The sequence below is a fragment of the Denitromonas ohlonensis genome, from assembly GCF_007625205.1.
In the GTDB taxonomy this organism is placed as follows: domain Bacteria; phylum Pseudomonadota; class Gammaproteobacteria; order Burkholderiales; family Rhodocyclaceae; genus Nitrogeniibacter; species Nitrogeniibacter ohlonensis.
Genome location: NZ_VMNI01000018.1, coordinates 1 through 45,572 on the forward strand (window position 1 = coordinate 1; position 45,572 = coordinate 45,572).

At 62.3% G+C, this 45,572-nt stretch carries 43 protein-coding genes, 2 tRNA genes and 1 other RNA gene; 16 read left to right on the top strand and 30 right to left on the bottom strand.

The genetic code is table 11. From position 1 onward, the window contains the following. Positions 1-131 precede the first annotated feature (131 nt). The 29 genes from FHP89_RS16990 to gyrA all read right to left on the bottom strand — a co-directional run bounded on the left by FHP89_RS16990 (position 132) and on the right by gyrA (position 27,598). Positions 132-311, bottom strand: a complete 180-nt coding sequence (locus tag FHP89_RS16990; protein ID WP_144180050.1) for a DUF3820 family protein — start codon at positions 309-311, stop codon at positions 132-134. A 174-nt stretch (positions 312-485) separates the two neighbouring features. Further along, positions 486-562 (bottom strand) — tRNA-Pro (locus FHP89_RS16995). A gap of 68 nt (positions 563-630) precedes the next feature. After that, a complete protein-coding gene (locus FHP89_RS17000; protein WP_144180047.1) occupies positions 631-1,011 on the bottom strand; it encodes a MerR family transcriptional regulator in 381 nt (126 codons plus the stop codon). Then, the gene (locus FHP89_RS17005; protein ID WP_144180045.1) at positions 995-1,297 is read right to left on the bottom strand and encodes an integration host factor subunit alpha; all 303 of its coding nucleotides are present in this window, start codon (positions 1,295-1,297) and stop codon (positions 995-997) included. Before FHP89_RS17005 ends, FHP89_RS17000 begins: the two co-directional genes overlap by 17 nt. 11 nt (positions 1,298-1,308) lie before the next feature. Then, on the bottom strand, positions 1,309-3,687 hold the full coding sequence (gene pheT / locus FHP89_RS17010) for a phenylalanine--tRNA ligase subunit beta (RefSeq protein WP_144180042.1): 2,379 nt from the start codon (positions 3,685-3,687) through the stop codon (positions 1,309-1,311). 6 nt (positions 3,688-3,693) lie between these two features. After that, positions 3,694-4,725 (bottom strand): phenylalanine--tRNA ligase subunit alpha, encoded by a 1,032-nt coding sequence (locus tag FHP89_RS17015; protein ID WP_144180039.1) that lies wholly within the window; start codon positions 4,723-4,725, stop codon positions 3,694-3,696. A 69-nt stretch (positions 4,726-4,794) separates the two neighbouring features. After that, positions 4,795-5,154 carry a 50S ribosomal protein L20 gene (rplT, locus tag FHP89_RS17020; RefSeq protein ID WP_144180037.1) on the bottom strand — a complete coding sequence of 120 codons (360 nt, stop codon included), beginning with the start codon at positions 5,152-5,154 and terminating at the stop codon, positions 4,795-4,797. Between the two features lie 12 nt (positions 5,155-5,166). Further along, entirely contained in the window at positions 5,167-5,364 is a 198-nt protein-coding gene (gene rpmI, locus FHP89_RS17025; protein WP_144180034.1) for a 50S ribosomal protein L35, read from the bottom strand. Positions 5,365-5,483: 119 nt separating this feature from the next. After that, a complete protein-coding gene (infC, locus tag FHP89_RS17030) occupies positions 5,484-6,008 on the bottom strand; it encodes a translation initiation factor IF-3 (protein ID WP_144180031.1) in 525 nt (174 codons plus the stop codon). Positions 6,009-6,035: 27 nt separating this feature from the next. Then, on the bottom strand, positions 6,036-7,952 hold the full coding sequence (gene thrS, locus FHP89_RS17035; protein ID WP_144180028.1) for a threonine--tRNA ligase: 1,917 nt from the start codon (positions 7,950-7,952) through the stop codon (positions 6,036-6,038). A gap of 144 nt (positions 7,953-8,096) precedes the next feature. Continuing rightward, positions 8,097-8,173, bottom strand: a tRNA-Val gene (locus tag FHP89_RS17040). 45 nt (positions 8,174-8,218) lie between these two features. After that, entirely contained in the window at positions 8,219-8,461 is a 243-nt protein-coding gene (locus FHP89_RS17045) for a GlsB/YeaQ/YmgE family stress response membrane protein (RefSeq protein WP_144180025.1), read from the bottom strand. A gap of 19 nt (positions 8,462-8,480) precedes the next feature. Continuing rightward, on the bottom strand, positions 8,481-9,278 hold the full coding sequence (locus tag FHP89_RS17050) for a 3'-5' exonuclease (RefSeq protein WP_144180022.1): 798 nt from the start codon (positions 9,276-9,278) through the stop codon (positions 8,481-8,483). Then, a complete protein-coding gene (locus tag FHP89_RS17055) occupies positions 9,275-9,688 on the bottom strand; it encodes a YdbL family protein (RefSeq protein WP_144180019.1) in 414 nt (137 codons plus the stop codon). The genes FHP89_RS17050 and FHP89_RS17055 overlap by 4 nt, the downstream gene beginning before the upstream one ends. Next, positions 9,685-9,864 carry a hypothetical protein gene (locus tag FHP89_RS17060; RefSeq protein ID WP_144180016.1) on the bottom strand — a complete coding sequence of 60 codons (180 nt, stop codon included), beginning with the start codon at positions 9,862-9,864 and terminating at the stop codon, positions 9,685-9,687. The genes FHP89_RS17055 and FHP89_RS17060 overlap by 4 nt, the downstream gene beginning before the upstream one ends. An 8-nt stretch (positions 9,865-9,872) precedes the next feature. Then, the gene (locus FHP89_RS17065; RefSeq protein ID WP_144180013.1) at positions 9,873-11,720 is read right to left on the bottom strand and encodes a hypothetical protein; all 1,848 of its coding nucleotides are present in this window, start codon (positions 11,718-11,720) and stop codon (positions 9,873-9,875) included. Positions 11,721-11,850: 130 nt separating this feature from the next. Continuing rightward, on the bottom strand, positions 11,851-12,741 hold the full coding sequence (cysM, locus tag FHP89_RS17070) for a cysteine synthase CysM (RefSeq protein ID WP_144180010.1): 891 nt from the start codon (positions 12,739-12,741) through the stop codon (positions 11,851-11,853). 25 nt (positions 12,742-12,766) lie between these two features. Then, positions 12,767-13,711 (bottom strand): D-glycero-beta-D-manno-heptose-7-phosphate kinase, encoded by a 945-nt coding sequence (gene rfaE1 / locus FHP89_RS17075; protein ID WP_144180007.1) that lies wholly within the window; start codon positions 13,709-13,711, stop codon positions 12,767-12,769. 1 nt (position 13,712) lies between these two features. Next, positions 13,713-15,035, bottom strand: a complete 1,323-nt coding sequence (locus FHP89_RS17080; RefSeq protein ID WP_144180004.1) for a UDP-glucose dehydrogenase family protein — start codon at positions 15,033-15,035, stop codon at positions 13,713-13,715. A 41-nt stretch (positions 15,036-15,076) separates the two neighbouring features. Then, positions 15,077-16,252: a lipopolysaccharide assembly protein LapB gene (gene lapB / locus FHP89_RS17085; protein WP_144180001.1), complete on the bottom strand. Its 1,176-nt coding sequence runs from the start codon at positions 16,250-16,252 to the stop codon at positions 15,077-15,079. A gap of 5 nt (positions 16,253-16,257) precedes the next feature. Beyond that, positions 16,258-16,575: a LapA family protein gene (locus FHP89_RS17090; protein WP_144179998.1), complete on the bottom strand. Its 318-nt coding sequence runs from the start codon at positions 16,573-16,575 to the stop codon at positions 16,258-16,260. A 79-nt stretch (positions 16,576-16,654) separates the two neighbouring features. After that, positions 16,655-16,939 carry an integration host factor subunit beta gene (locus tag FHP89_RS17095; protein WP_144179995.1) on the bottom strand — a complete coding sequence of 95 codons (285 nt, stop codon included), beginning with the start codon at positions 16,937-16,939 and terminating at the stop codon, positions 16,655-16,657. A gap of 11 nt (positions 16,940-16,950) precedes the next feature. Continuing rightward, positions 16,951-18,630, bottom strand: coding sequence for a 30S ribosomal protein S1 (rpsA, locus tag FHP89_RS17100; RefSeq protein WP_144179992.1), 1,680 nt, complete (start codon positions 18,628-18,630; stop codon positions 16,951-16,953). Positions 18,631-18,748: 118 nt separating this feature from the next. Continuing rightward, positions 18,749-20,674 carry a bifunctional 3-phosphoshikimate 1-carboxyvinyltransferase/cytidylate kinase gene (locus FHP89_RS17105; protein WP_144179990.1) on the bottom strand — a complete coding sequence of 642 codons (1,926 nt, stop codon included), beginning with the start codon at positions 20,672-20,674 and terminating at the stop codon, positions 18,749-18,751. 19 nt (positions 20,675-20,693) lie between these two features. Continuing rightward, positions 20,694-21,587 (bottom strand): prephenate dehydrogenase, encoded by an 894-nt coding sequence (locus FHP89_RS17110; RefSeq protein ID WP_144179987.1) that lies wholly within the window; start codon positions 21,585-21,587, stop codon positions 20,694-20,696. Then, entirely contained in the window at positions 21,587-22,684 is a 1,098-nt protein-coding gene (hisC, locus tag FHP89_RS17115) for a histidinol-phosphate transaminase (protein ID WP_144179984.1), read from the bottom strand. Before hisC ends, FHP89_RS17110 begins: the two co-directional genes overlap by 1 nt. A gap of 59 nt (positions 22,685-22,743) precedes the next feature. Further along, positions 22,744-23,826, bottom strand: a complete 1,083-nt coding sequence (gene pheA / locus FHP89_RS17120; RefSeq protein WP_391525834.1) for a prephenate dehydratase — start codon at positions 23,824-23,826, stop codon at positions 22,744-22,746. Further along, the gene (gene serC / locus FHP89_RS17125; protein ID WP_144179981.1) at positions 23,826-24,923 is read right to left on the bottom strand and encodes a 3-phosphoserine/phosphohydroxythreonine transaminase; all 1,098 of its coding nucleotides are present in this window, start codon (positions 24,921-24,923) and stop codon (positions 23,826-23,828) included. Before serC ends, pheA begins: the two co-directional genes overlap by 1 nt. After that, on the bottom strand, positions 24,923-27,598 hold the full coding sequence (gene gyrA / locus FHP89_RS17130; RefSeq protein ID WP_144179978.1) for a DNA gyrase subunit A: 2,676 nt from the start codon (positions 27,596-27,598) through the stop codon (positions 24,923-24,925). Before gyrA ends, serC begins: the two co-directional genes overlap by 1 nt. Before the next feature lie 214 nt (positions 27,599-27,812). Here gyrA and FHP89_RS17135 point away from each other — a divergent pair, with 214 nt between their 5' ends. The 5 genes from FHP89_RS17135 to ssrA all read left to right on the top strand — a co-directional run bounded on the left by FHP89_RS17135 (position 27,813) and on the right by ssrA (position 31,784). Further along, complete coding sequence (locus FHP89_RS17135) at positions 27,813-29,138, top strand: TRZ/ATZ family hydrolase (protein WP_144179975.1); 1,326 nt, start codon at positions 27,813-27,815, stop codon at positions 29,136-29,138. Positions 29,139-29,197: 59 nt separating this feature from the next. Beyond that, complete coding sequence (locus tag FHP89_RS17140) at positions 29,198-29,914, top strand: OmpA family protein (RefSeq protein WP_144179972.1); 717 nt, start codon at positions 29,198-29,200, stop codon at positions 29,912-29,914. Positions 29,915-30,008: 94 nt separating this feature from the next. Beyond that, positions 30,009-30,704: a bifunctional 2-polyprenyl-6-hydroxyphenol methylase/3-demethylubiquinol 3-O-methyltransferase UbiG gene (gene ubiG / locus FHP89_RS17145; RefSeq protein WP_144179970.1), complete on the top strand. Its 696-nt coding sequence runs from the start codon at positions 30,009-30,011 to the stop codon at positions 30,702-30,704. Continuing rightward, positions 30,697-31,356, top strand: a complete 660-nt coding sequence (gene gph, locus FHP89_RS17150; protein ID WP_144179968.1) for a phosphoglycolate phosphatase — start codon at positions 30,697-30,699, stop codon at positions 31,354-31,356. The genes ubiG and gph overlap by 8 nt, the downstream gene beginning before the upstream one ends. Positions 31,357-31,408: 52 nt before the next feature. Next, positions 31,409-31,784: a transfer-messenger RNA gene (ssrA, locus tag FHP89_RS17155) on the top strand. A 257-nt stretch (positions 31,785-32,041) separates the two neighbouring features. On the opposite strand, the gene dctP is transcribed toward ssrA, so the two are convergent. Next, positions 32,042-33,064, bottom strand: a complete 1,023-nt coding sequence (gene dctP / locus FHP89_RS17160; RefSeq protein WP_144179965.1) for a TRAP transporter substrate-binding protein DctP — start codon at positions 33,062-33,064, stop codon at positions 32,042-32,044. Between the two features lie 399 nt (positions 33,065-33,463). Between dctP and FHP89_RS17165 the strand changes: the two genes are divergently transcribed. The 11 genes from FHP89_RS17165 to FHP89_RS17215 form a co-directional block, all read left to right on the top strand. Then, on the top strand, positions 33,464-34,033 hold the full coding sequence (locus tag FHP89_RS17165; protein WP_144179962.1) for a TRAP transporter small permease: 570 nt from the start codon (positions 33,464-33,466) through the stop codon (positions 34,031-34,033). Positions 34,034-34,044: 11 nt separating this feature from the next. After that, on the top strand, positions 34,045-35,325 hold the full coding sequence (locus FHP89_RS17170; RefSeq protein ID WP_144179959.1) for a TRAP transporter large permease: 1,281 nt from the start codon (positions 34,045-34,047) through the stop codon (positions 35,323-35,325). Between the two features lie 172 nt (positions 35,326-35,497). After that, a complete protein-coding gene (locus tag FHP89_RS17175) occupies positions 35,498-36,262 on the top strand; it encodes a maleate cis-trans isomerase family protein (protein ID WP_144179956.1) in 765 nt (254 codons plus the stop codon). Continuing rightward, entirely contained in the window at positions 36,259-37,233 is a 975-nt protein-coding gene (gene eutB, locus FHP89_RS17180) for a hydroxyectoine utilization dehydratase EutB (protein WP_144179953.1), read from the top strand. Before FHP89_RS17175 ends, eutB begins: the two co-directional genes overlap by 4 nt. 33 nt (positions 37,234-37,266) lie before the next feature. Next, on the top strand, positions 37,267-38,661 hold the full coding sequence (ehuR, locus tag FHP89_RS17185; RefSeq protein ID WP_144179950.1) for a MocR-like ectoine utilization transcription factor EhuR: 1,395 nt from the start codon (positions 37,267-37,269) through the stop codon (positions 38,659-38,661). A 134-nt stretch (positions 38,662-38,795) separates the two neighbouring features. Beyond that, entirely contained in the window at positions 38,796-39,785 is a 990-nt protein-coding gene (locus FHP89_RS17190; RefSeq protein ID WP_144179948.1) for a cyclodeaminase, read from the top strand. Positions 39,786-39,794: 9 nt separating this feature from the next. Next, positions 39,795-40,982 carry an ectoine hydrolase DoeA gene (doeA, locus tag FHP89_RS17195; protein WP_144179945.1) on the top strand — a complete coding sequence of 396 codons (1,188 nt, stop codon included), beginning with the start codon at positions 39,795-39,797 and terminating at the stop codon, positions 40,980-40,982. 47 nt (positions 40,983-41,029) lie between these two features. Further along, positions 41,030-42,217, top strand: a complete 1,188-nt coding sequence (gene doeA / locus FHP89_RS17200; RefSeq protein WP_144179942.1) for an ectoine hydrolase DoeA — start codon at positions 41,030-41,032, stop codon at positions 42,215-42,217. Between the two features lie 5 nt (positions 42,218-42,222). Then, a complete protein-coding gene (gene doeB / locus FHP89_RS17205; RefSeq protein WP_144179940.1) occupies positions 42,223-43,215 on the top strand; it encodes a N(2)-acetyl-L-2,4-diaminobutanoate deacetylase DoeB in 993 nt (330 codons plus the stop codon). 77 nt (positions 43,216-43,292) lie between these two features. Continuing rightward, the gene (locus tag FHP89_RS17210) at positions 43,293-44,474 is read left to right on the top strand and encodes a cystathionine gamma-synthase family protein (RefSeq protein ID WP_144179938.1); all 1,182 of its coding nucleotides are present in this window, start codon (positions 43,293-43,295) and stop codon (positions 44,472-44,474) included. A gap of 66 nt (positions 44,475-44,540) precedes the next feature. Then, positions 44,541-45,572 (top strand): biotin/lipoyl-containing protein (locus tag FHP89_RS17215; RefSeq protein ID WP_144179936.1); only part of this gene is annotated, 1,032 nt, incomplete at its 3' end.

The window sequence follows — 45,572 nt, forward strand, 5'->3', positions numbered from 1 at the left end:
CAAAACCGCCCCGTTCGGGGCGGATCATCGAGAGATATTTGCAGGGGAAGAGTCGAGCTAAATTGCCCGAGGGCCGGGCTCGTCCAACAAACGGTTCAGATCGTGGCTCGCTTCGCGATCACGATCTAACCTTAGTCGTTGTGGTCGAGCTCATACATGAGCGCCAGTAGTTGCCCTAACCGGCCGGCGGGAAAACCTTGTCGCGCGAACCACGCAAGGTAGTGCCCCGGAAGGTCCGCAATGACGCGCCCTTTGTATTTGCCGAAGGGCATCTCATGAATCAGCAACAATTCCAGGAGTTCTGGGTTCATAGTGAGTCAAGGCGTGTTCTACAAAATGCGCTCAGACCAAAGACCTTCGTTGGTGCCGCTGCGCCCGGTCTGTTCAAACGAGCAGGGAGGACAACGCAATCGGTGCCACCCAAACGCCGAAAAGCAAAAAGCAAAAAGCCCAGTCCGAAGACTGGGCTAAGTGCCTGTTTCTATTGGTCGGGGCGGCGGGATTCGAACTCGCGACCCCTTGCACCCCATGCAAGTGCGCTACCAGGCTGCGCTACGCCCCGACACAGGAGCGGAATTATAGCACTGGAATTCAAAACTACAATTCCGCAATGCCGATATTTTTATCAAACTAGCGTTTCAAGTCATCCAGCAAGGCGATCAGGGTCTCACGCGCTTGCGAAATGGACTCACGCAACTCAACGGCTTGCTCCGCGTCTTCCTGTGCGTGGATCGCCGATGCATTCAGCTGATTCCGCGCACCCGAAATCGTGAAACCATCCTGGTAAAGCAACTCCCTGATCTTGCGGATCAGTCGCACTTCATGGTGCTGGTAGTAGCGTCGATTACCTCGGCGCTTTACCGGTTTGAGCTGGGTAAATTCCTGCTCCCAATAGCGCAACACATGCGGTTTGACCGCACACAGATCGCTGACTTCGCCAATCGTGAAATAACGCTTGGCGGGAATCGGCGGCAGTACGACATCGGCTTCCGGATTAGGACTTTCCTGCATAGCTCAGCTTTTCCACAGAAGATTTCAGCTTCTGGCTGGCGTGAAAGGTCACTACACGGCGGGCAGTAATGGGAATCTCTTCCCCTGTTTTCGGGTTCCGACCCGGACGCTGGGGTTTGTCGCGCAACTGGAAGTTGCCGAAACCGGACAGCTTGACGCAGTCCCCCCGCTCCAATGCCGTGCGAATTTCTTCGAAGAACCCTTCCACCATGTCTTTCGATTCGCGCTTGTTCAAACCAACCTGCTCAAACAACAGGTCAGCTAATTCGGCCTTCGTTAACGTCATGCTCGCGTCCCTTATCCACGCAGGGCGGCGTTGAATTGTGCTTGAGCGCACTGAACCAGCGCACTGACCGCAGCGTCCACCTCGGCATCTTCAAGGGTTCGTTGAGTATCTTGCATCAACACCCTGAAAGCAAGGCTCTTTTTGTCAGGATCAACCCCCTTGCCTTGATAGACATCGAACAACTGGATATCCCGAACAATCGCCGGCGCAGCTTGCTTGAGCGCGGCCATCAGCGCCATCGCCTGCACCGTACTGGCGACCACCAATGCCATGTCCCGCACGACAGCGGGCAGACGGGAGATCGCGGTGTACACCGGCAAGCTTGCTTGCAGCAGCGCATCGACGTCGACTTCGCATACGACCGGGGCATTCCCCAGTTCGTATTTTTGCGCCCACTTCGGGTGAATTTCACCGATGTAGCCGACCGGCTTGCCCGCAGCCAGTACTTTGGCACTTCGCCCCGGGTGCAGCGCGGGGTGCTCGGCGGCTTCGAAGCTGAGTGTTTGCGGAGCAAACAAAGCCTCGAGATCGCCTTTCAGATCGTAAAAATCTGCATTGCGATGCGCCACGCCCCACTGCTCAGGCGCCGTGCCGGCTGCGGCCAGCAATCCGAGTCGCACAGGCTGATCGTAGCCTGCCACCGGTGTGCCGGCATCGTCGACGCGGAAGCAGCGACCGGTTTCAAACACGCGCACACGAGGATTCTGGCGCTTGCGGTTGGTCAGCAACACGCCGAGCAGTCCGGGAATCAGGCTGCTGCGCATCACGTTCATCTGGCTGGCAATCGGATTGGCCAGGCGAATCGGCTGAGCATTACCGCAAAAATCGCGCTCCCACGCCTCTTCAATGAAGGAGTAGGTCACCACTTCCTGATAATCGCGGTCGGCGACCATGCGCTTCACTTGCCACAGGTCACGACGGGATTCTGGCCGATCCAGCATGGCGAGATGGCCTTGCGGTGCGGGCGCGGGAATGTTGTCGTAGCCGTGCAGGCGCGCCAACTCTTCAACCAGATCGACTTCGATCTCGATGTCGAAGCGATAGGATGGCGGTGTCACGCGAAAGTTCTCACCCTCACGTACGACATCAAGGTGCACGCGTGACAGCAGGCTGGCCATGTCGTCGTCGGACAGATCAATGCCCAGTACCTTGCGAGCCCGCGCGGGGCGCAAGGTCACCGGCGGGCGCACTGGCAGATGCGCAAGGCTTTCAGCTTGTACCACCGGCCCGACCTCACCGCCGCAGATCTCGAGGATCAATGCAGTGGCACGCTCGATCGCTACAGGCGACAGCGCAAAATCGACCCCGCGTTCAAAGCGGTGAGAGGCATCGGAACCAAACCCGTATTCGCGCGCACGACCAGCGACAGCATCAGGCGTGAAGTAGGCGGCTTCAAGGAATACGTTACGCGTATCGAGCGAGATACCGCTCTCCTCTCCGCCCATGATGCCCGCCATGCCAAGCACGCGCGCATCGTCAGCAATCACCAGCGTGCCAGCGGCCAGTTCGATCACTTGTTCGTTGAGCAGCAGCAGCTTCTCGCCTGGCTGCGCCATACGAGCATGGATCGCACCTTCGAGACGGTCGTTATCATAAGCGTGCAGCGGCTGGCCCAGTTCGAGCATCACGTAGTTGGTGATGTCGACCAGCGCGCTGATTGCCCGGATGCCACTGCGCTCGAGGCGGCGCACCATCCACTCCGGCGTGCTCGCGCGTGCATCCACGCCTTGAAGGATTCGGCCACAAAAGCGCGGGCAGGATTCTGGCGCATCCAACGCGATGACGCGACGATCATCGATTGTCGGCTCGACAGGCACCGACGGTGGCATCGTCAGCGGCAGATCGGTCAGCGCCGCCACTTCGCGGGCCACACCCGCGAGGCTGAGGCAATCCGCCCGGTTCGGTGTCAGCTTGATCACATACACCGTGTCATCGAGCCCAAGCAGCTGACGCACATCGGCGCCGACCGGGGCGTCGTCAGGCAGCGCATACAGACCGCCGTGTTCTTCGGAAATACCGAGTTCACGAGCCGAGCACAGCATGCCGTGCGAGGCGACGCCGCGCAGTTTGGCCTGCTTGATTTCGAAGCCGGGCAAGCTTGCGCCCACCACAGCACACGGCACTTTCATGCCGGCTTCGGCGTTGGGCGCGCCGCACACGATTTGCAGCGGCGCATCCTGGCCGGCATCGACTTGGCACACCTTAAGACGATCCGCGTCCGGGTGCTTTTCGGTCGACAGAATCTCGCCCACCACGACAGAGGTAAACACCCCGCCGACGGCGTTCATTTCTTCCACTTCCAGACCCGCCATGGTCATCAGCTGACCCAGCGCTTCACTGTCAATCTTCGGATCGACGAAATGGCGCAACCATTGTTCTGAAAATTGCATGTTCGCTTACCTGAATTGGCCGAGGAAACGCAGATCGCCCTCGAAGAAGAGGCGCAGATCGTTGATGCCGTAACGGAGCATGGTCAGCCGGTCCGGCCCCATGCCGAAGGCAAAGCCCGTGTAACGCTCGGGGTCGATGCCGCCATGACGCAACACGTTCGGATGGACCATGCCGCAACCGGCAATTTCGAGCCAGCGCCCTTTCATCTCGCCGTGCATGAACGCCACATCGATCTCGGCACTCGGCTCGGTGAAGGGGAAGAAGGACGGCCGGAAGCGCACCTGAAGGTCGTCAGTCTCGAAGAACTTGCGCAGGAAGTCTGCGATCACGCCTTTGAGGTCGGCAAAACTGATGTCCTCACCCACCCACAAGCCCTCAACCTGATGGAACATCGGTGAGTGCGTGGCGTCGGAGTCAACCCGATACACCCGGCCGGGAATGATTACCCGGATTTCCGGCATGTGTTCGCGATCGCCATACTGCGCCACATGCTCACGCATGGTTCGCACCTGAACCGGACTGGTGTGGGTGCGCAACAGCACATCGTCCGCCCCTTCAAGATAGAAGGTGTCATGCATCGAACGGGCCGGGTGATTTTCCGGCGTGTTCAGGGCGGTGAAGTTCAGGAAATCGGTCTCGATTTCCGGGCCATCGGCCACTTCAAAGCCAATGGATCGAAACAAGGCCTCAATGCGCTCAAGCGTCCGGCTCACCGGATGCAGACCGCCCTTGCCCATCCCGCGGCCCGGCAAGGTCACATCCAGCGCCTCGGCCGACAGTTGAATAGCTAGGGCGGCATCGCGGATTGCTTCGCGACGGGCTTCAAGCGCCGTCTCGATCTGGTCTTTGGCGGCATTGATGCGCGCGCCCGCCGCCCGGCGTTCGTCCGGGCCCAACTGCCCCAGCGTTTTCATTTGCTGAGTGATGGCGCCGCCCTTGCCGAGATACCGCGACTTGGCGACATCCAGCTGAGTGGCGTCGGCAGCGTTCTCAAAATCGGCGCGCGCTTGCGTTACGAGAGTGTCGAGCTCATTCATGAACAATGGCCGTAATTCAATTCAGAAAAAAAAAGGAGGCCAGGCCTCCTTTCTTTGAGCTGCATCCGCTTATGCAGCGAGCTTTGCCTTGGCCTGGTCAACAAGGGCGGAAAACGCCGGCTTGTCGAACACTGCCAGATCGGCCAGCACTTTGCGGTCAACTTCAATCGCGGCTTTCTTCAGGCCGTTCATGAAGACGCTGTAGGTCAGACCCAGCTCGCGAGCCGCCGCGTTGATACGGGCAATCCACAGAGCGCGGAACTGACGCTTGCGCTGACGACGGTCACGATACTGATATTGACCGGCTTTCATCACCGCCTGTTTGGCGACGCGATAGACGTTCTTGCGGCGACCGCGATAGCCCTTGGCTTGAGCCAGGACTTTTTTGTGGCGGGCGCGGGCTGTTACACCACGTTTAACTCGGGACATCTTTTTCTCCTATCAGGCGTAAGGCAACATGGCGCGAACCATCTTGACGTCAGACTCATGAACCTCCAGAACACCGCGCAGGTGACGCTTCACCTTGGTGGTCTTCTTGGTCAGAATGTGACGCTTGAACGCCTGGGCACGCTTGATGCCACCGCCGGCGCGCAGCTTAAACCGCTTTTTTGCGCCGCTCTTCGTTTTCATCTTGGGCATGATTGCTCCTGTTATGTCATGGCACCAGGTAACGCCAGTGGCGTATTTTTTTACCCGGCTCCACTTGTCATGGAAGTGACTGGCACTTCCCCTACTTTTTGCGCAGTGCGCAAAAATCTTTAAACCGTCTTCTTGCTCGGCGCGATGATCATCACCATCTGGCGCCCTTCCATCTTTGGCATCTGCTCGACGTTTGCCAGCTCGATCAGGTCGGCCTTGATACGCTCGAGTTGGCGCATGCCGTACTCTTGGTGAGCCATCTCACGACCGCGAAAACGCAGGGTCACTTTGACCTTGTCGCCATTTTCCAGGAAGCGTTTCAGATTACGCAGCTTGATCTGGTAGTCATTCTCGTCCGTTCGCGGACGCAGTTTGACTTCCTTCACCTGAACCTGCTTTTGCTTGAGCTTAGCCTCATGCGCCTTCTTGGCGCTCTGATACTTAAACTTGCCGACATCCATGATGCGGCAGACCGGCGGTTCAGCCAGCGGAGCGATCTCAACCAGATCCAGCCCCACCTCATCGGCCATCGCCAGTGCTGCACGAATGGACACGACGCCTGCCTGTTCCCCGTCGGCGTCGATCAGACGCACTTCCGGCGCGGTAATTTCTGAATTAACGCGCTGCTTCTTTTCCTGAGCGATGGTTCAACTCTCCAAATTCGAACAAAATCAGTCCATGCCGGCGCGCGTGGAAATTTCCCGCTGCCAACGCTCGATCAACGAATCGAGGGACATTTGACCGAGGTCTTGACCACCTCGGGCGCGCACGGCAACCAGACCTGCCTCTTTCTCCTTGTCACCAACGACAAGCTGATAGGGCAAGCGGCGTACGCTATGTTCGCGGATTTTATATGTAATTTTCTCGTTCCGCAAATCTGAAACCACCCGGAAGCCAGCCTTTTGGAGCCGGCTGGTCACGGATTTCACATAGTCGGCCTGCGGATCGGAAATATTCATCACAACCGCTTGAACCGGCGCGAGCCAGAACGGGAAATGGCCGGCGTGGTTTTCGATCAAAATACCGATAAAACGCTCCATCGATCCCAGAATGGCGCGATGCAGCATGACCGGGCGGGCGCGACTGTTTCCTTCCGTCACATACTCGGCGTCCAGACGCTCAGGCAGCACGAAATCGAGCTGCATGGTGCCGCACTGCCAGGAGCGGCCGAGCGCGTCCTTGATGTGGTATTCGATCTTCGGACCATAGAAAGCGCCCTCGCCTTCGAGCTCTTCCCATCTCACGCCGGACGACGCCAGCGCTTCGCGCAGGCCATCTTCCGCCTTATCCCAGACCGCGTCAGATCCAGCACGTTTTTCAGGGCGCAGCGACAGCTTGACGTCGACTTCCGTAAAACCGAAGTCGCGATACACACGCATCAGCAGTTCGTTGAACTCACGCACCTCGGAGACCACCTGGTCTTCGGTGCAGAAAATGTGGGCATCGTCCTGCACAAAACCACGCACACGCATCAGGCCATGCAACGCGCCCGAGGGTTCATTGCGATGGCAAGAGCCAAACTCCGCCAGACGCAGCGGCAGGTCGCGATAGGAATGCAGGCCGTGATTGAAAATCTCGACATGGCCCGGGCAGTTCATCGGCTTGACGGCGTAGTCCCGCTTCTCGGACTCCGTGGTGAACATGTTCTCACGGTAGTTTTCCCAGTGCCCGGAACGCTCCCACAGCGAGCGATCCATCATCAGCGGCGTCTTGACCTCTTGATACCCCGCGTCATTCAGTACGCCGCGCATGTATTGCTCGACCTGCTGCCAGAGCGTCCAGCCCAGCGGGTGCCAAAACACCATGCCCGGCGCTTCGTCCTGCAAATGAAAGAGATCGAGCTGCTTGCCGATTTTGCGGTGATCGCGCTTTTCGGCCTCTTCGAGCATGTGCAGGTAATTGGCTTGGTCGTCCTTGCTGGCCCAGGCCGTGCCATAGATCCGCTGCAGCATCTCGTTTTTCGAATCGCCACGCCAATAGGCGCCGGCGAGTTTCATGAGCTTGAAGACTTTCAGCTTGCCGGTGGACGGCACGTGCGGGCCACGACACAGATCGACAAAATCGCCTTCGCGATACAAGGACACCGCCTGATCTTGCGGTATCGACGCGATGATCTCGGCTTTGTAGTTTTCGCCAATGGACTTGAAGAAGGCCACGGCCTCGTCGCGCTGCCACACTTCGCGCACAACTGGCAAATCTTTCTTGGCGAGCTCGCGCATGCGCGCCTCAATCTTGGTCAGATCTTCGGGCGTGAAGGGGCGCGCGTAGGAGAAGTCGTAGTAGAAGCCATTCTCGATCACCGGGCCGATGGTGACCTGCGCTTCCGGGTACAGCTCCTTGACGGCATAGGCCAGCAAGTGAGCGGTCGAGTGGCGAATGACTTCCAGACCATCGGGATCTTTTGCGGTGATGATGCTCAGCGCTGCGTCGGCGTCCATGCAATGGGACACATCAACAACAACACCATCGACCTTGCCAGCCAGCGCGGCGCGCGCCAGGCCCTCGCCGATCGACGCGGCAACTTCAAGGACGGTCACCGGCTGCTCGTAACTTCGAACGGAACCGTCGGGGAGCGTGATCTTCGGCATGACTCAATCCTTTGGGGCAAAAAAAAAGTGCGGTCTGAGCCGCACTTTTTTCGTTCGCAACGCAAACGTCGTGAAACTCGACCTGTTCAGTTATTGCAACCGGTGCAAGTTCGGAAAGCCACGACGATGCGCTCCTTAGATGTTTGGTAGGCGCGATTGGACTCGAACCAACGACCCCCACCATGTCAAGGTGGTGCTCTAACCAGCTGAGCTACGCGCCTAAGGAGGCCGAATTATAGCCGAACCCAAACACCTGTCAAATACTTTTAGCGCTTAATTCGGGTGTAGATAAACAAAATCAAAACCGCACCAATCAGCGCGCCCAAAAAACCGGCGCCTTGGCCAGCGCGATAGATGCCGAGCACCTGGCCACCAAAGCTTGCGACCATGGAACCGGCAATCCCCAGCAGCGCGGTCATTACCAAGCCCAGATTCTCCTTGCCGGGGTGGATGAACTTCGCCACCACGCCGACCAGCAGGCCGATCAGAATCGTCCAGAGGATACCCATACTATTCACGACTCCCGTTTCACGCGCATGACTCAGGCCACTGCGCCAGGAAAGCTTCCCAGTGCGGTGCGCCGATCGCCTTGAGCGTTTTGCGTACCACGGCCAATTCGGCCTCGTATTCTTCTGCCAGCATCACGCCGCGCATGCGCTGAAAACGCAGGTAAACCAGGTAGGTGTTGACCACGTCGGTTTCGCAGTAGTCACGGATCTCAGCAATCCGCCCGTCCTGATACGCCCCCCAAACCGCGGAGCCATCCATGCCAAGCTTGCCTGGGAAGCCCATCAGCTTGGCCAGCACGTCCAGCGGTGCGTTGGCCCGGGGCTGATACAAAGCCAGCAAATCCATCAAGTCCAGATGCCGGCTGTGATAACGACTGATGTAGTTGTTCCACTTGAAATCCCGAGCGTCCCGGGAATCGCCCTCACCCATTTCCCAGTAGCGCGGCGCGCTGACGCCGTGCAGCAGACCTCGGTAGTGAAGCACCGGAAGATCAAATCCGCCACCATTCCATGAAACAATTTGTGGCGTGAAGCGTTCAATGCCGTCGAAGAAGCGCTGGATGATGCCCGCCTCGTCCGAGTCTGGCTCGGACAGCGAGAAGACTTTGAACTGCGCGGCGTCACGAAAAACACAGGAAATGGTGACGATGCGCTGCAGGTAGTGCGGCAGGAAATCGTTGCCGGTCGCTGCGCGGCGGCGCTGCATGGCGAGCTCGGCCACTTCATCGTCAGCGAGATCATCAGGCAGGTCGTGCAGACGACGCAGCCCGGCCACATCGGGAATCGTCTCGATGTCAAAGATGAGAACGGCGCTCACTTGCGAGCCCAGCCTCGCGAGCCTTCGACCCACCAACCGCCTGGCGCCTTGTCGATCCAGCGCTGGGCGAAGGTGTTGCGGATATCGCCCGCCCATTCGGGGTGCCCATTGGCCGTAGCGATTTCGCGGTAAAGCGCAGTGCGGTCATTGTTCTCCGCCGCCACCAGCGCATTGAGCTTGCCGCGCTGCGCCAGCGGCACGGCATTGGCGTCATGAACGGCGAGTGATCCGTCCGACTTGAGACCGACCGCACCAGACGCATACAGCGGCGCGAGTTGCGCATGCCGCTGCGACATGGACGACTTGATGGCCGAAATCGCGGGCGTATCGACCTCGAGATTGCCTTGTGCCGTTGCCAAGCTCGCGGACAGCAGACTGACAACAAACAGTGTCTTCCAAATGGTTTTCATCGGCTGGGCGCTCCTTCCTTGGTGGCGGCATCCGGCTTGAGTTGCCAGACTTCGTCGATGATCCGGTCGGCGGCCTTCTCTGCCGCAGCTGCCGGGAAATAGATATTGATTGTCACGCAGCCTGCCATGGCGAGGCTGAGCGCAAGCATCGCGGCCCATGTCGATACCGGTTTCATGTCTGTCCTCACTTGATGATCGGCGCCGCATCGCTGGCGATAGCCGCCTTGACGCGCGCGATCAGCTCATCCCAATTCACGCGCCGATTGTAGCCGATGACGTTGAGGGCCGGGATGCCGCCGCCACGCACGATGGTGAACGGAGAAGCATCCGCACCCGGCCCCTCAAGACCTTCCATTTGGCATACCCCGCTGGCGAGTCGGCAACCCACGCCAATCTCGCCGTAGCCGAAATCGCTGAAGAACTGCAAAAAACTGCGCTGAATGGCCGCGCTCGCGCTCGGCCCACCCAGCGCCGTGATGTGCTCGACCGCCCGCTGACTGATCCGCCGGCGATAGTCACCCGGCGTGCTTCGCACCGCGGCGTCGAAGCGCACAGGCTTCCAGGCCGCCATCTGCAAGTCATTCAAAGCCAGATCAATGAATCCAGAAACCGCACCAAAGGAGAATGTCTCGGTCAGTTGCGCCATATCCAGATGCTCAGCCACCACATCGGCGCGCAGACGGGGCACCAGACCGAAAGGCTCGATCACTTCCAGCCCGGTGGCCTGCACATAGCCATCAAACAAGGCAATAACCAAGGCGCCGTCGAGCGCAGCACGGCGCGGTGTCACGATCAGCCCGGGGATCGACGCCGACAAGGTGCCGACCATCTCCGGCAAGTCCAGCGCCTCGGTCAGGGCCCGCATCGACACCGGCTCCATAAAGAATCCGCCCGCCCCCTGCCACCCGTCCTCCGTTTTCGCCACCGTCAGGCGGTCGACAATGACCGCGCCATCGAGCACAGGCAATCGCGCTGGATCGACCTTGATCCGGCCCTGCTCAACCGACATGTCCAGCAAGAACGGCGCGAAGTCGAGCTTTTGCCAGTGCAGGCCGTCGACCTGAAGATGCCCCTGGGCTGGGGTATCGCGATGCCAGGGGAGATGGCCCGACAGCGGCCCGACCCGAAAGCGCTGCCCCAAATACGCAAAGCCCACCTGGTCGAGCCCCACTTCCACCCCATGCAGTTCACCGCCCACCCACTGCACATCCAGATCAACCCAGCCCGCCACCTGCCAGCGCTCCGTTTGGGCCGGCGCCACCACGGGCAACACGAACTGCGGCACCGCCACCGCCAGATCAGCGCGCCTGACCGACACCGCCGCATCGATGATTTGCCGGTCCGCCATATCGAAACGGCCTTTTGCCGTGATGTCGCCGACACCCGGCGCTTCCAGGCGCGATGAAAAAAGCGTGACCTCCTGACCCGAGACCTGCCCTTCGGCAAGCAGTGAAACGCCTGACGGCACAAACACCGGATCCCAGAACACGCCGCCGGCAGTCCACGCCGCGCGCATCTCCCAGCGCCACGCATCCCCCTGCCGAACGGCACTCAAGCGCACATCCCCCGCCAGCGCCTCGGCGGCATGGCTGCCCGAGGCATCGGAAAACCCCGCGTTTTCAAGCCTCGCTGACACCGTCGCGCGACGGCCGTCAACACTGGCACGGCCGCTCAGTGCACCGACCGGATGCCACTGAACCGCCGCCGGCCAGACCCGAGCCAGGAGCGAGACCGGCATATGCGAAAACTGGAGATCGAGTGCACCATGAGCCGCCAGCGTGGCCGTCAAGCGCGCGTCGTTCGCGAACTGTGCCGTCAAACGACCGGCGCGGGATTGAGTCGAGAAATCGAGGTTCAGCCGGGCATCGGCCAGTTCTGGCACGCCGCCAACGCGTGCATCGGCGCACTGAATGCGCCCTTCGTCGAGCCGCAAGCGACGGCAATCGAGTTGAACGGCACGCCACTGACGGCCGGCCGCGGTGAGCTGATCGAGCCGAATCCGACCGGCCGTGCCGTCCAGCACCAAGCTCACGCCTCGCGCCGAAAAGCTCGGGTGATCAATCTGGTGAATATCGAGCTGCAGACCCGCCCAGGCCGCCCCGCTCAAAAGGAACAACGCCAGGCCGGCCCGCCTGCCTGGCGGACGCCGCCCGCGCTGGCGCTCAGGCCGGGAACACACCCGTCGACAGATAACGGTCACCGCGGTCACAGACAATGCTGACGATCACCGCATTGCTCACCTGCGCAGCAACGCGCAGGGCGACATGCATCGCGCCACCGGATGAGATGCCGGCAAAAATGCCTTCTTCGCGCGCCAGCCGGCGGGTCATCTCCTCGGCGTCCGCCTGGGTGACAGGCTCGATACGATCAACGCGGGAGGCGTCATAAATAGTCGGCAGATACGCCTCGGGCCATTTGCGAATACCCGGAATTTGCGCCCCCTCGGCCGGCTCACAACCAATGATTTCAATCTTGGCGTTTTGCTGCTTGAGGTAGCGCGAGGTGCCCATGATGGTGCCCGTCGTCCCCATGGAACTCACGAAATGCGTGATCCGCCCGTCAGTCTGGCGCCATAGCTCGGGGCCAGTGCCCTCGAAGTGCGCCTCGGGATTATCCGGGTTGCCGAACTGGTCGAGGATCACGCCCTCGCCATCGTCCCGCATCCGGGTCGCCATGTCGCGCGCCACTTCCATGCCGCCGCTTTTGGGGGTGAGGATCAATTCGGCGCCGAAGGCCCGCATCGTCTGGCGGCGCTCGACGCTCTGATTCTCGGGCATGACCAGAATCATCCGGTAACCGCGAATCGCCGCGGCCATGGCCAGCGCGATGCCCGTATTGCCGCTGGTCGCTTCGATCAGCGTATCGCCGGGATGAATGCGACCGGCCGCCTCGGCACGCAGAATCATCGACATCGCGGGGCGGTCCTTGACCGATCCCGCGGGGTTGTTGCCCTCGAGTTTGGCGAGAATCACATTGCCGTCACCCGCATTGATTCGCTTGAGGCGCACCAGGGGTGTCTCGCCAACATAGTCTTCAAGGGTCTTGAATTGCATCCGTTCTTCCAATGGTTAGGTCGCGTCAAGACGCGCTGGCGCGCAGCTCATCCAGCGAGACGACCGCCGTTCCGAGTTTGCCGACAACAACGCCGGCGGCAAGATTGGCCCAATGCATGGCATCGGGAGCAGACAAGCCGCAGGCCAGCATCACGGCAAAGGTCGCGATCACGGTATCGCCCGCACCCGACACATCAAAGACCTCGCGCGCGCGCGTCGGTTCATGACTGACGCCATTTTCATCAAACAGCGTCATGCCTTCTTCGGACCGGGTCAGCAACACCGCCCCGATCGACAGCTCTTTTCGCAAGGCGTCGACGCGTGCGGCCAGATCAGCCTCGGAGCGCCAACGGCCAACGATTCCCTGAAGCTCACCCCGGTTCGGCGTCAGAACCGTCGCGCCGGCATAGCGCGTGAAGTCATCGCCCTTGGGGTCGACCAGCACCGGCTTGCCGGCCGCTTTGGCGGCCTGAATCATCGCCTCGACATGGTCCAATGCGCCTTTGTCGTAATCGGAAATCAGCACCAGATCATGGGCGGACAGCAGTTGTTTGAAAGTGTCCAGCTTGGCGGCTAGCACCTCGGCCTGCGGTCTTTGCTCAAAGTCGATGCGCAACAACTGCTGGCTTCGGCCGATGACCCGCAGCTTGAGCGTGGTCTGGACGCTGGCGTCACGAAACAGATGGGCGCTCACCGCCGATTCGGCCAGCAAGCGATTGAGGCTGTCGCCCGCCTCGTCCTGCCCGACCACCGACAACAAGGACACCTGCGTGCCCAGCGCCGAGGCGTTGCGCGCCACGTTGGCCGCACCGCCGGGGCGGTCTTCGGCGCGCGTCATGCGCACCACCGGCACCGGCGCCTCGGGCGAAATCCGGCTGACGTCGCCGAACCAGTAGCGGTCGAGCATGACATCGCCGACAACGAGGATTCGCGCCGCCGATGTCTCCGGCAGCACGTCGCGACCGCTCATCTCAGCCGCGCCCGATACCGAAGTATTCAATGCCTTCGGCGCGGATCAACGCGGGATCGTACATATTCCGGCCGTCAAACATGACGGGCTGCTTGAGGCGCGACTTGATGGCCTCAAAGTCGGGACTGCGGAATTCTTTCCACTCGGTGACGATGACCAGCGCGTCGGCATTGTCGAGCGTGCTCTTGGGGCGACCGGCGTAGCTCAGGCGGGGCTCATCGCCAAAAATGCGTTCGGCTTCCTGCATGGCAACCGGATCATAGGCCGCCACGGTCGCGCCGCGCTTGAACAACTCCTGAATGATCACGCGGCTGGGCGCATCGCGCATGTCGTCGGTGTTCGGCTTGAAGGCCAGGCCCCACAGCGCGAAATGCCGACCGGTCAGATCCTCGCCGAAGCGACGCACGATCTTGTCGACCAGCACATGCTTCTGAATTTCGTTGGCCGCCTCGACCGCGCCAAGCAGCTTGAGGTCATGGCCGTGTTCACTGCCGGTGCGGATCAGCGCCTTCACGTCTTTCGGAAAGCACGAGCCGCCGTAGCCACAACCGGCGTACAGAAAATGCCAGCCAATACGCGGATCCGAACCGATGCCCTGACGCACCAATTCGATGTCGGCCCCGAGCGTTTCAGCCAGATTGGCCAGCTCGTTCATGAAGCTGATCCGCGTGGCCAGCATGGCATTCGCGGCATATTTGGTGAGTTCGGCGCTGCGCACATCCATAAAGACCAGGCGGTCGTGGTTGCGCTGGAAGGGCGCGTACAACTGACGCATCAGCTCGATGGCCTGCGGGTCTTCAGCGCCCACCACGATGCGGTCGGGACGCATGAAGTCTTCGATGGCGGCCCCTTCTTTCAGGAACTCTGGGTTCGACACCACACTGAATTCCGTCGTGCTGCCACGCTTGGCCAGCTCTTCGGCCACGGCAGCGCGCACCTTGTCGGCGGTGCCGACCGGCACCGTGGATTTATCCACGATCACCCGGTAGCCATCCATGTGCTTGCCGATATTACGTGCGGCGGCGATCACATATTTGAGATCGGCCGAGCCGTCTTCATCGGGCGGCGTCCCGACGGCGATGAACTGCGTCACGCCCCATTTCGCCGCATTTTCGACATCGGTCGTAAATGACAGGCGACCGGCTTCAACGTTGCGGCGAACGATTTCGTGCAGCCCCGGCTCGTGAATGGGGATGCCGCCCTCTTCAAGAATCTTGATCTTGGCCGGATCGACATCCAGACACAGCACATCATTGCCTACGTCGGCCAAACAGGCGCCCGACACCAGGCCCACATAGCCCGTACCGATAACGGTCACTTTCATTTCTCTGTCCTCATGTCATCTGCTGGCGCCGCGAGGATCGCTCAGGGCACCAGATCGTATTCTTCCGTCCGCCGCGGCGGCGTGGTTTCCCACCCCCCGCAGGCCGGGCATCGCCAATAAAACTGACGCGCCTTGAATCCGCACGAGTCGCAGCGATAGCGTGCAACGCGGCGCGTGTGACTATGCACCAGCTGACGCACCAGCTCGATGTCCGGGCGCAACTCGGTCGGCGCCGCGACCAGCGCGGCTTCCAGCATCTTGTCGAGACCGAGCACGCTCGGATTGCGCCGCAATTCGTCGCGCACCAGATCATAGGCGCTGAGCGAACCGGCCAGCTTGAGCGTGCGGTCAAACAGTACATCGAGCAGATCGAGCGAAGAATGGCGCTCCAGGTAGGCGCGCAGCAATTGCAGTCCGTCTTCTATCCGGCCCTGCGCGTCGTACGCCTTCATCAGACGTTCCGCGGCGAGCGAGAGATAGAGCGGGTCCTGCCCTTCGATCCGCTTCCAGGCCACGACCGCCTCGTCGAGATCACCCCGGCGCGCCGCCAGATCGCCTTTGATCAGGCTGCCACGAACCGACCGGGGATTGATCTGCAAGGCCGACTGAATGGCCGTCTCGGCATCGTCTAGCCGCGAGTCCGCCAGCGCGTCGGAGGCCATCTCGCAATGAAAATTGGCCATTTCCTTGCGCCACCAGACACTCTCGTGATCGGGCAGGGCTTTGGCGATGTCGATCGCTTTCGGCCAGTCTTTTTCTTGTTGATAGATTTCCAGCAGATCGCGCAGGGCAACGTCGTTCAAAGCCGTGCCACGCAAGCGCAGGAAGACGGATTCGGCGCGATCGAGCAAGCCGGCTTTCAGATAGTCCTGACCGAGCTCCGCTAGGGCCTGCAGGCGCTGGGATTCATTCAAGTCTTCGCGATCGACCAAGTGTTGGTGCATGCGGATCGCGCGCTCGGTTTCGCCGCGACGGCGAAACAGGCTGCCGAGGGCAAAATGCAGTTCGACCGTATCGGGGTCGATACGCACGGCCTCAATGAAAGCATCGATGGCTTTGTCGGGCTGCTCGTTGAGCAAAAAATTCAATCCATTGAGATAGGAGCGCGGCAGGCTGCGCGACTCCTTCATCACATGCCGGATATCAACCCGCGCCGCCATCCAGCCCAAGGCAAAGAACAGCGGCAGCGCCAGTAACCACCAGAATTCAATTTCCATGGGGGTCAGAACGCTTCAGGCGCGTCCCCGTCGGCCCGCGGCACAACGGCCGTGCCTGCCGACGCCTTGATTTCGGCTTCTGCCTTGCGCAGTGATTTACGCAGCTTTCCGATCTCCCGCCGCTGACGCACCAGCGACGACAGCGTCGCGGTCACGCCCACCAGCGCCCCGGCGGCGAATGCCCCCAGGATGACCAAGACCAATGGCAACTGCCATTGCTTGCCCATGTAGAAGTTCAGCGTCGTGAGTTGGTCGTTCTTGACGGCAAAGCCGAACAGAACGAGGAAGACCGCCAGACGGATAATCCAGACAATGATTCGCATAGGGGGTGATTATGGCCGACTCGTGGACAAAAAAGAAGGCGGTCGAAACCGCCTTCCCCAATGACACAATCTGAACCGATTATTCGGCCAGATCCACACGTTCCCGCAATTCCTTGCCCGCCTTGAAGTGCGGCACATGTTTTTCAGCAACCTCAACCCGTTCACCGGATTTCGGATTGCGTCCCATGCGGGGCGGGCGGTAATTCAGCGCAAAGCTGCCGAAGCCGCGAATCTCGATGCGATCACCACGTGACAATGAGTCGGTCATCGCATCGAGAATCATCTTGACAGCGTAATCGGCATCCTTGGCAACCAACTGCGGAAAACGTGCCGCCAGTCGCGCAATGAGCTCCGATTTGGTCATGAGTGCACCAATTATTGCTTCTGCTCGTCCATCTTCGCCTTGAGCAGGGCACCCAGACTGGTGGTGCCCGTCGCGGCGGAGCTCTCGGCGGCCAGCTTCTGCATGGCGTCCGAGGTCTCAGCCTGATCCTTGGCTTTGATCGACAGGTTGATCGAACGGGACTTGCGATCCACGTTGATGATCATGGTCTCGACTTCCTCACCTTCCTTCATCACGGTGGTCAGGTCATCGATACGGTGCGGTGCAGCTTCAGACACGCGCAGGTAGCCTTCGATGTCATCGCCCAGCGAAATCACGGCACCACGCGCATCAACCGTCTTCACGGTGCCGCGCACGAGGCTGTTCTTGTCGTGGGTGGCGATGAAGTTGGTGAAGGGGTCCCCATCCATCTGCTTGATGCCAAGCGAGATACGCTCACGCTCGACGTCGATGGCCAGCACCACGGCTTCGACTTCGTCACCTTTCTTGAAGCGACGCACAGCTTCTTCGCCCTGCTCGGACCACGACAGGTCGGACAGGTGAACCAGACCGTCGATGCCGCCATCCAGACCGATGAACACACCGAAGTCGGTGATCGACTTGATCTGACCGGAAACCTTGTCGCCTTTCTTGAAGTTCATGGCGAACTCGTCCCACGGGTTGGCCATGCACTGCTTCATACCCAGCGAGATACGGCGACGCTCTTCGTCGATGTCGAGGATCATCACTTCCACCTCGTCGCCCAGCTGGACGACTTTGTTCGGGTGGATGTTCTTGTTGGTCCAGTCCATCTCGGAGACGTGCACCAGACCTTCGATGCCCTGCTCCACTTCCACGAAGGAGCCGTAGTCGGTGATGTTGGTGACTTTGCCGAACAGGCGGGTGCCGGTGGGGTAACGACGGGCAATACCCACCCACGGATCTTCGCCGAGCTGCTTGAGACCCAGCGACACGCGGCAACGCTCGCGGTCGAACTTGAGCACTTTGGCTTCGAGTTCGTCGCCGACAGCAACCACTTCCGACGGGTGACGCACACGACGCCAGGCCAGGTCGGTGATGTGCAGCAGGCCGTCGATACCACCCAGATCCACGAACGCGCCGTAGTCGGTGATGTTCTTGACGATGCCCTTGACGACCATGCCTTCGGCCAGGTTCTCGAGCAGCTTATCGCGCTCTTCACCCATGGTCTCTTCAAGCACGGCACGGCGCGACACAACCACGTTGTTGCGCTTGCGGTCGAGCTTGATGACCTTGAATTCGAATTCTTTACCCTCGTACGGGGCGGTGTCTTTCACAGGACGCATGTCGACCAGCGAACCCGGCAGGAAGGCGCGGATACCGTGGGTCATGACCGTCAGACCACCCTTGACACGACCGCTGACAACACCGTTAACCAGCGTGCCTTCGTTGAGCGCGAGCTCCAGGTCGTTCCAGGCGGCGATGCGCTTGGCTTTGTCGCGGGACAGGCGGGTTTCGCCGTAGCCGTCTTCGAGTGCGTCAATGGCAACCTGGACGTAGTCGCCTTCTTTAACTTCAAGTTCGCCGTGATCGTTGCGGAACTCTTCGATCGCAACATAGCTTTCGGACTTCAAGCCAGCGTTCACGACAACGAAGTTCTGATCGATACGGACCACCTCGGCGGTGATCACTTCGCCCGTGCGCATTTCCTGCAGCGCTAGGCTTTCCTCGAACAGCTCGGCAAAGCTTTCCATGGACATTTCAGGGGTAGGAATGGACATAAAAAAAGACCTGGTGCTGCCGCAAGGACAGCGGGTTAGTTAATAAACACACCGGCCAGAGGGCCGGAATACGTTTGAGCCGGCGCGCCGCTCAGGCGATGCGCTCGGCCACAAACCGGACTGCTTCATCAACCGTCATGTCTGAGGTTTCAACAAGCACTGCGTCCGGCAGTTTTTTCAAAGGGGCCACACTTCGCGCCGCGTCTCGCGCATCACGCTCGGAAAGCTCCTGAGAAAGACTGTCAATGTTAGCAGGCAAACCCTTTTCCATCAACTGCTTATAGCGCCGTTGTGCCCGCGCCTCGACCGAAGCGGTCAGAAAGAATTTGCTGGATGCATCCGGAAAAATCACCGACCCCATATCGCGCCCTTCCGCCACAAGGCCTGGCGCTTGGCGATAGGCGCGCTGGCGCTCCAGCAGGGCATCGCGCACCGCCGGAATGGCGGCCACTTTGGAGGCCATGGCGGCGCATTCTTCACTACGGATCGCGTCGGTCACATCCGCACCCGAGAGCAGGATTTTCCCGCCCACGAACTCGGCCGGCAGGGCCTCTGCCACCGCCGCGATTGCTGCGTCGTCAGTCACACCACCGCGAATCGTCGCCAGCGCCACCAAGCGATAGAGCGAACCGCTGTCGAGATAGTGGTAACCCAGCGACTCGGCCACGCGCGCCGCGACCGTCCCCTTGCCCGACGCCGATGGGCCATCAATGGCAACGACAGGGACGGGCAAAGCAATCCTGCGATAGGCGTCGAAATAGCCAGGAAAGGTTTTGTTCACGCAGGCCGGGTCATTGATGGTGACGCCGGTGCCCGCCAAGGTGACCAGCGAGAAACACATCGCCATGCGATGGTCGTCGTAGGTGTCGATGGCGGCATGGCGCAGCGTCTGCGGTGGCGTGACGCGCAGCGCGTCGTCGAATTCCTCGACCTCGACACCGATCTTGCGCAACTCGGTGGCCATCGCGGCAATCCGGTCGGTTTCCTTGACCCGCCAGCTGGCGATATTGCGCAAATGACACGGGCCATCGCAGCGCACCGCCATCACCGCCAGCGTCATCGCGGCATCTGGGATGTGGTTGAGATCCATGTCGAAGGCTTTGAGTCGGCCGCTGGCAGGCGCACTCGCCTCGATCCAGTGCTCGCCCATGGTGATCTGCACGCCAAGCTGCTCAAGCGCTTCGGCAAAGCGCACATCGCCCTGAATGCTGTTGCGCCCCACCCCCTCGACACGCACCGGCCCGCCGCCCATCGCACCGGCAGCCAGGAAATACGAGGCCGACGAGGCATCGCCTTCGACGTGAATGTCACCCGGGCTGCGATAGCGCGCGCCGCCGGGCACGGTAAATCGCTGCCAGCCTTCACGCTCGACCTGCACGCCGAAACGCGCCATCAGATTCAAGGTGATCTCGATGTAAGGCTTGGAGATCAGTTCGCCAACGACTTCAATATGGACGGCAACGCCAGTCAGCGGTGCGGCCATCAACAAGGCGGTCAGAAACTGGCTGGACACATCGCCACGCACCGACACGGTTCCGCCGGCGCAAATCGTCCCTTTGCCGATCGTCAGGGGTGGGTAGCCCGGGTTGCCGGTGTAGGTCACCGCGGCGCCCAGTTGCGACAAGCCATCCACCAGATCGCCGATCGGCCGCTCGTGCATGCGTGCCACGCCCGACAGCCGGTAGTCGCCGCCCGACAAGGCCAGGGCAGCGGTCAAGGGACGAAACGCCGTGCCCGCATTGCCGAGAAACAAATCGGCGTCGGCCACCGGGAAGCGCCCGGCCACGCCGTCGACCACAAAGCAGTCAGCGCCCGCGTCGTGCTGCCACGGCACGCCCAGCGTGCGCAGCGCGTCGAGCATGCGCTCGGTATCGTCTGATTGCAGCAAGTCGTGCACTCGGGTCTGCCCGTCGGCCAGCGCAGCCAGCAGCAGCACCCGGTTGGAGATGCTTTTCGAGCCCGGCAGGCGAACCGTGCCCGCGGCCCGGATCATCGGGGCAAGATCAAGGGTTTCCACGTTGCGACATCCGTATCAATCAAGAAGGAAAGGTTTTCTCGGCCCAGCGGTTGCGCGCCTCGCGCGCCTCGCCAAACAGGGTTTCGAGACTGGCGCCATCGCCCGACATCAAGAGCGCGCGCAGATAAGCCAGCTCGCCCAGATACTGATCGAGCTCGGCCGTGAGCGCGTGGCGATTGGCCATGCAGATGTCCCGCCACATTTCAGGGTGGCTGCCGGCAATGCGGGTGAAATCACGAAAGCCACTCGCGGCAAAACTGAAGAGCTGTTCGGCATTGGCACGCCCGGCCAGATCATGCACCAGGCCAAAGGCCAGCAAATGCGGCAGATGGCTGACCGCGGCAAATACGCGATCGTGGTCTTGCGGGCTCATCTCACGCAACGACGCACCGCAAGCGGCCCAGACTGCACGCACCCGCGCCACCGCCGCCGGATCATTCTCTGGCAAGGGCGTGACAACGACATTGCGCCCACGATAGAGCGTCGAAAACGCCGCGTCGGCACCACTTTTTTCAGCACCCGCAATCGGATGCGCAGGCACCACATGCGACAGGTGAGCGTCCAGATGCGCGTAAATAGCCTCGATCACATCGCGCTTGGTGCTGCCGGCATCAGTCACAATAGTGCCGGGCGCCAGATGCGGCGCCATGGCCGCCATCACCGCATTGGCCTGACCGACCGGCATGGCCAGAAGCACGAAGTCGGCGCCGCTCAGGGCCGTTGCCCAATCCAGCGCGACTTCATCAATCACGCCGAGCGTTTTCGCACGCTCCAGCGAGGCTTGCGTGCGCCCGACACCGACCACCCGCTCCACCATTCCGGCCGACTTCAAGGCCAGCGCAAACGAGCCGCCGATCAGGCCGACGCCGCACACCACCAGCCGTCGAATCGGCGCCTCTGGCAATACATCCATCAGCTCAGTGCCTGCTGCAAGGCCGAGATGAATCGGGCGTTTTCTTCGGGCAGACCAATCGATACCCTGAGCCATTGCGGCATGCCATAGCCGGCGATCGGGCGGACGATCACGCCTTGCGCCAGCAGCTTGCGGTTGATCGCATCGCCATCCCCCACCTTGACCGTGACAAAGTTGCCCCAGGACGGAATCCATTCCAGCGACATGGCGCGGAACGCGTCGGTCAATTGCGCCATGCCCCGACGGTTGAGGGCCGCACTCTTGGCCAGAAACTCTTCATCCGCCAGCGCGGCGGTCGCGGCCGCCAAAGCCAGGCTATTGACGTTGAACGGCTGACGCACCCGGTTGAGCAGATCAATCACGCTCGGGTGCGCCAAGCCATACCCGACCCGCAAACCAGCCAGCCCATACGCCTTTGAGAAGGTGCGCGACACCAGCAGATTCGGGAAACGCGCCAGCCAGCCGATGGCATCGTAGCGATCGTCGTCTGACAGGTATTCAGTGTAGGCCTCGTCGAGCACCACCAGCACCCGCTCAGGGATCTTCTCGAGGAAGGCCTCGATCTGCGGCCCTGGCAGGAAAGTGCCAGTCGGATTGTTGGGGTTGGCGATGAAGATCACGCCAGTTTTGTCGGTCACGGCGGCCGCCATGGCGTCGAGATCGTGGCCGAAATCCTTGGCGGGCACGGCGACGGGCTTTCCGCCGACCGCCATCGTCGCCAAGGGATAGACCGCAAACGCATGTTCGGAGAACACCGCTTCCGAGCCCGGCGTCAGGAAAGTGCGTGCCACCAGCTCAAGCACGTCATTCGAGCCGTTGCCCAGCACAATGCCGCTCATCGGCACGCCAGTGCGTTCCGACAACGCGGCCTTCAGCGCGAAGCCATTGCCGTCCGGGTAGCGGGCCAGCTCGAGGAGCGCCCGCGCAATGGCCTCTTTGGCCATCGGACTGATGCCGAGCGGGTTCTCGTTCGAGGCGAGCTTGACGATGCTCGCCTCGACCAAGCCCATCTCGCGCGCCAGCTCGGAAATCGGCTTGCCCGGTTGATAGGGAGAAATGGCCCGAATGTAGTCCGGCGCCCGATCGGCGATTGGCATGACGACGTCTCCTGAATAGTGCTTTTCTTGTTTGTGTTTGTCCTGCTGCGCCTCGGCCTTCAGAGCGCGGCCACCGGGTAGGAACCCAGCACCTTCACGAAGCTCGCGTTGCGCTCGAGATCGGCCAGGGCTGCGACCACTTTCGCCTCACTCTGGTGGCCTTCAAAGTCGATGTAATAGACGTATTCCCACAGGCCAGAACGCGCCGGACGCGATTGCAGCTTGCTCATGCTCACCCCATGCTCGGCCAGCGGCTGAAGCAGGCGGTGCATGGCGCCGGCGCGGTTGGGCGTCGAGCACACCAGCGAGGTTTTGTCCTTGCCGGACGGACCCGCGTCATGCTGGCAGATCACTAGGAAGCGCGTGGTGTTATTCGGGTCGTCTTCGATATTGCCGGCCAGAATGTTCAGACCATACAGTTCGGCCGCGGCTTCGCCGGCAATGGCCACCGACTCGGGGTCTTCCGCCGCCAGCCGCGCCGCTTCGGCATTGCTGGCCACGGGCACACGCGGCAACGAGGGCAGATTGCGGTTCAGCCACTCCTGACACTGCGCCAGGCTCTGCGCATGCGAATAGACTCGCCGCGCTGCGCCCAGGCCGTCGGCCTTGGACATGAGGTGCTGGTGAATGCGCAGCTTGACCTCGCCGCAGATCTTGAGCGGGTTAAGCAACAGCAGGTCGAGCGTGCGGCCGATGGCCCCTTCGGTGGAATTCTCGACCGGCACCACGCCGTAGTCGACACTGCCGGCTTCAACCGAGCGGAACACATCATCGATAGCGAGCATGGGCATGAAGGTGGGCGCGCTACCAAAGTGCTTTCGCGAGGCGCTTTCCGAGAAGGTGCCCGCGGGGCCGAGATAGGCCACCTTGAGCGGCTGCTCGAGCGCCAGACAGGCTGACATCAGCTCACGGAAAATCCGCTGAACCGCGGTCGACGGCAAGGGCCCGGGATTTTCGTCGGCAAGGCGTCGCAACACCTGAGCTTCGCGCTCGGGGCGATAGATATTGCCCTGCTTGATCTCACCCACCCGCTGGGCCAGCTTGCCGCGGCGCGAGATGCTGGCCAGCAATGCGTCGTCGATCGCGTCGATTTCGTTGCGCAGTTTGAGCAGTTCCTGCTCTTCGCTCATCCCTTCAGCCATCACCCGTTCCGCCTTTCAAAGTCCCGCATGAACTCGACCAACGCTTCGACGCCGGCCATCGGCATCGCGTTATAAATGGAGGCACGCATGCCACCGACTGATTTATGCCCTTTCAACTGCACCAGACCGGCGGCCGAGCTTTGCTCGAGAAACGCGGCATTGCGCGACTCGTCGGCCAGGAAAAACGGGACATTCATGCGCGAGCGATAGCGCGGGTCAATACGGTTCTGGTAGAAGCTGCTCTGATCGATGAAGCCATAGAGCCGATCAGCCTTCTGGATATTGATCGCCTCGATGGCCTCGACACCGCCCTGGGCGCGCAGCCACTGGAAGACCAGCCCGGCGATGTAGATCGCGTAAGTCGGCGGTGTGTTGTACATGGAGTTGTTGTCGGCCACCAGCTTGTAATCAAAGGCCGACGGGCAATCCTTGTGGGCACGGCCGAGCAGATCCTCGCGCACGATGACGATGGTCAGCCCGGCTGGCCCGATGTTTTTCTGCGCACCGCCAAACAGCACGCCGTAGCGCGACACGTCCACCTTGCGCGACAGGATGTGCGACGACACGTCAGCCACCACCGGTACCTCGCCGCGGCCGATGGTGCGCAGATCGGGGTCGAAGCCGAACTCGACACCATCGATGGTTTCGTTGGTGCACACAAACAGATAGGCGGGGTCGTCCGACAGGCGCCAGTCGCTCAGGGCGGGCACGGTGTTGTAAGCGCCGGCTTCGGTCGCCGCCGCGATGTTCACATCACAATAGCGCCGCGCCTCTTTCTGAGATTTGGCCGACCAGGAACCGGTCACCACGTAGTCGGCGCCGGCTTTGTCGCCAAGCAGGTTCATCGGCACCAGCGCATTTTCGGCAATCGCGCCGCCCTGCATGAACAGGATGCGATAATTCGATGGCACCGCCAGCAGCTCGCGCAGATCGGCTTCGGCCTGATCGTAGATCGATTGAAAGGCCGGGCTGCGATGGCTCATTTCCATCACGCTCACGCCCGTGCCGTGCCAGTCAAGCATTTCTTCGGCCGCGCGACGCAACACAGACTCGGGCAGCGCCGCCGGACCGGCGCTGAAATTGAACACGCGGGACATCACTCTGCTCCGTCTGCGCCGTCTTCCGATGGGGCCTCGGCGGCCCCGTCCGTCTCGGTCGGCGCATCCACTGCTGCTGCGGCGCCCTCGACTCTCTCGGTCACGTCCAAGGCTTCATCGAAAAACGCATCGTCATCTTCGGTTTCAGCCACCGGTTCGATACCCGCCAGATAGGTGCCATCGTCGAGCGAGATCAGCGTCACGCCCTGGGTCGAACGGCCCATCTCGCGAATATGCTCGACCTTGGTGCGAATCAGCACGCCACCAGTGGAGATCAGCATGATCTCATTCTCAGGCTTGACCAGCACGGCGCCGACCAGCTTGCCATTGCGTTCGGAAGACTGGATGGCGATCATGCCCTTGGTGCCGCGACCATGGCGGGTGTATTCGCCGATCGGGGTGCGTTTGCCGTAGCCATTGACCGTAGCGGTGAGCACCGACCAGCTTTCGTCGTCGGCCACCAGCATGCTGATCACCTGCTGACCCGACTCGAGCATCATGCCGCGCACACCGCGCGCCGTGCGGCCCATCGGGCGCACATCCGTTTCGGCAAAACGCACCGCCTTGCCGGCATCGGAGAACAGCATCACATCGCACTGGCCATCGGTAATCGACACGCCGATGAGGTAATCATCCTCGTCCAGCCCGACCGCGATGATGCCGGCCTTGCGCGGATTGGAGAAGTCGGACAGCGGCGTTTTCTTGACCGTACCGCGCGAGGTCGCCATGAAGACGAAGTGGTCCTCATCAAAGGCTTTGACCGGCAACACGGCGGTGATCTTCTCGCCCTCGAACAGCGGGAACAGGTTCACGATCGGCTTGCCGCGCGAGTTGCGCGTGCCTTCGGGCACCTCGTACACCTTCAGCCAGTAAGCGCGGCCGCGGTTCGAGAAGCACATGATCGTATCGTGGGTGTTGGCTACGAACAGGCGGTCGATGAAATCATCGTCCTTCATGGCCGTAGCCTGCTTGCCCCGACCGCCGCGCCGCTGGGCCCGGTAGTCGGCCAGACGCTGGCGTTTGAAGTAGCCGGTGTGCGACAAGGTCACCACCATGTCTTCGGGCGCGATCAGGTCTTCTATATTGATATCGGAGGTGTCCATGACGACCTCCGAGCGGCGCTCGTCGCCGTATTGTTCGCGCACCGCCGCCAATTCTTCCGCGATGATGCTGGTCACACGCTCGGGCCGCGCCAGGATGTCGAGGAGGTCGGAGATGGTTTCCATCACCTCGCGGTACTCCGACAGAATCTTGTCCTGCTCCAGACCGGTCAGCCGCTGCAGGCGCAGTTCAAGAATGGCTTGCGCCTGCGCATCGGACATGCGGTAGCCATTGTCCTGCAAGCCAAATTCTGGCGGCAGACCGGCCGGGCGGAAACTGTCGCGATCGGCCACGGCACGTGCCAGCATCTCTTCGACCAGCGGCGAGCGCCAGATGCGGGTCATCAGGCCCTGCTTGGCTTCGGCCGGCGTCGGCGCCGCCTTGATCAGCGCGATCACCTCGTCCACGTTCGACAACGCAACCGCCAAACCCTCGAGCACATGGCCGCGTTCGCGGGCCTTGCGCAGTTCGTAAATGGTGCGACGCGTGACCACTTCGCGACGGTGCTGCAAGAAGCAATCGAGCAGCTGATGCAGGTTCAGCACTTTCGGGCGGCCATCAACCAGCGCCACCATGTTCATGCCGAAGGTGTCCTGAAGCTGCGTTTGCTTGAACAGGTTGTTGAGCACCACCTCGGGCACTTCGCCACGCTTGAGCTCGATCACCACGCGCATGCCGGACTTGTCCGACTCGTCGCGGATCTCGGAGATGCCTTCGATCTTTTTCTCGTTGACCAGCTCGGCGATCCGCTCAAGCACCGAGCGCTTGTTCACCTGGTACGGCATCTCGTCGACGATGATCGACTGGCGATTGCCGCGCTCAAGGTCTTCAAAGTGCGTCCGCGCGCGCATCACCACCCGGCCGCGGCCGGTGCGGTAACCATCATGCACACCGGAAAGACCGTAAATCAGGGCCGCCGTCGGGAAGTCGGGCGCCTTGACGATCTTGATCAGTTCTTCAATATCGGTGTCCGGCTCATTCAGCAACAACAAGCAGGCGTCGATCACCTCGCGCAGGTTGTGCGGCGGAATGTTGGTCGCCATACCCACGGCGATACCCGACGAACCATTGATCAGCAGATTCGGGATCCGCGCGGGCAGCACCGCCGGCTCGCGTTCCTTGCCATCGTAGTTGGGGACGAAATTGACCGTCTCTTTATCGATATCCGACAGCAACTCGCTGGCCACACGCGCCTGGCGGCACTCGGTATAACGCATCGCCGCCGCATTGTCGCCGTCGATGGAGCCGAAGTTGCCCTGACCATCGACCAGCATGTAGCGCAGTGAAAAATTCTGCGCCATGCGCACCAGCGTGTCGTAAATGGCCGAGTCGCCGTGCGGGTGATACTTACCCATCACCTCACCCACCACCCGCGCACACTTCACATAGGGCCGGTTCCACGCATTATTGGCCTCGTGCATGGCAAACAGCACACGCCGGTGCACCGGCTTGAGACCGTCCCTTGCGTCCGGCAACGCCCGCCCCACGATCACGCTCATCGCGTAATCGAGGTAGGCATGACGCATCTCTTCCTCAAGGCTGATCGGAAGGGTCTCTTTTGCGAATTGATCCATGGCTGTCAGCGGGCCTGAAAAGGCGGCATTCAAAAGAGGGAAATCTTACCACGTCGCGCCCCGCCTTCTCCCCCTCTGACAGCGACGTCACACCACCTCAGAGCACAGACCCCCAACACGACCACACCCCGGCGCGCCGCGCCCGACTTGATCTTTATCGAACGCCGGGCTTGAATGCCACCTCCACTTATCAATCCCTGAGCGAACAGACGCCATGAGCGAACAGGTCGACCTGCTGATCAGCGCCCGCTGGGTAATCCCCGTCGATGCCTCCGACGCCACGCTGGAACATCACAGCGTCGCAGTACACAAGGGGCGCATCGTCGCCGTCCTGCCCAGCAATATCGCGCGGGAGCGTTACCACGCCACCACCGAAACCCGCCTGCCCGATCATGTACTCATCCCGGGCCTGATCAACCTGCACACGCACGCCGCCATGACGCTCATGCGCGGCATTGCCGACGACCTGCCTCTGATGACCTGGCTGCAAACGGCGATCTGGCCCACCGAGGCCAAACACGTCAGCCCGGCCTTCGTGCGCGACGGCACCCTGCTGGCCGCGGCAGAGATGCTGCGCGGCGGCATCACCACCTGCAATGAAATGTACTTCTACCCCGACGCTGCGGCCGCCTCCTTCGACGCCCTGGGCATGCGCTGCGTCATCGGCATTACCGCCATCGACTTCCCAACCTCCTACGCCGCCAGCGCCGACGAATACCTCAGCAAAGGACTCGCTGCGCGCGACGCCTGGCGAGGCAACCCGCTGGTGCGATTCGCTTTGGCTCCCCACGCCCCCTACACCGTCTCCGACGCCACCTTTTCGCGCATCGTCAGCCTGTCCAACGAACTGGACCTGCCGATTCATATTCACATTCACGAAACTGCACAGGAAATCGAAGACAGCCTCAAACAATACGGCGAACGTCCGCTCGAACGCCTGGCCCGCCTCGGCTTGGTCGAAAGCCAACTCATCGGCGTCCATGCTGTGCATCTCACGCCGAGCGAAATCGAGACACTCGCGCGACACGGTTGCGCCCTCGCGCACTGCCCCACCTCCAATATGAAGCTCGCCTCCGGCATCGCCCCGGTGGCCACCGCACTCGCCCACGGCATTCCGATCGGGCTGGGCACCGACGGCGCCGCCAGCAACAACCGGCTCGACATCTTCCAGGAAATGCGCATGGCCGCGCTGCTCGCCAAAGTCAGCACACAGGACGCCGCCGTCATCCCAGCAAAAACCGCCTTGCGCATGGCGACACACCATGGCGCCAAGGCTCTGGGGCAGGAAAACGACATCGGCAGCATCGAAGTTGGCAAGTGGGCCGACCTCTGCGCCGTCGATCTGTCACCATTTGAAACACAACCCTGCTTTGACCCCGCCTCACATCTTGTATATTGCGCAGGCCGCGAACATGTGTCGGACGTCTGGATTGCTGGACAGGCGCGTGTTTCCAATAAACAAGTGTTGCAAAAAGCAGACAATGAATTGCTTGGCGTTGCACGCGTATGGCAGAATAAGGTCGGTAGTCGTTTCGACTAGTACCGCGACAAAGACCGCGGAACTTTCACCGTTCAACCTTGCCCTGTGACGAGGAACATATGATCAAACAAATGAAAAAGCATCTCATCATGGCGGCCGCCGCTGCCGCACTTAGTGTCTCCGCGTCGGCAGTCATGGCCGATAACCACGGTGACATCACAGTGACTGGCCAAGGTGACATCCCCTACGTGATCGACGGTCGTAACGTCGTTGCTCGCAGTGGCACCAACCTGTGCTGGCGCACCGGCTACTGGAGCCCGGCTGCCGCTTCCAGCGTCCTGGCTGGCGAGTTCCCGGTTGGCTGCGGGTGTGATGGCGACATCGTCCCGAAAGACAAGTGCGTAGCCCCGATGGCTGCCGCTACCAAGCCGATGGCCGCTCCGGCGCCGGCACCCAAGCCCACTGCAAACAAGGTCAAGCTGGCCGCAGATGCGCTGTTCGACTTCGACAAGGCCGTCCTGAAAGCAGAAGGCAAAGGCAAGCTGGACAAACTGGCTGCTGAAGCCGGTTCTCTGAAGCTGGAAGTGATCCTGGCTGTTGGTCACACCGACCGTCTGGGTTCCGCTTCTTACAACCAGAAGCTGTCCGAGAAGCGTGCTGCTGCTGTCAAGCAGTACCTGGTCAGCAAAGGTGTTGAAGCCAACCGTGTTTACACCGAAGGCAAGGGCGAATCCCAGCCCGTGACCACCAACTGCAACCAGAAGAGCCGCAAGGCCCTGATCGACTGCCTGCAGCCGGATCGTCGCGTTGAAATCGAAGTTATCGGCTCCAAGTAATTCGGCCCGCTTCGACTGAAAAAGCCCCGCAACCGCGGGGCTTTTTCTTTTCATGCTATCGTTTCGCCACCCTATATTTCGCAAGCCTTTCGCCATGAACGCAGACCCCTCCGAACTTCAGAAATTCGGCGACATGGCCCACCACTGGTGGGACCCCGAATCGGAGTTCCGACCGCTCCACGAAATCAATCCGCTACGCCTGGACTGGATCGACAGCCTCTTCCCCCTGCAAGGCAAAGTCGTGCTGGATGTCGGTTGTGGCGGCGGCCTGCTCTCCGAAGGCATGGCAGCGCGTGGCGCCCAAGTCACCGGAATCGACCTGGGCGAAAAAGCGCTCAGCGTCGCCAAACTCCATCTCCACGAATCCGGCCTCAACGTCAACTATCGGCTCATCAGCGCCGAAGCAATGGCAGTCGAAATGCCCGCCCAGTTCGACGCCGTCACCTGCCTGGAAATGCTCGAGCACGTCCCCGACCCGGCCAGCATCGTCAAAGCATGCGCCGCACTCGTCAAACCCGGCGGCCATGTGTTTTTTTCGACGCTCAACCGCAATCCGAAATCCTATCTGCTGTCCGTCATCGGCGCCGAGTACCTCCTCCGCATGCTCCCGCGGGGCACGCACGACTACGCAAAATTCATCAAACCCTCGGAACTGGCTCGGCACTGTCGATCAAACGACCTGGCGCTTGGCGAACTGACTGGCCTGACCTACAACCCGCTGACACGCGCCTACGCCCTCAGCAAGGACACCGACGTCAACTACCTGATGCACACCCGGCGCCATGTTTGAGGCCGTCCTGTTCGACCTCGACGGCACATTTGCCGATACGGCGCCCGATCTCGGGGGCGCACTCAACGTACTGCTGGCCGAAGACGGCCTGCCAGCACTGCCACTCGCGACACTCCGACCCCACACTTCATCCGGCACCCGGGGCATGCTGCGCATCGGTTACGGCGTCACACCTGATTCCAACCAATTCCCCGAACTGGCGAAGCGCTTCCTGACCCACTACGCCAACGCCCTGTGTGTCGGGTCCAGACTCTTCCCTGGCATCGAAACACTCATCTGCGCCCTTGAAGCCGCGGGTACGCCATGGGGCATCGTCACAAACAAACCCAGGCGCTTCACCGAGCCGCTCGTCAATGCACTCCCGCTGGGATCGCGCGCAGCCTGCGTTGTCAGTGGCGACACCACCCCAAACCCCAAACCCGCCCCGGACAGCCTCCTGTTTGCCTGCCAGGCGCTGAACGTCTCCCCCGCCAGAACCCTCTACGTCGGTGACGACCTGCGAGACATCACCGCCGGAAAAGCCGCCGGCATGCCCACGGCCGCCGCCAATTGGGGGTATCTGGGGGTCGACCACCCGATCGAAACATGGGGCGCCGACTGGATTGTCGACACGCCCGAGGCGCTACTTCACGTCCGCCTTCAAAACTCATGATAGACTGCAAGGGCTTGAAGTCAGGGGCTATAGTCCCCATGTAGCACTTCAAGGGGCCGACTTGGCTTCGACGTGGGTCGCAAAGCAATTGAGTGCATACCGAGGTCCAGTTACCTCGTAAATCAGCTGGAAACAAACTAAACGCCAACGACAAGCGTTTCGCACTCGCCGCTTAATCCCGGTGGGCGCTGCCCCGACAGGTTCCTGGGTCGGATGATGGGGTGAAAATCCCGTCTTGCAGTGTCATTTACAGGAACTCGTGGATGCGTCGGGTTACTTGGCGCATCTCCTAAAACCAAGGTAACTCGTTGCGGGACGGCCCGTCCGTCGGCCAACCCCCGTGATTAAATCCAAATAGACGGGACAAGTATGTAGAGCTCATTGTGGAGGGCTTGCGGACGGGGGTTCGATTCCCCCCGGCTCCACCAACACAGGGGTCCGAAAGGGCCCTGAAAGAAGGCCAGAACGCTCAGTCGGGCGTTCTGGCTTTTTTTATTTTCAAGACCAGTTTGAACCACGAATCTATCTCCAAGCCCGTCCGCCGATAACCAAAAAAACAAGGCCCGATCATTCGATACGGGCCTTGTGCTTTGCAGATCTGGCGACGGACATCAGTCAGGCGTTGGGAGTGTTGCGCTCACTCCAGCCGGGCGATTGACATGCCCTGGCGCCTCGCAACGGACGCTTACTTCGATGCCGCGGCAACGTCCGCCTGAAGTTGCTCAAGGATTTTCCCGCTACGCCCCCCCACCATTTCAACCAGTTTAGCGTTCAAGGGTTTCACGCGCTTGCGAAACACTTCGCGCTCCGCGTCGGTCAAACGGATGACCGTAAGCTTCGGATTATCCTTCTGCATTTTCGCTAGCGCAGCGGCGTTCTTCTCCTTCTGTTTGGCCAGGATGAAGGTTTGCAATTGCTCGCGCACCTCGTTGAGCATGGTTTTGTCTTGTTCGCTCAAACCGTTCCAGAAGTCAGCATTGGCCACCACCGTGGTGGTGTACTCGACATCGCCCGTATAGATCAAATGGGTGGTCACTTCATGGAACTTGGCGCTCTCGATGAAGAACGGCGGATTGACCTGCGCTTGAATCACGTTCATCTGCAGGCCGCTGTAAATCTCGCCCCAAGGCAACGCAACCGGGTTGGCACCATACAGCTTGAACTGCTCGATGAGAATTGGCGAAGTCATTACACGAAACTTCACGTCACTCAGATCTTCCGGTGTGCGTACGGCTTTTTTGGTCGTCCACACCATCTCGCCTTCAGGATAGACGGTGAACAGCTTGAGACCTTTGCTCGCGAAGTCCTTTGCCAGCGAGTCATAGAGCGCCGGACTGCTCGAAAGCACTTTACCCTTTGCGGCATCAGACTCCGGCAGCAAATACGGCAGACTGAGCACCTGAACCTCAGGCACGAAAGTCCCCAGGTGTCCCGGTGAGGCGTTGGAGAACTGGATCGCCCCGCCCGCCGTCAGTTCGGTCAGGTCATTTTCGTTACCCAGCTGACCATAGGTGTACACCGTCACGGTAGTCTTGCCGCCGGTGCGCTCCTCGATGAGGCGCTTGAACTCTTCCGCGTAAAGCGTCTGGACGTCGCCCGGGCTCTCCTCGACGGCAAACTTCCATTCGGCGGCGCTGGCGCTGCTTATCGCCGCCAGCGCCAGCGTGGCGCCACAAAGCAGGGTCTTGAATTTTCCGGTGAATGCCATGGTGGGTGTCTCCTTCCTCGTTATCAGGCAGTCTGTCGGTCAGCCACGATTTGCTGCATGGCGACTCGAAGTCCAGATTACAACGTCGCGATACGACGCCGAATGCACTAGAACAATACAAAGTGCAGACAACGCACCCCGCTCTCCGGCCTCCGCTGTCCAGCGCCCTCCGCCGGTCACGCGCCGGATTTCCTGACCGTGTGAGGCGCGTGCCTCGCGCTGGGGCCGCCATGAAGCCGGAAAATTGCTGCAGGGCGATGGCGATTTTGACCCGGAACAATATTGTTCTAGAGCAATCTGGCGCACTTTCACATGCCGCTAGACTGCTCAGGTCACAAAAACAAAAAGCGATGTGACCGCCAGTAGTACCCGCAGCTCAACGCCGAAGGAGGAATACCCATGGACTCAATGTCCGAAGGCGGCATCGTGTTGCGCGGCGCGCGCCGAGTCGATCGCGCGCTCGCCCGCCTCGAAAAAATACTGCTAGCCGGCGCGGTCATCCTGATGGCCGTCAATACCATCGGCAATGTGGTCGTCCGGCTGGGCTTCAGCTCCAGCCTGTTCTTTGCTGAAGAGCTTAACCAGTTCCTCATCGTCCTCGTCACCTTCGTCGGCACCAGCGCAGCCGCTCGCCAGGGGCGGCACATCCGCATGTCGGCGCTCACCGACATGCTGCCGCTCAAATACCGCCGCTGGATGTTCGCCTTCATCCAGTCAACCACGGCGATCGTCCTGGCCGCCCTGGCGTGGTACGCGGCCACCTACATCCTGCGCGTTCAGGGCCTGGGCCGGGTGACACCGGCCATGCAGGTGCCGATGTGGATCACCCTGGTCTGGCTGCCGCTCGGCCTCGGTATTGCCGCATTGCAGTTCGTACTCGCCTCTGCCGCCAACCTGCGCAGCAAGGACGACGCCTACCTCGCAGCCAATGTGCGTGAGCAGGACGACGTCGACATGCCCACCGTCTGAGGAACACGACAATGGCTCTCACGATTATTCTCGTCATGCTGGTCCTGCTGCTGCTCGGCTATCCGATGCTCGTCCCGATGCTGGTGGCGACCTTCGTCGGCTTCTTCGTCTACTTCCCGATGCTCAAGTCGGACATCATCGTTCAGCAGATGATCAGCGGCATCAGCCCGGTGGCACTGATCACCGTGCCCATGTTCATTCTCGCCGCCGACATCGTCACCCGCGGGCATACTGCCAACCGGCTGCTCGATCTGGCGATGACCTTCTTCGGCCATGTGAAGGGCGGCCTGGCGGTCACCACCGCCGTGGCGTGCACCCTGTTCGGTGCGATTTCCGGCTCCACTCAAGCCACCGTGGTGGCCATCGGCGGCCCGATCCGCCCGCGCATGCTGCAGGCGGGCTACGACGACCGCTTCACCACCGCGCTGATCATCAACGCCTCCGACATCGCCTTCCTGATCCCGCCCAGCATCGGCATGATCGTCTTCGGCATCGTCGGCAAGGTGTCGATCGGCGAGCTGTTCCTTGCCGGCATCGGGCCGGGCCTGCTGATCCTGGTGCTGTTCAGCGCCTACTCGGTGTGGTACGCATGGCATCACAAGATTCCGCTGGCCCCGCGCATCGGCTGGGCCGACCGCCTTCGCGCCTCGCGCAAGGCAGTGCTCGCACTGATGTTCCCGGTACTGATCATCGGCGGGCTGTATGCCGGCTACTTCAGCCCCACCGAGGTGGCCGCCATCGCGGTGCTCTACGCCTTCATCCTCGAGGTGTGCATCTACCGCGCGGTCAAGCTCAAGGACATCCCGCGCATCGCCTACTCCACCGGCCTGATCACCGGCATCGTGTTCGTGCTGGTCGGCACTGGCGCGGCCTTTTCGTGGATCATCTCCTTCGCCCAGCTGCCGCAGCAACTGATCGCCTCGATCGGTCTGGCCGACGCCGGCCCCTACACCATCCTGTTCGTGATCTCGCTGTCCTTCTTCATCGGTTGCATGTTTGTGGACCCGATCGTGGTGACGCTCATCCTCACACCGATCTTCATGCCGCTGGTCAATGCCGCGGGCATCGATCCGGTGCTGGTCGGCACGCTGGTCACGTTGCAGATGGCCATCGGCTCGTGCACGCCGCCCTTCGGCTGCGACATCTTCACGGCCTGCGCAATCTTCCGCAAACCCTACCTTGAGGTGATCGCCGGCACGCCGCCGTTCATCATCATCCTACTGTTCGCCACCCTGCTGCTGGTGCTGGTGCCCGACATCGCGCTGCTGTTGCCACGGCTCGCCTTCCACTGAGAACGTGTGAAGAGATCGTTGCGAGCAGGACCGAGTGCAAGGCCGCATTTGGCAACTGCGCGAGCGAACGACGAGACATATCAAATAGATAGGCGAGGAGTGAGCAAGTGAGCAACACAGCAAACGGCACGCACAGTAGATTTATTCACACGTTCTGAGCCCGGAGCCCGAATTGAGAATCGACATCCTCCCGCACCACGACCCGATGACACCGCCCGAGCAGGCGCGGATCGGCCTGCTGGCGCTGGCCACCGACCTGTGCAGCGAGGCCGACCTGCGCCGCATGCTGCCCGACACGGTCGGCCTCTACAGCAACCGGGTGCGTCACGAAAACCCGATGAGCCTCGAGGCGCTGCGCCGCGTCGCCGACGACTTGCCCCGTGCCGGCCGAGACCTGCTACCCGGGCTCGCGCTCGATGTGGTGGTGTATGGCTGCACCTCAGGCACCATCGCCCTGGGCGAGGCCGAAACGCTGGCGATGATCGCCCGCGCGCGGCCTTGCCGCCACCAGACCACGCCGGTCACCGCCAGCCTGGCGGCGCTCGCTCACCTGGGCGCGAAGCGGGTGTCGATCCTCACGCCCTACCGCGCCGAGGTCAATCGCGCGCTGGGCGAGTACTACGCCAGCCGCGGCCTTGAGGTGCTCAACGTCTCGGGCCTGGACATGGACGACGACTACGCCATGACCGCGCTGCACCCCGACACGCTGGTGGATGCCGGCGTCGCGGCGATGGCCGACGACGCCGACGCGCTGTTCATCTCATGCACGGCACTGCGCTCGAGCCGTGCCGTCGAGCGGCTCGAGGCGAAACTCGGCCGCCCGGTGGTCACCAGCAATCAGGCCATCGCCTGGCATGCGCTGCATCTCACCGGCCAGGGCGCCGGCGCAGTGGCGCCGGGTCGCCTGTTTCGAACCCTCGCACAAGGTGCCTCATGACCGACGATATCCGCCCCATCGACATCTACCGCGCCCGCCACCGGCTGCGCGGCCACATACTGCACACCCAACTGGTCCGCTCGCCCAGCCTCTCGGAACACACCGGCGGCGAGGTGCATCTCAAGCTCGAATGTCGCCAGATCACCGGCAGCTTCAAGCTGCGCGGCGCCACCAACGCGCTGCTCTGCCTGGATGACGACGCCCGTGCCCGTGGCGTGATCGCCGTGTCCACCGGCAACCACGGCCGCGCGCTGGCCTATGCCGCGCATCAGCTCGGGGTGCGCGCGGTGATCTGCATGTCGAAGCTGGTGCCATCCAACAAGGTCGAGGCGATCCGCGCGCTCGGCGCCGAGGTGCATATCGTCGGCAACAGCCAGGACGAGGCCGAGGTCGAGGTGGCCCGCCTGATCCGCGACGAGGGCCTGACGCTGCTGCCGCCCTTCGACCACCCCGACATCATCGCCGGCCAGGGCACCGTCGGCCTCGAACTGCTCGACGATCTGCCAGGCCTCGACACCGTGCTGGTGCCGCTGTCCGGCGGCGGGCTGCTGGCCGGCGTGGCGCTGGCGCTCAAGCGCGCGTCACCGCAGATCCGCGTGATCGGCGTCACCATGGAGCGCGGCTGCGCCATGCATGCGAGTCTGGCCGCCGGCAAGCCGGTGCAGGTCGAGGAGCTCGAAACGCTGGCCGACTCGCTCGGCGGCGGCATTGGTCTGGACAACCGCTACACTTTCCGGATGGCGCAGACGCTGGTGGACGATGTGGTGCTGGTCACCGAGGAAGACATCGCCGCGGCCATCCGTCATGCTTACACCAAGGAACAGATCATCATCGAAGGCAGTGGCTCGGTCGGTATCGCCGCCCTGCTCTCAGGACGCCTCAAGACCACCGGCACGACGGCCATCCTGGTCAGCGGCGCGAACATCGACATGGCGCTCCACCGCCGCATCGTGTGCGGCATGGAGACCTGAACGACCAGCCCCTTCGGTCCGGGAGTCATCGGTATGGAGCAATGGCGCAAGGCACTCGACGCGGTACGCAGCGGCGAATCCAAGTACAAGGTGCTCGTCGAGGCGATCACACGGGACATCGACAGCGGCGTGCTCAAGGAAGGCGTGCGCCTGCCACCGCAACGCCAGGTCAGCCTGGCGGTGGGCATCAGCGTGCAGACCGTCACCAATGCCTACAAGGAGCTGGAGCAGCACGGCCTGATCCGCTGCGAGGTCGGGCGTGGCAGCTTCGTCGCCAAGCGCGTCACTGAAAAGGTCGCCACCTACATGCTCGACCGCGCCGAGCGCGCGCTGATCGACTTCTCCATCGTGCGCATCGTTCACACCGCCGAGCACGGCCGCCTGTGGCGCAAGGCCTGCGCCGATCTGGCCACCCAGGTCGACCAGCCATGGATGCGCGCCTACCGGCCGATCGCCGGCTTCGAATACCACCGCGCGGCCGGCGTCGAGTGGATGGCCTCGCTGGGGCACGAGGCCCGCGTCGAAACCACGCTGATCACCAACGGTGCCTCGCACGCCATCTTTCTCGCGCTCGCCTCGCTGGTCAGCCCCGGCGACGTGGTGCTGAGCGAGAACATCACCGACCACGGCGTGATCGGCACCGCGCAGGTGCTCGGCTTCACGCTCAAGGGCCTCGATACCGACGAATACGGCATCCAGCCCGACCACTTCGAAGAGATGTGCGCCAACGAACGTGTCACCGCACTGGTCACCACGCCCAACCTGAACAACCCCACCTCCTCGATCATGCCGGATGCACGGCGGCGTGCGATCGCCCGCATCGCCAACCGCTACGGGGTGTATGTGATCGAGGATGACGTCTTCGGCCCGCTGCTGTCCAGGCGAACACAACCGATCGCCAACCATATCCCCGATCTCGGCTTCTATTGCACCAGCCTGACCAAATCGGTGCTCACCGGCCTGCGCACCGGCTATCTGAGCATGCCGAAGAAGATGGCCCTGCGCGTCGAGAGCATCCTGCGCGTCAACTGCTGGATGGCCACGCCGCTAATGGCCGAAATTGCCACCCGCTGGATCGCCGACGGCACTGCCAATCACCTCATCGAGATCCAGCGCGAGCGCCTCGGCCGCCGACACGACATGGTGCTCGAAGTGCTGGGCGACTACCGCCTCGGCAGCCATCCGGAATCCCTCTCGGCGTGGCTGCGCATTCCCCAGCACTGGCGGCTCGACGCGCTCGCACAGCAACTGCGCAACAGCCATATCGCGGTCACCCTGCCCGACCCCTTCCTCGTCCTTGGCACCCCGCGACCCGACGCGATCCGCATCTGCCTGGGCGCCGAAGGCAGCGACGTGCGCATGCATTCGGCCCTGTCCACCCTGCGCAGCGTGTTTCAGCAATACCCCCACGTCCACGCCACGCTCTGAGCGCGCCCATGCGGCACCCCGCACCAATATCCGCGGCAATGCACTAGGACAAAAGAAAGCCAAATTCCACGCCCTACACTTGATTGCAATGACCTGAACCCGTTCGTTCAGGCCTGCAACGCAAAGAGGGCGGTATGTCGAATGTCATTTTGCTGAACGAGAAGGACCTGCGCGCCAGCGTCACGCTGGATCTGGCGGCCATCGACTGCATCGAGCAGGCCTTCCGCATCCTCGCCACCGAGGATGTGATCATGCCGCCGATCCTGCGTCTGGACATCCATGCGTACAACGGCGAGGTGGACGTCAAGACGGCCTACCTGCCGGGCCTCGACAGCTTCGCCATCAAGGTCAGCCCCGGCTTCTTCGACAACCCGAAACTCGGCCTGCCGAGCCTCAACGGCATGATGATGTTGTGGTCGGCCCGCACCGGCATCCTCGAAGCGCTGCTGCTCGACAACGGCTACCTCACCGCCGTGCGCACCGCCGCCGCCGGCGCTGTCGCCGCGCGCTGGCTGGCCCGCGAGGACGCCCATCGCGCCGCCGTCATCGGTGCCGGCGAGCAGGCCCGGCTGCAACTGAAGGCGCTGACGCTGGTGCGCAAGATCACCTCGGCCACCGTCTGGGCACCGCACAGTGACGCCGCGCAGCGTTTTGCCGACAACATCGGGCGCGAACTGGGCATTGCCATCACCCCGTGCACCGATATCGATCACGCCATGGCCGAGGCCGATGTCGCCATCACCACCACGCCGAGCCGCGAGCCACTGATCCAGGCCCGCCACCTGCGCCCCGGCCTGCACATCACCGCCATGGGCTCGGACGCCGAACACAAGAACGAGATCGCCCCCGACGCGCTGGCCGCCTGCACTTATGTGTGCGACCGGGTGAGCCAGGTCCGCGTGCTCGGCGAACTGCATCACGCCATCGACGCCGGCACGGTCGCCGCCGACGCGCAACCGGCCGAACTCGGTCAGGTCATCGCCGCGCAGCGCCCGGGTCGCACGCGTGCCGACGAGGTCACCCTGTGCGACCTGACCGGCACCGGCGCACAAGACACCGCCATTGCCAACTTCACCTACGCACGCGCCATCGAGCGCGGCCTGGGTCTGTCATTCGCGTCCTGAGCCCGGCACATGACACACGCCCTCCGCCTCCCCTTTGAGCGCAGCGAGTACGCCCAGCGCCTGGCCAAGACCCGTGCCGCCATGGCAAAAAAGGGCGTGGACCTGCTGATCGTCACCGACCCGGCCAACATGCACTGGCTCACCGGCTACGACGGCTGGTCCTTCTATGTGCACCAGTGCGTGCTGCTCGGGCTGGACGGCGAGCCGGTGTGGTTCGGCCGCGGCCAGGACACCAACGGCGCCCGCCTCACCACCTGGCTCGCGCCCGACAACAGGGTCGGCTACCCCGATATCTACGTGCAGTCCACCGAACGCCACCCCATGGACTACCTGTCCACCGAGGTGATTACCGCGCGCGGCTGGCACACCAAGCGCATCGGCGTGGAGATGGACAACTACTACTTCAGCGCCGCCGCCTTCGCCTCGCTGCAAAAGCATCTGCCGCAGGCCACGTTCGTCGACACCAACGCCCTGGTGAACTGGCAGCGCGCGGTCAAGTCGCCGCAGGAGATCGCCTACATGCGCATCGCCGCGCGCATCGTCGAGAAGATGCACGAGAAGATCGTCGAGGTCATCGAGCCGGGCATGCGCAAGAACGAACTGGTCGCCCAGATCTACTCGACCGCCATCCTCGGCGCCGAGGGCCACGGCGGTGATTACCCCTCGATCGTGCCGATGCTGCCCACCGGCGCCGACGCCGCCGCCCCGCACCTGACCTGGGACGACTCGCCCATGCCGGCCGACTCGGGCACCTTCTTCGAGATCACCGGCTGCTACCGGCGCTATCACTGCCCGCAGTCGCGCACGGTGTATCTGGGCCGCCCGCCGAAGCACTTCATCGAGGCCGAAAAAGCCATCATCGAAGGCATCGAGGCCGGCCTCGACGCGGCCAAACCCGGCAACACCTGCGAGCACATCGCCAACGCCTTCTTCGCCGTGCTCAAGCGCTACGGCATCGACAAGAGCAGCCGCTGCGGCTACCCCATCGGCGCCAGCTACCCGCCCGACTGGGGCGAGCGCACGATGAGCCTGCGCCCCGGCGACCAGACCGTGCTCGAGCCCGGCATGACCTTCCACTTCATGCCCGGCCTGTGGCAAGACGACTGGGGCCTGGAGATCACCGAAAGCATCCTCATCACCGACACCGGCGTCGAGCCCCTGTGCACCACGCCACGCAAACTGTTCGTCAAGCCCTGATCGCGGGCGGACGGATCGAACCACCCCGATCAAGGGAGACAAACGAGATGACCACTGAAGTCAAACTGCCCTTCACACGCAGCGAGTACGCCCAGCGCCTGGCCAAGACCCGCGCCGCCATGGCCCAGCGCGGCGTCGACCTGCTGATCGTCACCGACCCGGCCAACATGAACTGGCTGACCGGATACGACGGCTGGTCCTTCTATGTGCACCAGTGCGTGCTGGTCGCGCTGGAGGGCGAGCCGTTGTGGTTCGGCCGCGGCATGGACGGCAACGGCGCGGCGCGCACCGCCTACATCGCGCCCGAGAGCATCATCCGCTACCCGGACCACTATGTGATGTCCACCGAACGCCACCCGATGGACTACCTGTCCACCGAGGTGATTACCGCGCGCGGCTGGCACACCAAGCGCATCGGCGTGGAGATGGACAACTACTACTTCAGCGCGGCCGCCTTCGCCTCGCTGCAAAAGCACTTGCCGCAGGCCACGTTCGTCGACACCAACGCCCTGGTGAACTGGCAGCGCGCGGTCAAGTCGCCGCAGGAGATCGCCTACATGCGCATCGCCGCGCGCATCGTCGAGAAGATGCACGAGAAGATCGTCGAAGTGATCGAGCCGGGCATGCGCAAGAACGAGCTGGTGGCGCAGATCTATTCGACCGCCATCATGGGCGCCGAAGGCCACGGCGGGGACTACCCGTCGATCGTGCCGATGCTGCCCACCGGCGCCGACGCCGCCGCCCCGCACCTGACCTGGGACGATTCGCCCATGCCGGCCGACTCGGGCACCTTCTTCGAGATCACCGGCTGCTACCGGCGCTATCACTGCCCGCAGTCGCGCACGGTGTACCTGGGCCGCCCGCCGAAGCATTTCATCGAGGCCGAAAAAGCGATCATCGAAGGCATCGAGGCCGGCCTCGATGCGGCCAAACCCGGCAACACCTGCGAGCACATCGCCAACGCCTTCTTCGCCGTGCTCAAGCGCTACGGCATCGACAAATCCAGCCGCTGCGGCTACCCCATCGGCGCGAGCTACCCGCCCGACTGGGGCGAGCGAACCATGAGCCTGCGCCCCGGCGACACCACCGTGCTCGAGCCCGGCATGACCTTCCACTTCATGCCCGGCCTGTGGCAAGACGACTGGGGCCTGGAGATCACCGAAAGCATCCTCATCACCGACACCGGCGTCGAGCCCCTGTGCACGACGCCGCGCAAACTGTTCGTCAAGGAGTGAGTGTCATGAAACCCTCACCAATCAGCCCGACCGTCGACTTCGACCGCGACGGCGTGCAGCACGGCTTTCTCAAGCTGCCCTATTCGCGCGATGCCGCCGCCTGGGGGGCGGTGATGATTCCGGTCACCGTGGTGCGCAACGGCAGCGGCCCCACCGCGCTGCTCACCGGCGCCAACCATGGCGACGAGTACGAAGGCGCGGTGGCGCTGCGCAAGCTCACCGACACGCTCACGCCCGAGCAGGTGCGCGGCCGCGTGATCATCGTGCCCTTTCTCAACTTTCCGGCCTTTCGCGCCGGCACGCGCACCTCGCCGATCGACAAGGGCAACCTCAACCGCAGTTTTCCCGGCAAGCCCGACGGCACGGTGACCGAGAAGATTGCCGACTACATCCAGCGCCACCTGCTGCCGCTGGCCGACTATGTGCTGGACATCCATTCCGGCGGCAAGACGCTCGACTTCCTGCCCTTCGCGGCGATCCATGTGCTCGACGACAAGGCACAGGAAGCGCGTTGCCAGATGGCCATGGATGCCTTCGGCGCGCCCTACTCAATGCACATGCTCGAACTCGACAGCGTCGGCATGTTCGACACCGCGGCCGAAGAGGCCGGCAAGGTGTTCGTCTCCACCGAGCTCGGTGGCGGCGGCACGGCGACCGCCAGGAGCATCGCCATCGCCGAGCGCGGCGTGCGCGACTTCCTGATCCACTGCGGCATCTGCCAGGGCGAGGCCTCGCAGCGTCAATCGATCAAGCTCGACATGCCCGACGGCGACTGCTACGTCGCCTCGACGCACGACGGCCTGCTCGAGATGTGCGTCGACCTCGGTGATCCGGTGAACACCGGCGATGTGGTCGGCCGGGTGTATGACGTGACGCGCACCGGCAGCGCACCGGTCGAGTATCGCGCCGCACGCGGCGGCATTCTCGCGGCACGGCACTTCCCCGGCCTCATCAGCGTCGGCGACACCCTCGCGGTAATCGCCGACGTGGTCGGCTGACCCCGACCCCCAATTCATATTCAACACCGTCCGAACGGCACCGGCCGGGACGCACATCCGACCAAGGAGAGACTGCAATGAACGACTACGAAAACCACACCGGAACGGCATCGGTCTGGGCCGGCGAAGAACACCTGTTCGCCGAGAACGCCATCTGCCTGCCCGTCTACAATTCCGTCACCTTCGGCTATGACGACATGGACGAATGGCACCAGGTCGGCATGGGCAAGAAGAAAGGCCACATCTACTCGCGCAACACCAACCCCACGGTGCGCCCGCTCGAAGAGAAGATCCGCCTCATGGACGGCGGCGAAGAAGCCACCAGCTTCTCCACCGGCATGGCCGCCATCAGCAACACGCTGTTCACCCTGCTCGGCCCGGGCGACCGCGTGGTGGCGATCAAGGACACCTACGGCGGCTCGAACAAGATCTTCATCAAGTTCCTGCCGCAGATGAAGGTCGACGTATGCATGGTCGACACCAGCGATTTCGACGCCATCGAGCGCGAGGTCAAGAAGGGCTGCAAGGTGCTCTACCTCGAGACGCCGACCAACCCCACGCTGAAGATCGTCGACATCGAGCGCCTCGCCAAGGTGGCGCACGAACACGGCGCCATCGTGGTGGTCGACAACACCTTCGCCACGCCGATCAACCAGCGCCCGATCAGCCTCGGTGCCGACGTCGTCGTGTATAGCGCCACCAAATACCTCAACGGCCACTCGGACGTGATGGGCGGCCTGGCCGTCGGCAAGAAGGCACTGATCGACCAGATCTTCCACTACCGCGAGATCACCGGCGCCACCCTGCATCCGCAGTCGGCCTACATGATCCTGCGCGGCATGAAGACGCTGGAGCTGCGCATCGCGCGCCACAACGAAAACGCCATGAAGGTCGCCACCTTCCTGTCGCAGCACCCGAAGGTCGACCAGGTCTTCTACCCCGGCCTGGAAACGCACCTGAACCACGCCATCGCGAAGAAACAGATGCGCGGCTTCGGCGGCATGCTCAGCTTCTCGCTCAAGGGCGGCTTCGAGAACGTGGTGACCGTGCTGGAGAACCTCAAGTACGCTCACAAGGCGGCCAGCCTCGGTTCCGTCGGCACCCTCGTCGGCCCGCCGCGCACCACCAGCCACGTCGAGCTGACCGAGCAGGAACGCGCCAACGCCGGCATCCCCGAGAGCCTCATCCGCTACTCGGCCGGCATCGAGAACGGCGACGACCTGGTGGCCGACCTGGAGCAGGCGCTGGCGAAAATCTGATCCGCCGTCCCAACCATTCCGTCACCCCTGCCCCGCCCGTGCGGCGTGGCAGGGGGAGGAGCCCGCATGAGTGAACTGCAGGAAGTCAAAGTCCCCGATATCGGCGATTACGCCGATGTGCCGGTGATCGAGCTCTACGTCAAGGTCGGCGACACCATCGCCGTCGATGACCCCATCGTCACGCTCGAGTCCGACAAAGCCACCATGGACGTCCCGTCCGAGGTCGCCGGTGTGATCAAGGAAGTCAAAGTCGCCCTGGGCGACCGTGTGGCCGAAGGCAGCGTGCTGATCGTTGTCGACGCCGCCGGCGCGGGCGCGGCGGCCGCTCCGGCGGCAGCCGCAGCCCCGGCCCCCGCAGCCGCACCGGCCGCCGCGCCGGCCGCTGCCGGTGGTGGCGTGGTCGAAGTCAAAGTGCCCGACATCGGTGATTTCGATTCCGTGCCGGTGATCGAGCTCTACGTTAAAGTCGGCGACACCATCGCCGTCGATGACGCGATCGCCATGCTCGAGTCCGACAAAGCCACCATGGACGTCCCCTCCACTGCCGCTGGCGTGGTCAAGGAAGTCGTGGTGGGACTCGGCAGCAAGGTCTCCGAAGGCTCGGTGCTGATCAAGGTCGCCGCGGCTGGCGCTGCCGTAGGGCCGGCTTCAGCCGGCCAACCAGTCGATGGCGGGTTGAAACCCGCCCTACCGACGGCCCCTGCCCCCGCAGCCGCCTCGCATGCCGGGGGTGCCGACATCGAGGTCGACATGCTCGTCCTCGGCGCCGGCCCGGGGGGTTACTCTGCCGCCTTCCGCGCGGCCGACCTCGGCCTGAAAACCGTCATCGTCGAGCGCTACGCCACCTTCGGCGGCGTCTGCCTCAACGTCGGCTGCATCCCCTCCAAAGCCCTGCTGCACGTGGCCGCGGTGATGGATGAGGCCCAGCACATGGGTGGCGCGGGCGTGAGCTTCGCTAAGCCCACGGTCGATCTCGACGCCCTGCGCAAGCACAAGGAAGGCGTGGTCGGGAAGCTCACCGGCGGTCTGGCCGGCATGGCCAAAGGCCGCAAGGTCGACATGGTGCGTGGCTACGGCCACTTCCTCGACCCGAATCAC

Coding starts and splice junctions, on each gene's coding strand:
- FHP89_RS16990 (WP_144180050.1), bottom strand. CDS start 311: ATGAACCCAGAACTCCTGGAATTGTTGCTGATTCATGAGATGCCCTTC.
- FHP89_RS17000 (WP_144180047.1), bottom strand. CDS start 1,011: ATGCAGGAAAGTCCTAATCCGGAAGCCGATGTCGTACTGCCGCCGATT.
- FHP89_RS17005 (WP_144180045.1), bottom strand. CDS start 1,297: ATGACGTTAACGAAGGCCGAATTAGCTGACCTGTTGTTTGAGCAGGTT.
- pheT (WP_144180042.1), bottom strand. CDS start 3,687: ATGCAATTTTCAGAACAATGGTTGCGCCATTTCGTCGATCCGAAGATT.
- FHP89_RS17015 (WP_144180039.1), bottom strand. CDS start 4,725: ATGAATGAGCTCGACACTCTCGTAACGCAAGCGCGCGCCGATTTTGAG.
- rplT (WP_144180037.1), bottom strand. CDS start 5,154: ATGTCCCGAGTTAAACGTGGTGTAACAGCCCGCGCCCGCCACAAAAAA.
- rpmI (WP_144180034.1), bottom strand. CDS start 5,364: ATGCCCAAGATGAAAACGAAGAGCGGCGCAAAAAAGCGGTTTAAGCTG.
- thrS (WP_144180028.1), bottom strand. CDS start 7,952: ATGCCGAAGATCACGCTCCCCGACGGTTCCGTTCGAAGTTACGAGCAG.
- FHP89_RS17045 (WP_144180025.1), bottom strand. CDS start 8,461: ATGGGTATCCTCTGGACGATTCTGATCGGCCTGCTGGTCGGCGTGGTG.
- FHP89_RS17055 (WP_144180019.1), bottom strand. CDS start 9,688: ATGAAAACCATTTGGAAGACACTGTTTGTTGTCAGTCTGCTGTCCGCG.
- FHP89_RS17060 (WP_144180016.1), bottom strand. CDS start 9,864: ATGAAACCGGTATCGACATGGGCCGCGATGCTTGCGCTCAGCCTCGCC.
- cysM (WP_144180010.1), bottom strand. CDS start 12,741: ATGCAATTCAAGACCCTTGAAGACTATGTTGGCGAGACACCCCTGGTG.
- rfaE1 (WP_144180007.1), bottom strand. CDS start 13,711: ATGAGCGGTCGCGACGTGCTGCCGGAGACATCGGCGGCGCGAATCCTC.
- FHP89_RS17080 (WP_144180004.1), bottom strand. CDS start 15,035: ATGAAAGTGACCGTTATCGGTACGGGCTATGTGGGCCTGGTGTCGGGC.
- lapB (WP_144180001.1), bottom strand. CDS start 16,252: ATGGAAATTGAATTCTGGTGGTTACTGGCGCTGCCGCTGTTCTTTGCC.
- FHP89_RS17090 (WP_144179998.1), bottom strand. CDS start 16,575: ATGCGAATCATTGTCTGGATTATCCGTCTGGCGGTCTTCCTCGTTCTG.
- FHP89_RS17095 (WP_144179995.1), bottom strand. CDS start 16,939: ATGACCAAATCGGAGCTCATTGCGCGACTGGCGGCACGTTTTCCGCAG.
- rpsA (WP_144179992.1), bottom strand. CDS start 18,630: ATGGAAAGCTTTGCCGAGCTGTTCGAGGAAAGCCTAGCGCTGCAGGAA.
- FHP89_RS17110 (WP_144179987.1), bottom strand. CDS start 21,587: ATGGATGTATTGCCAGAGGCGCCGATTCGACGGCTGGTGGTGTGCGGC.
- hisC (WP_144179984.1), bottom strand. CDS start 22,684: ATGCCAATCGCCGATCGGGCGCCGGACTACATTCGGGCCATTTCTCCC.
- pheA (WP_391525834.1), bottom strand. CDS start 23,826: ATGGCTGAAGGGATGAGCGAAGAGCAGGAACTGCTCAAACTGCGCAAC.
- serC (WP_144179981.1), bottom strand. CDS start 24,923: ATGTCCCGCGTGTTCAATTTCAGCGCCGGTCCGGCGGCGCTGCCCGAG.
- gyrA (WP_144179978.1), bottom strand. CDS start 27,598: ATGGATCAATTCGCAAAAGAGACCCTTCCGATCAGCCTTGAGGAAGAG.
- FHP89_RS17135 (WP_144179975.1), top strand. CDS start 27,813: ATGAGCGAACAGGTCGACCTGCTGATCAGCGCCCGCTGGGTAATCCCC.
- FHP89_RS17140 (WP_144179972.1), top strand. CDS start 29,198: ATGATCAAACAAATGAAAAAGCATCTCATCATGGCGGCCGCCGCTGCC.
- ubiG (WP_144179970.1), top strand. CDS start 30,009: ATGAACGCAGACCCCTCCGAACTTCAGAAATTCGGCGACATGGCCCAC.
- gph (WP_144179968.1), top strand. CDS start 30,697: ATGTTTGAGGCCGTCCTGTTCGACCTCGACGGCACATTTGCCGATACG.
- dctP (WP_144179965.1), bottom strand. CDS start 33,064: ATGGCATTCACCGGAAAATTCAAGACCCTGCTTTGTGGCGCCACGCTG.
- FHP89_RS17165 (WP_144179962.1), top strand. CDS start 33,464: ATGGACTCAATGTCCGAAGGCGGCATCGTGTTGCGCGGCGCGCGCCGA.
- FHP89_RS17170 (WP_144179959.1), top strand. CDS start 34,045: ATGGCTCTCACGATTATTCTCGTCATGCTGGTCCTGCTGCTGCTCGGC.
- eutB (WP_144179953.1), top strand. CDS start 36,259: ATGACCGACGATATCCGCCCCATCGACATCTACCGCGCCCGCCACCGG.
- ehuR (WP_144179950.1), top strand. CDS start 37,267: ATGGAGCAATGGCGCAAGGCACTCGACGCGGTACGCAGCGGCGAATCC.
- FHP89_RS17190 (WP_144179948.1), top strand. CDS start 38,796: ATGTCGAATGTCATTTTGCTGAACGAGAAGGACCTGCGCGCCAGCGTC.
- doeA (WP_144179945.1), top strand. CDS start 39,795: ATGACACACGCCCTCCGCCTCCCCTTTGAGCGCAGCGAGTACGCCCAG.
- doeA (WP_144179942.1), top strand. CDS start 41,030: ATGACCACTGAAGTCAAACTGCCCTTCACACGCAGCGAGTACGCCCAG.
- doeB (WP_144179940.1), top strand. CDS start 42,223: ATGAAACCCTCACCAATCAGCCCGACCGTCGACTTCGACCGCGACGGC.
- FHP89_RS17210 (WP_144179938.1), top strand. CDS start 43,293: ATGAACGACTACGAAAACCACACCGGAACGGCATCGGTCTGGGCCGGC.